The sequence below is a fragment of the Brevibacterium aurantiacum genome, from assembly GCF_900169065.1.
Classification (GTDB): domain Bacteria; phylum Actinomycetota; class Actinomycetes; order Actinomycetales; family Brevibacteriaceae; genus Brevibacterium; species Brevibacterium aurantiacum.
Window position 1 is genome coordinate 1 of the sequence record NZ_FXZB01000002.1, and the last position, 57,388, is coordinate 57,388.

A 57,388-nucleotide genomic window follows, 5' to 3' on the forward strand; every position below is an offset into this window, starting at 1 on the left:
GCATTCAGCCATTGCTTATCGGCCGCCGGTCGAAGTTCATTCTGAATGGATCAACCAGAGTGATACCGAGTCGGTGGCTGCTTAGATAACCAGGAAAATAGCCCTCTATGAAACCCGGGGCTTGACAGACCTGCGCACAGAGATGCCGCCCGAACGCTGGCGGTCGCTGGTCGAAGAGGCGAACCGACGTGAGTTGATTGGCGCCCGCGAGGCCCGACTATTAGACATGGCACAGCGTGCACGATGAGCACACCACCCAGCCGCTCGATGTCACATTGAACTCATCGGCCATGTTCGCCCTGATTCACGCACTCACAGCGCAAACGGTTGGTAAGTTCGCCTCGACCGCTTGCAAAATTTCGAGACGAATCTACCAACCGTTGGCCTCCGCGCGCGAAACCGGGCGCCCGCGGCCTCACTGCGGGTGCGTGTCGCTCCTACTCCTTCGCAACCAGGGTGAGCACGTCGTACTTCGCCACGGGTTCGTCGTTCTGATTGACGACTTCGGCATCCCAGCGGACCTCGCCGTACTCATCGGTCTCACGCGGGGTGATGCGCTTGGCGGTCAGCGTGACCTTGAGCGAATCCCCTGGTGAGACCGGTGTGATGAATGTCAGTCCCTCGAGGCCGTAGTTCGCGAGGACCGGGCCGGGGTCCGGCTGGACGAAGAGACCGGCGGCGAAGGACACGATGAGGTAGCCGTGCGCCACGCGTCCGGGGAAGAACGGGTTCGCGGCCGCAGCCTCCTCGTCGGTGTGGGCGTAGAAGGTGTCACCGGTGAACTCCGCGAAGTGCGAGATGTCCTCGAGCGTGACGGTCCGGCGCTCGGATTCGAGGGCATCGCCGACGCGCAGATCAGCCAGGGTCTTCGTGAACGGATGCTGCCCGGTGCGGCGCTGCGCTCCGGCGACCCATTCGCCGCCGATCGCGGTGAGCATGTCGGGCGAGGCCTGGATCGCGGTGCGCTGCATGAAGTGCTCGACGCCGCGCAGTCCGCCCATCTCCTCGCCGCCGCCGGCGCGTCCGGGGCCGCCGTGGATGAGGTTGGGCAGCGGCGAACCGTGCCCGGTCGACTCTTCGGCATCATCGCGGTCGAGGACGAGGATGCGCCCGTGCCAGGGGGCGACCTGGCGAACGAATTCGGTGGCGAACTCGGCATCGTGGGTGACGACCGAGCCGACCAGGGAACCGCGCCCGCGAGCGGCGAGACGCACAGCCTCGGCGGTGGAGGAATAAGTAATCAGCGAGGTCACCGGACCGAAGGCCTCGACGTCGTGGACGGCATCGACCCAGGGATCGTCGGCCTGGAGTACGGTGGCTGCGACATAGGCCCCGCCGAGGTTCTGCGCCAGTTCGTCGGAGGCCTCGCGACCGCCGGTGAGGACGTGGGCCCCCGCCGAGGTGATCTCATCGATGGCATCGAGAACGTCGTTGCGCTGCTTGTCAGACACGACCGGTCCCAGCCGTGTCGACATCTCACGTGGATCGCCGACACCTTGGGTCTCCAGCTTCGCGAGGAGTGCCTCGGCGACAGCTTCTTTGTGCTGTTCGGGCACGAAGGTGCGGCGGATCGCGGTGCACTTCTGGCCGGCCTTGATGGTCATCTCGGCGACGACGCCGGAGATGAAGAGGTCGAATTCCTCGGTGCCGGGGGCGGCATCGGGTCCGAGCAGGGAAAAGTTCAGGGAGTCCGCCTCGGCGAAGAAGCGGGTGCCGCGATCGCGCACGCAGTCCAGGCCGCCGAGATGCTTGGCCGTATTCGCAGAACCGGTGAAGGCGATGGCGTCCTGTTCGGCCAGATGGTCGAAGAGCGGAGTGGCGTCCCCGGCGATGAGCTGGATGGCACCATCAGGCAGCAGACCGGACTCGACCATGTCGGCCACGACGGCGCGGGTCAGGTGGGCAGTGTCGGTGGCGGGTTTGACGATGACGGGGACACCGGCGACGAACATGGGGCCGAACTTCTCGAGCATGCCCCAGACGGGGAAGTTGAAGGCGTTGATCTGGAGTGCCAGACCCTGCCGGGAGGTGAGGATATGGCGGCCGACGAAGGTGCCGTTCTTCGACAGGCGCTCGATTCCTCCGTCGAGGTGGACCGTGGAGTTGGGCATCTGCCGACGTGCCACGCCGGAGTAGGTGAAGAGGGTGCCGATGCCGCCTTCGATGTCGACGAATCCGTCACGCTTGGTCGTGCCGGTGGTGAACGAGATCTCGTGGTAGTCCTTGGCCCGCTCCATGAGGTAGGCGCCGAGCTTCTTCAAGATCACGCCGCGCTGGTGGAAGGTCAGCTTCTGCAGTTCCGCGACGCCGGTGGTCCGCGCGTACTCGTCGACGGCGGCGAAGTCGATGCCGGACGAGGAGACGTGGTGGGTCAGCTGCCCGTTCGTCGCGTCGTGGACGGCTCGGGCGTCCTCGGGGCTCCCACTGGGGGTGTGCCAGTCGCCTGCCACATACGAACTGAGAATCTCGGTCATGTCGTCTCTCCCTGGTCGAACTGTGTCTCCCGGTGCACGGCGGCCATTATCGGCCCCGCTGCCGCTTCCTGACAGCAATACTAACCAATCGGTCGGTTATTGTCATTGCCCGGCCCGGCAGGTGACACCGATCACCATGTGCACTATGCTCGAAGACAATTACTGACCATTCAGTCACCTGCCCGAACGCGCCGGCGATCACTCAGAGTCGAGGACCACCGCGTACGCCGCACCGTGTCGCACCACATCACCCCCGGGAGAGATCTCTCATGTCCACAGCTTCGCCCGCAACGGCAGCCCCCGCCTCGATCACCCGCGAGGAACGCCGGGTCCTGGCCGGAACCCTCGTCGGCACCACCATCGAGTGGTACGACTTCTTCATCTACGCACAGGCCGCCGGCCTCATCCTCTCCGTCCAGTACTTCGGCCCGCTGGCTTCGGACAACCCGGCCCTCGGACAGATCATGGCCTGGGCCTCGCTGGGAATCTCCTTCCTGTTCAGGCCACTGGGCGCGATCATCGCCGGCCACCTCGGCGACCGCATCGGACGCAAGAAGATGCTCGTCCTCACGCTCATCCTCATGGGCCTGGCCACCTCACTCATCGGGCTCCTGCCCAACTATGCGGCCATCGGAATCGGCGCACCCATCCTGCTCACGCTGCTGCGGATCCTGCAGGGCTTCTCCGCCGGCGGCGAATGGGGCGGTGCTGCACTACTCTCCGTCGAACACGCACCGGTGAACAAACGCGGGCTCTTCGGCGCCTATCCGCAGATCGGCGTGCCCGTGGGCATGATCCTCGCCACCGGCGTGATCTGGATCCTGACCACGGTTCTCACCACCGAACAGTTCGCGAGCTTCGGCTGGAGGATCCCGTTCCTGTTCTCCGTCGTCCTCGTCATCGTCGGCTATTACATTCGCCGCCAGGTCGAAGAAAGCCCGATCTTCGCCGAGCTGGCCGAACGTAAGGCCGAGTCCTCAGCACCGCTGTCGACGCTGTTCAAGAAGAACACGAAGGAAGTCATCCTCTCCGCTCTCATCTTCATCGGCAACAACGCCGTGGGCTACATGATCATCGCGTTCTTCGCCGCCTATGCCTCGCGGCCCATCGACCAGGGCGGCACCGTCGGCCTCGACCGGGCACCCGTGCTCCTGGCCACGACCCTGGCGAGCTTCGGCTGGCTGGTCTTCACCATGTGGGGCGGTGCCCTGTCGGACAAGTTGGGTCGCGTGCGCACCTTCCAGGTCGGCTACATCCTGCTCATCCTGTGGCTGGTCCCGACGTTCCTCATGATCGACATGGCCAATATCTGGATGTACGGCATCGGCATCTTCGTCCTCACCGTCGGCATGGGCCTGAGCTACGGCCCGATGTCTGCGATGTACGCGGAGATGTTCCCACCCCAGGTCCGTTACTCCGGCGTCTCGATCGGCTATGCCCTGGGTGCGATCCTCGGTGGTGCCTTCGCGCCGACGATCGCCGAGACCCTGCTGGCTCGGACCGGCTCCTCACTGTCGATCGCGGCCTACATGATCGTCGTCTGCATCATCTCGCTCATCGCCGTCAGCCTGGTCAAGGAGACCAAGGGCGCGTCCCTGGGCATCGTCAAGCACACAAGCTGAACGCGCATAGCCCGTAGGGCGGCATGCCCGTAGGGTGGGGGTCGGAACCGATCACTTTTGGTGCAGCAGGCCAGTCTGCAGACTGGCTCGTTGCATCAAAAGTGATCAGCCTGTCCATTCTCACCAACTGAGGAGGCTCCAGTGACGCAGTTGTCCTACCCCGATATCGAAGCAGCGGCCGCCCGGATCGCCGGTCGAGTGCGTCCGGTGACGGTGGCCTCCGCCCAGCCCGGCCAGGCACCCGCTGCGCCGACGCCGACGGCCGCGACGTGGAGTGCCCCGCCAAGCAGCGACCCGGCTGGTTCGGGAGTCCACTTCGCTCTCGAATTCATGCAGTACACGGGATCGTTCAAGGCCCGCGGAGCGCAGAACTTCATCCAGACCCACTTGGCTGAAGGCACTCTCCCCGATGCCGGTGTCACGATCGCCTCGGGCGGGAACGCGGGACTGGCCTGCGCGTGGGCAGCTCGCGATGCCGGGGTTCCGGCGACCGTGTTCCTGCCCGAGAATGCGCCCGCAGTCAAGGTCGAGCGGCTGCGCGGCTATGGCGCCGAAGTGCGTCTGATCGGTTCCGAATTCGCCGAGGCTGCCCTGGCCTGCGAGGAATTCGTCAAGTCTTCAGGGGCGCTGGCTTCACACGCGTACGACAATCCGCTCATCGCCGCCGGTGCTGGGACGATGATGACCGAGATCCTCTCTCAGATCCCTGACCTCGATACGATCGTCGTCTCCGTCGGCGGTGGGGGTCTGTTCGCGGGCGTGGCCACGGCTGCGACGTTCCATGGGGTGCGCACTGTCGCCGTCGAACCGCGGAACTGTCGGGCGTTCAATGCTGCTTTGGAGGCGGGCGAACCCGTGGACGTGCCGGTCGATTCGGTGGCCGCGGACTCTTTGGGTGCCCGGAGAGCCACTCCCCTGGCGGTGGCTGCCGCGCAGAGTGACCTGGTCACCTCGGTGCTCGTCGACGATGAGCAGATCGTCAGCGCCCGGCGTCACCTGTGGAGTGAGCACCGTCTGGCGCTTGAACATGCGGCGGCGACGGCGCTGGCGGGAATCCACGGCTCTGAGGACTCAGGCGTCTACGTGCCGGGACCGGACGAAAAGGTCTGCGTCGTCCTATGCGGGGCGAACACCAGCCTCGGCGATCTCTGAAGAACGCAGAGTTCGGCGCTAGCTGCGCTGCTTGTCCTTCGACCTGAAAGCCTGTTTGATCAGGGCGAAGATGGCGACCGCGACGACGAGGGCGATGATCGCCTTGACGAGGAACCAGGCGATCGAGAACGCGACGTTGACGACCCACCACGCGATGATGATGGCGATGATCGCGCCAACGATGCTCCATACGGTACTCATCTTCATGCTTCAAGACTATGCCGCGTGGTCTGAGCGCGCAATGACGCGCGTCACGGCTGCCCCGGAACATGAGCCTCTACACAGCCACAGCCCGTTGCCTAATCGCCCGGGCAGACCACCGTTCATCGGCGAAGCCGACTTCGATCGGATGCTCGAAGGCCGCACTGACCTTGTCAGTCGTGAGGACCTCGGCGATTTCGCCTGACGCGGTGAGGCGACCGTGGGAGATGAGCATCGCGTGCGACGTGGACTCCGGGATCTCCTCGAGATGGTGGGTGACCAGGAGCGTCGTCAGCTGCGGTGAGGTCACGGACAGCGAGTCGATGGTCTCAAGCAGCTGCTCGCGGGCGGCGACATCAAGGCCGGTGGTCGGTTCGTCGATCAAGTTCAAGGGGCAGAGGGAAGGCAGACGCACCTGATGTCCATGAACACCACCACAACGAACACCAACACGACCACGACGAACAGGCTCTTGGAGCTACCGCTGCTCACGCCGGAGTTGCGGGCCGCGGTCGAGCGACTCCGGGAGATGGCCGAGGACGACTGGACCGCTTCGATCCTGTATGGGCGGGCCTCACAGGACCGGCACAAGCTGATGCGCTCGATCGATGACCAGCTCACTGACATGGTCGGCTGGTGCCTGCCGATCGAATGGTACCCGGAGGCGATCGTCCGCGATGCTGACCGGTCGGCCTCGCAGTGGCGCAGGCGCGAACGCGAGGGCTTCGACGAGGCCATGGCCTTGATCGAGTCCGGCAGGTATGGCGGCTTTGCCTCTTGGGAGCCGTCTCGTGCCGGGCGCGATATGGAGGTTTACGTGCAGCTGCGCAAGGCCTGCCAGCGCGCCGGGGTCCTCTACCTCACCCACGGCAGGGTGTATGACTTCTCCCGCTCCGATGACACGTTCATGATGGGCTTCGAGTTCCTCCGCGCCGAAGCGGACGCGAACACGATGCGCGAGCGGCAGTTGCGCACAGTCAAGCTCAACGCGGACAAGGGCCGCCCCCACGGTCGCCTCCCGTACGGATACCGGCGGGTCTACGACCAGCACACCGGTGTCCTGCTGCGCCAGGAACCCGACCCCCACACCGGGCAGATCGTCCGCGATGCCGCCCGTGATGTGCTGGCTGGTAAGTCCATGTACTCGATAGCGATGCGGTTGCAGGATGCTGGGGAGCCGACACCGAAGAAGCCGTGGGCCGAGAGTCCCCGCGGCTGGGATACCTACACCGTCCGCCAGGTGCTCCAGAACCCCACCATCGCCGGCAAGCGCGTCTACCGCGGTGAGGTCATCGGCCAGGCGCAGTGGGAGGCGTTGATCGAGTGGGAGGACTTCCAGAAGATCCAGCGCCTGTTCGCCGATCCCGGACGTCTCGTCAAGGGCGGTGGCGGGATGGCCGCGAAGACGCTCATGGTCCACATCGCCCGCTGCCACTACTGCGGCCGCCCTTTGAAGCGGGCCACGATGCGGAAGAAGGAGAGGACTCCGGCGGTGAAGTACCAGTGCCAGTTCCGGGGGTGCTATAAGACGATGATCTCCCAGCCGGGCCTGGACGCCTATGTCGAGCAGGTCGTGCTGGAGTGGTTCCAGAACCCGACCAACCTCGCCTGGCTCACCGGCGACGACGACGGCGACTGGCTCAAGGTTGCCGAGGCTGCCGAGCAGAAGCGGGCGGCGTTGCAGGCCCGCCTGGACGAGGTCATCGCCCAGTACGCGGCCGGGAGTCTGAACCTCGACACGCTCACGAAGCTGGAAGCCGCGTTGCGGCCCCAGATCGCCGAGGCCGAGCAGGCGCTCATCCCCCCGGTGACCGACGAGCGGGTGCGTGCCCTGGTCACCGCCGAGGATGTGCCTGCCGCGTGGGCGGGCCTGCCACTGTTGGAGCGGAGGAAGATCATCAAGGCCACGTTCAACGTCCGCATCCAGCAGACTCAGAACCGGGGCCAGAACGCCTTCGAGCCCGAGCGGGTACTCATCGAGCCCCGCGCACTCTAAAGGACGTGGGGCTCGATGCCGAGACGGTCAGGATGCCGGGTGGGTCAGGTGGCGTCGCCGCGGAGTTGGTGGCGGATCAGCTCGGCCTGCTCGGCACTCATGGGCGGGAACCGGGAGGCTGTGGTCTTCGCGGCCTGCCGGATCGTCTCCCGGTCGGTGTCGGTCAGGGCCTCGTCGTCGATCGCCAGGCGCGGCCTCGTCGTCGTGGTGGGCGTATGGGTCTGGGGTGTCGGGATACTGTTCATACCCGACAGGTACGCCCATACACCCGAGGTTCAAAAACAGCAATCACTGCATCTAGCCATCCGCGCAGGAGCGAGCTACTATATGTGGATGGTCAGTGCTGTCGTGCCCTTGGAGGCCCCGAAAACGGGGTCGGGCACGGGGGGTGCCGATTCGGCGCCCCCGGAGCAGTCACCAGCGGAACGTCACGGTGGTGAAAATTGTGCACCACCGTCAGCCCGCTGTCGTCGTCTCCGGCAGCACGGTTGTGGCAATTTGCCACCACCGTCGACCTGCCCTCGTTCTTGACGGTGGTGCCACGGTGGCACCACGGTCGGCTCGAGCCCACGGGGGTGAAAATTTTCCACCCCCGTGCCCAAGCCAACGGTCCCGCAAATTTTGCAGGACCGTGCCCGCGCCGGGGGCCGGTGAACGGCTCCGGAAATTTTCCGGCCCCGTTGCCCCTGCACGGTTCGCACCTGCGGATGGCATGGTGGTGCCGATTCGGCACCACCATGGCCTGCCCGCGCGAGGCGTACGGCGCCGCCACAGTGGCGGCACCGTGGGCGTCCCCCTGGCACGGTGGGAGGAAATTTCCTCCCACCGTGCCAGGGGTTTCGCCCTGAGAGGTTGGCCTGCGTCGTGATCAACGGGTCCGCCCATTTTGCGGACCCGTTCTCCTCGCCCGGACGTGACCGGGCCGCCCGCACGCTGCTCTCGTTCCGCTCGCCTGTGGCGGTACGTTGAGTGTTCATAGTCCGAGTCCTCGGTCATGTGGCCCCCGCCCCTGGTCTGGTGGACCGAACGGCGGGTCGGGGTCGAGGCGGTGTGCTCGCCGCTGCAACGCCGCTCGCAGCTCGTGATCCAGGGCACCTATCTCGCGCCGTGGGCGGTCTCGGCTTCCTTCCACGCCGCCGGGTCGGTGTAGCCGGGGATGTTGACGAGCACCTCGGTGCCGGGATACGTGTAATGATCCGGCATCACCGTCCACCCCCGCCCGAGACATTGGCCCGCGGCGTGTTACCGGGTGATGCCGTGCTTCGCGTCGATCTGCGCCAGCCGGACGGCGATGGCGTCATCGGCGGACATCTCTCCAGTGAGCACCTTGCGGCCCAGGGCACGGTCGGCGTCAGTCTCCTCTTCGCTAGCCATCCGCTGGCTCGCAGTGACCTGCGCTTCGAGCCGGTCGATCTCGGCCTGTTCCAGGGCCTTCGTCGTCGCCATGACCTGTCCTCCTTCATGCTCGCCCGACACCTTCCATTCTACCGTCCAAGGCCGACACCGACCAGTGACTCCACCCGTGAGACGGGCACTTGCTCCATCGGGCACAGTCGCAGCACTGGATAGGTGCGCAGCCGATCCCAACACCAGCATCCCGCAGCGGGCAATCCGCGCAGGGTGTATCTGTGACGGCATTCTGGTAGATTCGGGTTGCACCGAGGGGTGTCCCGTCAAGGGGCTGAGATACCACTGGACGTTGTCAGCGTGGTGACCCTAGAACCTGATCCGGATCATGCCGGCGAAGGGACTGGTCTAGCAGGGCTTCTTTCCTTCGCTGGCCTCCCCATTAGGAGGTTACAGTGTCCCATTCTGTTGTCGGCCCCGCGACGTCCTCAGTCGAGGTGCGCCCGAGGGTCGCGGTCATTTCCGTCCTCATCAAAGATGACCATGTCCTCTTGGTGCGTCGCGCGAACCCTCCTGATGCAGGATTCTGGGGATTCCCGGGCGGGAAGATCGAATTCGGAGAAACGATCACCAAAGCCGCCGAACGCGAACTCGGTGAAGAAACCAGCATCATCGGTCAGGCGACCGGTGTTTTGACTTCCGTTGACGCGTTCAGCCGAGACGAGACTGGACGGTTGGACAGTCACTACGTGCTTATCGCCGTGCTCTGCCAGTGGCGCTCGGGGCAACCCCACGCTGGCGACGACGCCCTCGAAGCACGCTGGTTCCCCCTCGACGAGGTCGACGAGGCCCGCCTGACTCTGAGCAAGGATGTCGCCGAGGTCGCCCGCTACGCCGCCACACAGCAGCAGAAGGAAGTGCACGCATGACGATCAAGAACGTCCTATCCATCGCAGGCACCGACCCCACTGGCGGGGCGGGCATCCACGCCGATCTCAAAGCCTTCTCAGCGAGGGGCACCTACGGTATGGCCGCGATCACCGCGGTCGTGGCACAGAACACGCGCGGTGTGCGCTCGTTCATGCCCCTTGATCCCTCTTTCGTCGGTGAGCAGATCGATGCAGTGTTCGACGATGTGCGCGTCGACGCGGTAAAGATCGGTATGGTCGCCAACGCCGCGATCGCCGAGGTCATCGCCGAGGTCATCGCCGAGCGCCTGCAATACCACGAAGCCGAGACCGTGGTCCTTGATCCGGTGATGGTCGCCAAGAGCGGCGACAGGCTGTTGGACGACGATGCGGTCGCAGCCATCCGAGACACGCTCGTGCCACTGGCCACGATCATCACCCCGAACCTTCCCGAAGCCGCCGTGCTCCTCGACACCACAGATGTCACCCGCTTGGGGCAGATGGAGGACCAGGCCACCGGGCTGCGTGGCCTTGGCTGTCAGTGGGCGCTACTCAAAGGCGGGCATCTCACGAACGAGACGGTCAGTGTCGACTACCTCGCCGGCCCCGACGGGATCTCCACCTACACCTCTCCCAGGATCGAAACCCTCAACGACCACGGCACCGGCTGCACCTTGTCCTCGGCGATCACCGCACTGCTGCCTGACCACACCGTGCCCGAAAGCGTTGAACGGGCGAAGACCTACCTGCACGGCGCTCTCGTTGCCAGCGACCGCCTCGACGTCGGCCAAGGTCACGGTCCCCTGCATCACTTCCACCAGCTCTGGCCGCGCGGGTAGGGATGCAGAACAGCCCCTCCTCGTTCCGATCGGTAGAGCTAACCACTTCGACTCATGAAAGGAGCCGTGACGATGACGCGAAAGATGTTTCTCGCCGGCCCGTTCAAAGCTCTCGTCGACGCCGACACCCATGTGATGGGCGACGCCGCGATCGACAAGTACACCTCGATCATCGACTTCTTCGAAACCCAGGGGTGGGATGTGCACTGCGCCCACCGCAGAGAGCACTGGGGCCGTGAGTTCATGGAACCCAGCGAATGCACACGCATCGACTACACGGAGATCGCCGCCTGCGACGTCTTCGTCGCGTTCCCCGGCGCACCGGCATCCCCGGGCACGCACATCGAGATCGGGTGGGCCTCCGCCTGGAACAAACCCATCGTCTTACTCCTCGACGAGGGAGCCGAGTACGCGTTCCTCGTCCGAGGCCTCTCAGCGGTCGCCGACGTCCAGATGATCACCATCGATCCCGAGCAGCCCACCGGACCACGCATCCTCACCGCGATCGAGCACGCGCAGGCAGGAGCCGTCAGTGAAGCCTGAGTATCCCGACCTCCACACGCTCTACCTGGATTCCCTGCGACAGGTCTACACCGGGTTCGAATACCAGAACAGTCCCCGCGGGCAGGACGAACGCGAAATCATCGGCTACACCGCACGCCTGACCAACCCGGCCCGGCGGTACTGCTTGGCCAGGTCTCGTCGGCAGAACATCATCTTCAACTACGCCGAAGCACTGTGGTACCTCTCAGGGAAGAACGACCTCGACTTCATCCGCACCTACGCACCCTCGATGAGCCGGTACAGTCCCGACGGCCTCAGCCTGCCGGGCACCGGGTATGGTCCCAAACTGCTCAGACACGTCGGCGACGAGACTGCGATCGAACGAATCGTGAACATCCTCCGCGAGGATGACCCTGCGAGCAAGCGTGCCGTTCTGCAGATCTTCGACGACTCCGAAGACATCTACCGCCGCAACATCGACGTCTCCTGCACGCTGGCTCTCCAGCTGTTGCGCCGTGAGGACCGTCTGCACATGGTCGCGTTCATGCGCGCCAACGACGCGTACATGGGACTGCTCAACGACACGTTCTCCTTCACGTTCATCCAAGAATTTCTCGCCTCGATGCTGGGCCTGACCCCGGGTGTGTACATCCACAACGTCGGCTCGATCCACATCTACGAAAAAGACCTCACCAAGGTGCACACCCTCCTCGGCGGCGATGATCAGACGATCGTGGAGGAACCCAGCACTCTTCCACGGCTGCCCTCGGGGGCGAGCCTGGACCAGGTGCACCAGGTCCTCGCCCTGGAGAAGTCGATCCGTGCAGACGAGCTCCCAGGCCGCGCACTGGCGACCCTTGATCTTCCGGAAGCGTGGGTCGACATTGTCCGCCTGTTCTGGATCCACCGGCAACTCCAATACCAACGACCAGTCGACCCATCGATTATCGGCGACCTCCATCCCCTCCACCGGGAGCTGGTCGTGAGCCGATGGCCCAGCATCGAAAACGCGCGTGTGAGGGCGGTGCAGCAGTGACGACATCATGGACGACTCCGGCAGTCTCAGCAGGGTTCGATGCCTATGACGACTATGTCGAAAACCGACTGGCTTATACCCCGCTCGTCAATGACCTCCAAACTGCTTGCGGCCGAGGGGGGATCGTGCTCGATTATGGGTGCGGCAGCGGAAAAGTCTCACGACGCCTCCTCGACGCCGGAGCCGCAGCACAGGTCGTCGGAGTCGACATCAGCACCGACATGATCACCCTCGCCCGGGCGCAGACCCCGCAACCGGCCGCGCGATTCCACACCATCGACAGCGGCCACGTTCCCTACCCGGATGACACATTCGATGCGATCGTGTGCTGCTTCGTATTCATCAACGTGCCCACACGCGAGGAACTGAGAGCGATCGCCCGCGAGCTCGCCCGAGTGCTTACACCGACCGGCAGACTCTTCATCGTCGATAGCAACCCGGCGGCCACAGGAGTACCGTTCCCGACCTTCCGCAGCGGCGAGCCCGGCAGAGGCTACCGTGACGGAGACGAACGCAAGGTCAGCTTGCAGATCCCCGGCACCGGGATCCTCGAGCTTGTCGACCGGCACTGGTTCATCAGCACCTACGAGGCGGTGCTGACCGAGGCCGGCTTCACAGTCGACAAGGTCACCGACCGCGGAGCACAAACCGTAGAAGACGTCGGCTCCCAGGCACCTATCGACCATCCACCGTTCATGCAGATCACAGCCCACCTCCAAGACCACTCCGAGTCGACGATCGGGGCGGGGTAGATGACGCGCGACGCTTCCTACCCGAAGCCGGCGACGCTGGCGGCAGTGGTCCGAAAAGGACGTGTACTCCTTATCCGGCGTGCCCACATGCCCGACGCCGAGCGCTGGGCATTCCCCGGGGGCAAGATCGAACCCGGCGAGACCCTGACCGCCGCGACCGCGCGCGAACTCGCCGAGGAAACAGGAGTCCTCGCCACACCCGGTGATGTCTTCGATGCTGTCGACGTCATCGATGCCGACCACAATCTGCATTACGTCCTGATCGCAGTGCTCTGCCGATGGGAACGAGGGGAACCGGTCCCGGACGATGACGCACTCGAAGCGGCATGGTTCACCCTCGAGGAAATGGCTGCGATACCGGTCGCGGAAACATTCAACGTCCGCGCTATCGCCCAAACCGCGCTCGAGCTGGAACGCAAGCAACAGGAACACTCAAGAAGCCAGAATGCCCATTTGCCGGATAGCACGTAGTGATATCAGGTGTTCTGTGACAGCGATTCCAGTAACGAAGAATCAGGCCGTCCGAAGCTTGTGGAGAGTGTGGTTTCCGTGATGTGATGGTGGCGTGACACGGGGCGCCGCCCGTTCCAGCTTTCGAGCACGGGACGTGGTCGGCTGAGATGACACCCGTTGAACCTGATCCAGTTAGCACTGGCGAAGGGAATGTCCGGACTTTCACCCGCCGACAATGTTGGCGGTGTCAGCGCACCGAAGAGCAACTTTCGCTCTTCGGTGCGCACGGGTTGCCTTCGCCTCGATATCGAGAGGCATACACATGGCACACACTATTCTCCCCCTCACCGAGCAGATCGTCCTCGTCACCGGCGGCGCCCGCGGACTCCGAGCTGCGATCACTCGCGCGTTCCTGGCCCAGGGTGCGCGAGTGGTCATCGACTACCACACCTCCCAGGACGCCGCGGAGGACCTCGCCGCCGCCCACCCCGGAAAGGCGATCGCAATCCGGGCTGATGTCCGCGACCGCGCCCAGGTCGATGCCCTCGTCGCTGAGGCCGCCGATCGCTTTGGCGGTCCGATCACCACGGTCGTGAACAACGCGCTGGCTGACTTCTCCTTCAACGGCGACGCCCGCTCCCACGCGGACCAGATCTCCTACGAGGAGATCACCGCACAGTTCACCGGCTCCGTGCATGGGCCTCTCAACGTCATCCAGGCCACCCTTCCCGGCATGGTCGAGGCGGGCTTCGGCCGGATCGTCAACATCGGTACGAACCTCTTCCAGCACCCCGTCGTGCCCTACCACGACTACACCGCGGCGAAAGCAGCGCTGCTGTCCCTGACACGCACCTTCGCCGACGATCTCGGCCCGCAGGCCATCACGGTGAACATGGTCTCCGGGGGGCTGCCGCTGACCACCGACGCCTCGGCGGCGACCCCTGAGGCGGTCTTCGAGGGCATCGCCGCGGGCACCCCGCTGCGGGCGGTGACGACGCCGGATCAGCTCGCCGACCCAGTCGTATTCTTCGCTTCCCCGTGGGCCAGGGGTGTGACGGGTCAGAACCTCATCGTCGACGGCGGACTCGTCAAGGGGTGAGCGGCGTGGAAGGCAAGCAGGCCCACTTCAACCTCTTCATCCACGGTGTCGGTCATCGCAGCGCGGCCTGGTGGTCACCGCCACGTCGTGCAGCGCAACGACCGACTGCGCCTCGTCCCTGAACACCGTGACCACGCCTCTCTCATCTCACTCTTCGTTTAAGCAGAGCCCCTGCAGAAGCCCCGTTCATTCCCTTGACGGACACGCCGTCAACACCCTTCGGTCTAGATTTCTGGGGCGCTCTTCTCTCCGTGGGCTCGGAGCATGCCGAAGGCGACGAGGCCCGCCGCGAGCACGGTCAGAGCGATTCCGCCCCAGGTGACCGCGAGTCGGAACTCCGCGGTCTGCTCGGTCGGCCAGGCCGATGCGGTGAGGTGCCCGGTGAAGATGGCGGCGAGGAAGGTTCCGCTCAGGGCGATGCCCACGGCGGTTGCGAACTCGCCGGCTGTATCGGCCAGGGCCGCGCCGACGGTGGTCCGGTCTTCTGGAACTCCTTTCATGACGTTGGTTCCCGCGACGACGCCGACGACCCGCATTCCCGCCGCGACGAGCACGAGGGCCACAGCGATCCAGACGTATCCGACGCGTCCCAGAAGCGCGTAGACGGCCAGGCCCACGACGACGGCAGAGGCGCTGAGCCAGGCCGCTCGATCGAGTCCGAGCTTGTCGACGAGGATCGAGATGACGGCGCCGCCGGCGACGAGGACGATCACTTGCGGAAGCATGCCCAGTGCTGCCTGGGCGGGCGTCCATCCCCAGTCGAGCTGGAGCTGAAGTGCAACGAGGTACCCGATACCTGCGACGGCGAGGTTGGCTGCGCCTTTGAAGGCCAGTCCGCTGGACACGAGCGGGCTCGCGATCAGCTGCAGGTCCAGCAGGGGGTATTGGAACGAGCGCTCGCGCCAGGCGAATGCTGCCGCGAAAGCGATGGTCGCGGCCACCCCGGCCCAGGGGAACCAGGTGTCTGCGCCCACTTCGACGAAGAGGGCGGGGGCGAGCAATGCGGATGCGATGGCCGCGGTGCCCAGGATGGCTCCCCAGATATCGACAGGATCGCGGTGAAGCTCTTCTGGCCGGTCGGCGGGAATGCCTTTGCGGATCGCGATGAAGGCGATGGCTGCGATCGGCACGTTGACCAGCAGCAGGGTCTGCCACGGTGCGATGGCGAGGACGAAGCCGCCGGCGATCGGGCCGACGGCAAGGCCGATGAGTCCTACGGTGGAGATCACCGTCATCGCGCGTACCCGGAGGCGGTCATCGGCGAAGAGCCGGAACGCGAGAGCCAGGGAGCCCGGCGTGGTCATCGCGGCGGCCACCCCCATCGCCGCGCGAACGGCGATGAGCTGCCCGGCAGTGGCCACGAAGGCTGTCGCGAGACTCGTCATCCCGAGCAGCACGAGCCCGGCCAGCATCATCTTGCGTCGGCCGATGCGGTCGGCGACGGCGCTGAGCGCGAGCATCAATCCGCCGAACACGACGGAGTACACGCCAGTCACCCATTGCAATGCGGTGGCGGTGGCCTGTAGTTCCCGGCCTATGGTGGGCAAGGCGACATTGAGGATCGAGTTGTCGAGCATCTCGAACAGGAACACGGCCGACAGCCCGGCCAGCGCGATCCACGCGTCCTTCAGCGTGTGAGGCGGCTGCGCGGCCTCGGACTGGTGGCTGGGACGACGAATCATGGGTCACTCCTTCTCGGTGAAGAAGTGACGGGCCGTTCGTCCCGTGTGTGCTCGTGCGCTCTGTAGAGAGCCTCGTCTTCAACAGCGACGCACGTTTTTACTTCCGATGATCCCAGACTACCACTCGAGCGACACGCGTTTCAGGAGGCGAGCCTCCCCGCCCCTTCCTCCTGGTCCTAGTGTCTGTTCGACCTCGCCACAGTCTCAACACTCGTCTCCGCCCTCACCCTGACTCCTCCATACCGGATCGCTGGACCACCCAGAGCTGTCTCGACTCATCGGCTCCAGCCCGGCAACTCACCCTCGCGATGGCCTCCCCGATCAGCCCCGCCGCCTGAAGACACAAATAAATGGACGCATGTTACCTGCGGTAGTGCCCGCACACCTTCCTCACGAAGCGACTCGTGAGGAAGGCGGTGACCGGCATGAAAGGCGGCGTGACCCTCTTCCGCGGACCGGGCACTGCCGCCCGCCGGTACCTCGAATCCGACCGGTCCACCGCGGATGACTACTACCTCGAAGGCGGCACCGCCCTCGCGGACTTCACCATCACCAACAGTCGCGGTGAGGTCGTCTCGAACACCGGGCTGGACCCGGAGCAGTACGCAGGCTGGGTGGACTGGGTCCATCCGCTGACCGGGGAGCGGATGGGCATCCCGCGGGAGGCTGGCGAGGTCCGGAAGGGCTCCCCGCGGTTCGCGGAGATGGTCGTCAACACCCCCAAGTCCCTGTCGATCGCTGCCGCCCTGCACCCGGAGGTCTCTGACGCCCTCGATGCCGCGCAGCAGGACGCGGTGGCCGAGATTCGGCGGTGGCTGGCACAGCACGCCTACACGCGAGTCGGCCCGCGCGGGCAGCAGGAAATCATCCCGGTCGAGTCGGTGCAGACCGTCGCCGTGGTGCACCGCACCAGTCGTGCCGGTGATCCGCACCGGCACGTGCACTTCCAGATCGGCACCCGCGTGCCCGCCGCGGGCAAGTGGCGTGCCCTCGATACCGCGGTCCTGTTCAAGCAACAGGGCGCCATCCGTGCACTCGGCGCTGCGGTGATCGCCGCGCACCCGCACCTGGCTGCAACCCTGTACCGGCTCGGGCTCACCCTCGACCCCGTCACCGGGGAGGTCACGGAGCTGGAGACGTTCAACCCGGTGATGAGCAAGCGTGCCCATCAGGTCGAACGCAACCTGAAGCGGTTGGAGGCCGAGTGGGAGTCCGCGCATCCCGGCGAGGAGCCCGGCCCCGTCGTCCGCGCGCGGCTGCTGCACAAGGCGTGGGCGCATGAGCGGCCGAACAAGAAACCGTCCGACCTCGGCGACGAAGATGCTTGGAAGCAAGAGCTGGTCGAGGCCGGTTACAACCCCGAGACCCTCACCCGTGCACCAGCACCCGAGCGGGTGTCCGTCGATGACCTCAGCGTGCAGGAAGTCGCCAACCGTGCCCTCGACCGCAGTGCGGCGGGTGGGTCGACGTGGACGGTGCACACCATCCGCGAGCACGTCACCCGCATCACCACCGACCACGGCGCGCAAGCGACACCTACGGAGTTGCGCGAGTTCGTGCAACTCGCCACCGATCTCGCAATAGGGGATTGCTTCTCCGTGCTGCCGCCCGGTGCCGTGCACCCCGAGCATGTTGCACACCTCACCAGTCTGCGGGTGGTGGAGGCCGAGACGCAGTTGCGTGACCGGCTCGAAGCGCAGGCACCGAACCGCGAGCCGCCCCGTCCCGACCTGACCGAGCTCGCCGCCGAGCACGGTCTCGATGCCGGGCAGGCCGAGGCTGCGGCCGCGGTCGCCTCCCCTGACCCGCTCGTCGTGGTTGAAGGGGCCGCCGGGTCCGGGAAGACCACCATGCTCGCCACCGCCATCGAAGCCCTCGACCACGACGGACGGTCGGTGCGGGTGGTCACCCCGACGAAGAAGGCCGCCCAAGTCGCAGCCGAGACCCTGAAGGTGCCCGCGGATTCCGTAGCCGCGCTCGTCTACGCGCACGGGTTCAGGTGGAACGACGACGGTGTCTGGACCCGCCTCAATCCGGGCGACGCCGACCCCGCCACGGGCCAGACCTACACCGGCCCGCCCAAGGGACCACGGTTGGTGCGGGGTGAGCGAGTGATCGTGGACGAGGCAGGAATGCTCGACCAGGACACCGCCCTCGCCCTCCTCACCATCGTCCGCGAGGCCAAGGCGTCGGTGGCGCTGGTCGGCGACCGTGCCCAGCTGCCCGCGGTCGGGCGTGGCGGGGTGCTCGACATGGCCGCGCACATCCGTGGTGCAACCGTGGACATGAGCGAGCTGCACCGCTTCGACGACGAGCAGTACGCGGCGCTGACGTTGCGGATGCGCGACGGGAGGAACCCCGCGGCGATCTTCGACGTGTTGCAGGCGATGGGTCTGGTCCGGTTGCATGCCGACGATGACGCCATGCGCGAGCACATCGCCCAGAACACGATCCCCGAGGATGCGGTCACGGTGGCGACCAACGACGAGGCCACCGCGCTCAACGAGCGCATCCGCACCGTCCGCATCGAAGCTGGCGAGGTCGACGACGCCCGCACCGTGACCGGTTCTGATGGCCTGGCGATCGGTGTGGGTGATCTGGTGCAGGCGCGGCAGAACGATGCCGAGTTGCGGGTGGCGAACCGGCAGACCTTCACCGTCCAACAGATCAGCGAGGACGGTACGGTGCATGCCATCGAGACCGGCACCGACCGGAAGCACAACGTCACGGTCACCCTCCCGCCGGGGTATGTGGCCGAGCACGTGCATCTGGCCTACGCCTCCACCGCCTACGGCGTCCAAGGCACCACCGTCGACAGTGCGCACACGGTGCTCTCAGACGCTCTCGACGCGGCAGCCGTCTATGTGGGCCTCACCCGTGGCAGCGGACGCAACGAACTCCACGTGATCGCTGCGGACCTCGCAGGGGCGAGGGCGCAGTTCGTGGAGGCGATGGGTCGCGACCGCGCCGACCGGGGCCTGACCGATGCCACCGCCCGCGCGAACGAGGCCATCGCCGGTCTGGTCAAGGACGGACCTATCTCGATGGTCTCGGAGGAGCTGGCGCGGCTCGACGGGCTGGCGGAGAAGGCGGAGCAGCGGGCCGCCTGGTGGGAGAACGTCGGCGACCAGCTCACTGGGCTGTCGGCCCGGCATCGGGATGAGACGGATGAGAGCACCAGCGCCCTCGCCACGGCAGAGGAGCACGCCACCACCGTGGGGGCCGACACTCTCGCACCCCTGGAGGCCCGCGCCGAAACCGAAGGCCAGGAATACCTTGACGCCGTGGGCGAGGAAGCCCAGGCCGCCGGACGGCTCGCGACGGCTGGCTGGTTCGGCAAGCGGCGCGCCCAGCGCGAGCACGACACCGCCCGCGAGCACACCCAGGCCCTGCGCGGTCGCCTGTCCTCGGAGTGGGGCACTCTCCCGCGGCATGGGGGCGACCTCGACGAGTGGGTGGATCGTGTCGCCGCTCAACGGGCCGAGGAGTCTCCCGAGGTGGTGGAGGCTGGCGAGGCCGTGGTCGAGGCGCGGCAGGCGCGTACCGGGTTGCAGGAGCGACAGCGCCGCGACCGGCTGACGCTATTGGCGCGCCTCCACGGGGTGGACAACGTCCGCCGTGACCCCGACCGCTACCTGCGCACGAGCCCCCGCAGGGAGGCGGCAAAGTGGAGGGCGTCGGCGGAAGAAGCGCGGGCCGACGCCGCCGAGCTTCGTGGCCTGCCGTCGGATCAGGCGGCGGATCTCATCGAGATCAAACGCGCCACCGCCGAAGCCCACGAGACAGCGCTCCGGGAACGGCAGCGGCAGCTCCCCGACGAGCAACACCCCGCCCGGAGCACTCCTCGCCGAGAGGGTCCGGCACGCGGTCTCTAGGAGGCAGGCGGCTTGCCCCAGATGCGCCGCTTGGTCAGGTGCCAGGCCCCGCACGACGGGCACTCATAGATCCGCAACGGACCGGCATAACGTGAGCGGCGCAAAGCGACCCGCGCGGCGTCACCATAGTCTCCGTACTGACGTTTGCCGGTATCGAGACACAGTGCGCGGCTCTGAGCGGGATGGTGCTTCTTCCGTCTGCGATGTCGGGCCATGTGCATCTCATTTTATAATTGAAGTACTGGTTTCCAGTCGCGCAGGGCTCCATGGAGATCTGAGAGAAGTGCGGCCTTGCGAACATTCTGGCGTCTGAGGACCGTGTGTGCTCCTCACTCCCACGCTGCTAGCTTTTCCGGATTCCGCACGGCCCAGATATGATCCACCATTCCCGAACTCACATTCACAGAAATGACTGCGACGATCTTCCCCTCGGAGGTGGCCACCAGGCCAGCCTCTCCGTTGACAACCTGTTCTTCGATATGGAGGCCCGGTTGGCGGCCAAACGCGCCAATGAAGAAACGAGCCACTTCCTCCGGGCCATACAACGGCTCCAAAGCAGCAGAAACGAGACCGCCACCATCGGTGACCGCCGTGACATTGGGGTCCAGCAGCTCAATAAGCCCCCCAATGTCGCCTTCGCTCCATGCGTTCTTGAATGAACGGACGACGGCAGCATGCTCTTCACTCGGCACCGCAATCTGGCGCGAATCTCGAATCCGCTTTCGTGCGGAAGACGCCAACTGACGGCAAGCTACCGGTGATCTTCCGACGATCTCAGCGACCTCTGCGAAGGTGAATCGAAAGACGTCATGCAGAACGAAAGCCACGCGTTCAGCTGGCGTCATCGACTCCAGCACAACTAAGAGGGCCATCGAGACGGACTCGTCCATACTTACTCGATCTGCTGGGTCGATCGAAGCTTGAGATGAGCTGCTAGTCCAGGCACTTGGATCGGGGATAGGTTCAGGGAGCCACTCGCCGACGTAAAGCTCTCGACGAACGCGCGCACTGCCGAGAAGATCGAAACAGATTCGGCTCGCGGTCGTAATTAGCCAAGCGCGTGGCGATCGCACGTCCTCGCGAGCAGAATCCTCAAGCCGATACCAGCGAATGTACGTATCTTGAACAGCGTCTTCAGCATCGCTGAGCGACCCGAGGAGTCGATAGCACAGGCCGAGTAGGATACTGCGCTCTTCGACGGCGTCCCCAAGGCTCGGCGGCTCAGTCACAGCCGACTCAGTGGCGTCCGGCATGATCCCTCCTTCTCGCCACCGGCCAGCTCGAGCAGGCAAGGCGGCTCTTGATTGAGACTATACAGCGGGGGCAGACCACCCCCTACAGGGAAGACGAAGCACACGATCAGAGTGTGAGGTCTGCTCCACCAGAACGTCGAGTGGTGTCGTCGCGTACAGGAGAACCGTCAGTCCGGGGGTTCTCAGAGGATTCCGTCGCTTGTGGCTCAGCAGATGAGTGACCGCGAAGCTCCCGAACCTCGTCAGGCGAAGGCGGAACGATACGATCCTCAAAGAACCTGCGAGAGAAGAACGCTCGCGCCCTCTCCCTGATTCGAATCCGCCCAGACTCATCTGGCCGCGGATGCAGTGGAGAGGGAGACTCATAGTTGACAAGCTCCCATCGTTGGAACTCATCAACCGGTGCGTGTATCTCCTGGTATTCGCCGCTCGGTAGACGCACGATCCTCCCCGTTTCGAAACCGTGCAGTGCGATCTCCTTGTCCTTTCTCTGCAGGCCGAGGCAGATCCGTCGAGCGATACTGAAGCCAACGATGGGTCCGAGGAACAGTGACACCTGGAGCGCAAGAATGACGTCCTCGTTGCTGAGAGAAAAGTGCAAAGCGATGACGTCAGAACCGGCAGCTATCCATAGAACCGCGTAGAAGACGATTGCGGCAATGCCTATACCGGTACGTGCGGGTGCATTCCTGGGGCGGACCAGCAGATGATGATCGCGTTTATCGGCGGAAATCCACGATTCGATAAATGGGTAGAGGATTGCAGCGACGAAGAACAACCCACATACGGCGACGGGAACGAGGATCGCAAGAGTGAGCGTATAGCCACTCAAGACGATCTCCCATCCTGGCGGTACGAGTCGCTGCGCCCCGTCCAGGAACGCGACAAACCAGAGAGCGCCGCCCCCGGCCGAAGCATTACCTGGGTCAGCGGGGCCATAGGTCCAGATCGGATTGATCGTCACAGTGGCGGCGATGAGGAACAGGATGCCAGACACCATGAGCATCAGACCGAATCGCTTGACTGCGGCGGGGGCGAGCGATTTCCCGACCACGTTGTTCTCGGACCTCCCTGGCAAAGGGAACTGAGTGGGCTTGTGACGGAATGTTTGAAAAGCGATGACAAGACCGAATAGGGCGATCAGTGCCGGAAGGATGAGGACATGCATCGGGTGCACCGTTGCTATCGCTCCGGATGGAAAGCTGCCTTGAAAGAAGAGTGATGAAAGAGTCGTACCAATCACTGGTATGGCCTTTAGGACGCCGTCGAGGACTGCAAGACTGCTGCCTGAGAGCATGTCATCCGGAAGGAAGTGCCCTGTCAGTCCCGCCATCATCGCCGTCATGAGGCAGCCGAACAGAGCTATCCAAGCTATTTCCCGCGGCTTGCGAAACTCGGCGGTAAAGAAGACTCGCAAGATCTGAAGAATCAGAGCCGCGATCATGAGCGATGCGCTCCAGGAATGCAGTTGGCGCATGAGCAACCCACCGCGGACCTCAAAGGACAGCTCCATGGTCGATGTGAATGCTCGCGAGGCTTCTACACCTCGTAACGGCTCATATGGGCCTTGGTACGTGACTGTTTCGACTGACGGGTCATAGAAGAACATCAGGAAGACGCCCGACAACATGCAGACGATGAATGACGCCAGGGCGATATGGATAAAGAAAAACGACCAATGATCGGGAAACACCCTGGTCCTAAGCTTTGCCAGCCAAGTGCTTGCTCCGACGCGCTTGTCTATCCAACTGCCGACCCGGTCGACGGCTCTCGTTCTCGGCGAATGTTCGCGTGGCACAAGTATCCCTTTCGTTGGCCCGTGGCACTTCAGCTGACCAACTAAGAGACGACGCGGCGCTGCGATCTGTGAGGCGGGACTCCCGCACTTCAGCGACTAAGGCGAGTCGCAACGCAGCCGGAGCGGGCGGTCCCGGGCCTCGGACTGCGACCGGCGGGACCGGCCCATAGCACCGTCCTTGACCTGGCCCGTAGGGGGGCTTCGAAGCGACCGTCCCCCACCCAATGCCGCCGCGGGGAGCCGCGATGACCAGCGCACCTGACGTTTTGAACCGCTGCTCCGTCGAAGTGTTACCAGAGTCACACCGGACGGACCACACCGCCGAAGGAGCCCGCACATGCAGACAGTAGTCCCGCATACCGCCAAGGATCAGACCACACCCGACTTCGGGTACGACGGAAGCACGAGTGATCGCCATGGTTCCCCGTGACAGCCACACCGAATCCGCCAGGTCTTTCCTCGAAGTCGTACAAGGCGAGCGGCTTCGCCTGCTGTCCGTCGCCTACAACCTGCTCGGATCAGCATCTGACGCAGAAGACGCAGTACAAGAGGCCTATCTCCGCTGGTACCGCCAACCGCCGTCAGAGCGGAATGCGATCAAGACGCCGGGAGCTTGGCTCACTAAAGTCATCACCCGAATTTGCCTCGACCAACTACGGTCGGCCCGCAAACGACGCGAAGTATACGTTGGCGAATGGCTTCCCGAGCCGATCCCTGCCTTCGATGTCAGAGTTGCCGAACCTTCGGAGACCACATCCGCCGACCCTGCCGACCGCATATCACTTGATGAGTCGGTTTCCATGGCGCTCCTGATCGTCCTCGACAAGATGTCACCCGCCGAACGCGTCAGCTTCGTCCTGCATGACGTGTTCCAATACTCCTTCGCCGAGATCGCGGAGATCGTCGGGCGTACCCCTCATGCGTGCCGCCAACTCGCTTCGTCAGCGAGGAAACGAGCAAAGAGCGCCACCTCTGGACGCGTCGAACAGGACGAACATCGGCGTGTTAACCAAGCTTTCAAAGAGGCATGGCAGCAAGGCAGTCTCACGAAGCTTCTTAACGTACTCGATCCAAGCGTTACCACCGTCACAGATGGGGGGGGAATCGTGAGCGCAGCAATTGACCCAATGGTCGGTGCAGAGCAAGTCGCCGCCTTCTTCAAGGCAGTCATGATCAAGCAACCCGACCTGATCGTCTCCGAGGCTGTCGTCAACTATCAGCCCGGCTTGATCGGGTCGTCGCATGGGCGCGTGATTGCTGTCGTAGCCACGCAGATCACTGGGACCCGAATTAGCAACATCTGGGCCGTTAGAAACCCCGAGAAGCTCCACCTCTGGCACAACGAACTCTCTGAAGGTGAGCCTCATGTCTTGCGCATTGCCTGAAAAAGCAACTCGAATCGCAATAGTGGGAGCCGGTATCGGCGGACTCATGCTCGCGGCTTCCCTCGGCGAGGACTACCAGATCGACCTCTTCGATCATCGGAGCTCGCTGAACGGTGACGGCTACGGACTCAACATCCAGCCTATTGCAGTAACGGAACTCGCTGGCCTCGGGCTCCTGTCTCGCTTGTGCAGCCTCGGAATACAGACTCGCGCACACCGGTACCTATCCTCAGACGGACAACAGATCATGGAAGAACCTCGGGGACGGTTCGCTGGGGAAGAGATGCCCCAACTATCGATCCTCCGACACGATCTGGTTTCGATCCTGCTCGCCCAGCTGCCCGGTAGTTGCCGGATACACACGAGCGCCACGATCACGATCGAAGACTTAGAACGGTGGGATAGGCAATCTCCTGCACCATATGACCTCATCGTCGGAGGAGGAATGATCAGAACCTGTGGACGGCCCTCGGTGGGGCGGCATGAGTGTGGCGCACCTTCCCGAGGATGATCTACAAGGAACGAAGAGTCTGATCAAGGACCGGCGTTGGCGCGCTGGTTCGGGAAGGTACGCCGATGCTCAAGGTAGTCCACGAGGAGAACGAGGCCAACCACGACGACGAGCCGAACGCCGGCGGCGGGTCACTGCTGGATGAGATCGTGCGCGACGGCGCGAAGCAGATGCTCGCCGCGGCGTTGCAGGCCGAGGTCGCCGCCTACATCGAGGCCCACGCGCACGAGATCGACGAGGACGGGCATCGACTGGTGGTGCGCAACGGCCACCACCAGTCGCGGGAAGTGACCACCTCCTCTGGTGCGGTACCGGTGACCGCGCCGCGCGTGAACGACAAGCGCGTCGACGAGACCACCGGGCAGCGGGCGCGGTTCTCCTCGAAGATCCTGCCCGCGTGGGCCCGCAAGTCCCCGCAGGTAGCCGAGGTGCTGCCACTGCTGTACCTGCACGGGATGTCCAGCAACGACTTCGCGCCGGCGCTCGAGCAGTTCCTCGGCTCGGCGGCCGGTCTGTCGCCGGCCACGATCACGCGGTTGACGAAGGACTGGCAGGACCAGGCCCGCTCGTTCAACAAGCGCTCCCTGGCCGGCACGGACTACGTGTACGTGTGGGTCGACGGGATCCACCTGAAGGTGCGCCTGGAGCAGGACAAGGTCTGCCTACTGGTGATGATCGGCGTGCGAGCGGACGGCACCAAGGAGCTGATCGCCCTGGATGACGGGCACCGCGAGTCCACCGAGTCCTGGGCCGACCTGCTGCGCGACTGCAAACGCCGCGGCATGCACGCCCCGGTCCTGGCCGTCGGGGACGGCGCGCTGGGGTTCTGGGCCGCCGTGCGCGACGTCTTCCCCACCACTCGCGAACAGCGCTGCTGGTTCCACAAAATCGCGAACGTGCTCAACTGCCTGCCGAAGTCGGCCCAGCCGGGCGCGAAGAAGGCCCTCGCCGAGATCTGGCAGGCCGAAGACCGCGAACACGCTGAAGCCGCCGCCAAGTCGTTCGCCGCCGAGTACGGGGTCAAGTGGCCCAAGGCCGCCGCGAAGATCACCGACGACCTCGACGTGCTCCTGGAGTTCTACGACTACCCGGCCGAGCACTGGATCCACCTACGCACCACAAACCCGATCGAGTCGACCTTCGCCACCGTGCGCCTTCGTCAGCGCGTCACCAAGGGACCCGGATCCAGGGCCGCGGGCATAGCGATGGCGTTCAAACTCATCGAGTCCGCACAAGCACGCTGGCGAGCAGTCAACGCACCCCACCTCGTCGCCCTCGTGCGCGCCGGAGCGGTCTTCGACAAGGGAGAGCTCGTCGAGCGCCCCGACGAGCAGAACCAGCACGAGGAATCAGGAGGCGATCAACACGTCGCATGACACGCCGGACCGCACGTACGGACAATACCTCTGAGGGTCATGCCAGCATGAACTCATGCAGGTTGAGGAAGCACAAGAGGATGTCCGCCGCGTCTACCGGGGAGGGTTCTCCGGTCCCCTCGCTGCAGCGCTCACCTGGTTCGCTGCCGCAGCCGTCTATCAGTGGGTTTCATCAGATGCGGCGATGGCCGTGCTGTTCTTCGGTGGGATGTTCATCTTTCCGCTAGCGACGCTTATTCTGAAGATTCTGGGAGGCCCCACCGCTCTCCCGAAGGGGCATCCGTCGATCTCGTTGGCGATGCAGTCCGCCTTCACCGTGCCCTTGGGCATGCTTGTCGCGATCGCGGTCGGGATCTACGAACCAGCCCTGTTCTTCCCTGCATCGCTCATCATCGTCGGAGCCCACTACCTCACGTTTATCTCCCTCTACGGGATGTGGCTCTATGGAGCCTTGGCTGGGGTACTCGTCGCAGTCGGCACAGTCTCGTTGTTCTGGCTCCCAAGCCTTGGCGGGATCAGCGGGTGGGTCGGCGCAGCGGTCCTGCTGCTATTCGCAATCCCGCTATACCTCTCCTACCGCGCATCGCTCGCCAGCGAAACCGTCCCGACGGACGTGGTGGCTGATGAACGCTGAGGCTGTCGCTGTGCCAACTGGAGACGTTGATTGACGGACTGGGTTCGACACCCCGATCCACAAGTCTTGACAATACCTCTCGTCGGAGCGGACGGCATCAACTCCGTCACCCGTACCTACACCGTAGGAGCCACCGCGCTTCACGATGGCGGCATGACTCTCTATCGCGGAGTCGCGGACCTCCCCAAGATGCTCGACGGAGAGACCTTCATCCTCGTCACAGCCGACGATGGCTGTCGACTCATCGCCTACCCGGTCTCCGCGCCCATTGCTAGAAGCGGATCGAGCCGGATCAACTGGGTGCTCCTCGTCCCTGACAGAGTCTACGAGGGACAAACTCCGGTCCTCGGCGAGAGCCAAGAAGCCGTGCGGCGCATACTGGGGTCCCTCATCGGAAACTGGGCCCTCGACTTCCTAGACATCGAAGCGATGATCGAGAAGTCCCCGACCATCAAGTCGGACCGCCTCCGTGACCGTGACCCAATCAATCAGTGGTCCCGCTCACGAGTCGTATTACTTGGCGACGCGGCACACCCGATGTACCCCATTGGGGCACAGGGTGCCTCGCAAACTATCGTCGACGCCGCCTGTCTTGCCGGGGCAATCAAGACCGAAGCCGACCCATTCATCGCCATTGCGGAGTTCGTGTCCGCCAGGCTTCCTCAGACCAACAACGTCGTGCTCGCGAATCGAAAGATGAACCGCGAAGAACTCGAACATGTCGGCACCGCCAGTAGCACCCGATCCGAAAAGTTTCGAACCACAACCTCGAACTATCGCCAAGCTGTCCGCGATAGAACTCGGCCGCACTCAAGCAGCGTCGGCCACAACACCATCGAAAGGTAACCGACGTGAGCTATCTGAAGTGCGACGTAATCATCATTGGAGCCGGAGTCTCAGGGATCTATGCGGCCCATAAGCTCTCCAACGACCTCGGTCTCGACGTTGTCGGCATCGAGAAGGGCAGCGATGCGGGAGGAACCTGGTACTGGAACAGATACCCAGGAGTTCAGGCTGACACGGATAGCCATGTCTATCGGTACTCCGGTGATCCGACCGTATCGCCCTCCTGGGATCGCGCCGCGCGATATCAGAAGGGCAGCCAGATTCGTGACTATCTTCAGGATTTCATGAAGCGGCAAGACTTGGACAAGATCTTCCACTTCGAGACGACCGCAACTACGGCTGACTTCAAAGAAGAGCAAGCACGGTGGGAAGCGCGGACGGACAGAGGCCAGACGTTCTCGGCTCGGTATCTCATCGGAGCCGCCGGCGTCCTCTCGAAGCCGGTCCTCCCCAACATCCCCGGCCTTGCATCGTTCACCGGGCAGACCATCCACACGGCTCGATGGCCTGAAGGCGTGAGTCTCGCCGGAGCAAGAGTCGCGGTGTTTGGCACCGGATCAACTGGTTGCCAGCTCATCGCCAATGCAGCGACCGAGGTCGAAGAGATGGTCGTCTTCCAACGCACAGCCCAGTACGTCGTCCCGGCGGGGCAACGACGGTGGACCGACAGCGAATCTCACCACTATGAAGAGTCCTTCGCCGAACTCTGGGATGCCTGGCGGCTGACGAGACTTGCGTGCGGTTTCGAGGAGCCACAAACCGGGGCGCAAGATGTCGATGAGAAGACGCGAGAAGAAGTCTTTGAGAACGCCTGGGAGGAAGGCGGAGGCTTCAATTTCATGTTCGGGACGTTCTCCGATCTTGCGTTCAATCGCGTCTCCAACAACGCCGCCGCTGACTTCATCAAGCAGAAGATCAACGTCATCGTCAGGGACAGCGACACGGTGAAGGATCTGACTCCCACCGAGCCGTACGCCAGGCGCCCCGTCGCTGTAGACAACTACTACGAGACCTTCAACCGCGAGAACGTATCCCTGGTGAACAGCAGACGGAACCCTATCCGATCCGTTACGCCGCACGGAATCACCCTCGACGACGGACGCTTCTTCGAAGTCGATGTCATCGTGTTCGCCACCGGGTTCGAGGCAGTAGACGGGGCATACCGCGATTTCCACGTCCAAGGGCGAGAAGGCACGAACCTGCTCGAACACTGGGGCGATGCTCCTTCGTCGTACTTAGGGATTGCTACGCCGAAGTTCCCGAACTTCTTCACCGTACTTGGACCTTTGGGGGTCTTTTCGAACTTGCCGCCAGGCATCGAGGCACAGGTCGATTTCATCGCAGAGGTGATCGCGGTAGCCGACTCTACCGAGGCCGCCACCATCGAAGTACATCCAGACGCTGTGAATCGTTGGGCGGTTGAGTCCACGGAGATGGCCCAGGGCTCCGTTTTCGCCGAAGTTAAATCGTGGATCTTTGGGTCAAATGTTCACACCGACAGCCCCCGAGCACTCTTCTACTTCGGCGGCCTCGGCTCATACCGCCAACGACTTCGCAACGAGATCGACAATCGACTTCCAAGTTTCCAGCTGTCCACCCGGTCGCGGCTGACTCAACAGAGAGAAGGAGCACACCATGTCCATCAGTGAGAACGATGACCTCCGCAACAAGAACCTCCAAACCGTCGAACGGTACATGCATACCAAAGGCGAGGACCGATACCACCGACACAACCTGTTTGTCGAGGAAGGGATCGGGGGTCTCTGGACCACCGAATCGGGACAAGCAATCGAGATCCGAGGCAAGTCGGCGCTTGAGCGGCATGCGCACTGGTCGCTCCAGTGCTTCCCTGACTGGGAGTGGTACAACATCACAGTCCACCCTGAGACCGATCCCAACCATTTCTGGGTCGAATGCGATGGTCACGGTGCCATCCGGTTCGAGGGGTATGACGAGGGATACTACGAAAACCACTTCCTGTTTTCGTTCGAGATGGACGGCGGCCTGATCGTCCGGTGCCGCGAATTCATGAACCCCATCTTGCAGCTCAAGGCCCTCGGCCTCCCGGTGCCGCGAATTGAACGCAAAGGCATCCCCCAGTAATGACTACGCCGACCAGAAGCCACACGCATCAGTCCACTCTCACTCGATACTCCTCCGCAGCGCATCAGCCCACATGGCCCCAACCGCACCTAGTCGAGCAGGTGCGGCACCGGCTGGAGGCGGCACAGTCCCTCGTGACCCCAGAGGAAATCGAGGAGCTGCGAGTCTGTCTGGCAGTTGTCGCCAGCGGCCACGCAACCGTCGTTCAGCTTGGCGACTGCGCTGAGCCGTTCGTCGAGCTATCACCGCAGGCCGTCGACCGGAAGCTGGACTTCATAGATGAAGCCGCTGACCTGGTCGCTGGAGCCACCGGCCAGGGGGTGATCGCTATCGGTCGGGTCGCGGGTCAGTTCGCGAAGCCCCGCAGCAATCCGACCGAGACCGTCGCCGGACAAGACATTCCAACGTACATGGGCGACGCAGTCAACGGGCCTGGATCAACTCCTGAAGAACGCGAGCCGGACCCGTTCCGGCTCTTGAGAGGTCATCGTTTGGCCCAGCGGGCGACGGAGGCCATACGTCACCACAACAGCACGACCGGACGAAAGATCTGGACGAGCCATGAGGCGCTGCTGATGGACTACGAACACCCGCAGGTTCGATTCCAGGGACATGATCGTTACCTGACATCGACGCACTGGCCCTGGATAGGCAACCGTACCCGGCAGCTCGACGGTGCCCACTTATCGCTCATGGAGGTCATTCGCAATCCGGTGTCTTGCAAGATTGGACCAGGTGTATCAACGAGCGAAGCTGAACGGCTTGTCAGGACCCTTAATCCGCATAACGAAAAGGGGCGCCTCTCGCTCATTGCGCGATTCGGTCGTTCACGGATCAGAGATGACTTTCCCGCCGTCGTCTCGGCACTATGCACCGCCGGCCTTGAAGTTAATTGGATGGTGGATCCTCTTCACGGCAACACGAGAAGTGCTGATGATGGAGCCAAGACACGACTGATGCCTGATGTCCTGGACGAGGTAACCGCCTTCAACGAAATTCTCAAGACCTTTGACCTCCACTCCGCAGGTATCCATCTGGAAGCCACCGGAGACTATGGGATCGAAGAGTGCACCACGAGTGTCGATAGCCGACGTGGGTCTAACAGCTACCGGAGCCTCTGCGACCCGCGTCTCAATCGAATCCAAACTGCCGAAGTCCTAACCGCTTGGACGGAGGGCCGCTGACATGAAACATACATTCACAACTACGTCATACGCGCAAGTCACTATCGCTGATGTGAAGACGCGCGGACCCGGATGGGCACTCGATTGGACCCGCGCGGCACTGCTCGTCCATGACATGCAGGAGTACTTCGTCCGAGCACTGCCAGCTGAGCCATCTCATCAGTTGCAAAGCAACGTCAGCCGGCTCGTACGTCTCGCCAGAGATCGAGGAGCGCCGCTGATCTACAGCGGTCAGCGTGGCGGGATGACCTTGGAAGAACGAGGACTCATGACGGACTTCTGGGGGCCTGGGATGGACGCAGACGAGGAGGACCGCCGCTTGGTCGACTCTGTTGAGCCTACGGAGCAGGACTCCCGAATTACGAAACGGCGCTATAGCGCCTTCACCCACACCGGCTTGGCAGAACTCCTCTCGGGTTTCGGCAAAGATCAGCTGATCGTCTGTGGGATCTACCTACATGTGGGCATCCTGGCAACTGCCATCGACTGCGTCGCCGAAGACATCCAGTGCTTCGTGATCGGAGATGCAACCGCAGACTTCAATCGAACTCTCCACATCGACACGCTGGAATATATCGGCGATCGATGCGGACAGATCACGTTCATTGGAAGCGACCTGATATGAACTGCCAGGTTTCCGCCAGCCAGGCGTTGCAGATAATCAGCGAACACGAGACCAGCTACGCCCTGATACTGCGACAAGCGACCCCGGACTATATCGACCTGCTCATCTTCGACGCCAGCACCGTTGAGGACACGACTCAGATCGCCACCGACGATGAAGCCACCAAACTCGTACTCCTTCCTTACCGTTCGATCGAAGAACGTGGATTCTCCGCTCAAGACGACAAGCAACCAATCTTGACCTGCACGGTGTCCCAGCACTATGTCACAGACCGCGACGAATTCGAGAGCCTGGTCGCGGGACCAATAGGCCACGTGGAGAATTTCGAGTTCGATATCAGCGATGCGGAATACGCGGACATTGCCTCCGCCTCCATTGTCGAAGACATCGGCAGCGGCCTCGGGTCAAACTTCGTCCTAAAACGAACGCTTCAAGGAACGCTGAGCGATAGCAGTAACGCCTCACTACTCGGACTCTACAAGCGGCTGCTCCAACGCGAAGCAGGCGCCTATTGGACCTTTCTAGTCTCGTTGGAAGACAGAGTCTTCCTGGGGGCTTCTCCTGAGCGCCACGTGTCGCTTCATGACTCAATCGTAGCGATGACCCCCATCAGCGGAACTCTAAGAGCGGAAGGGCGTCGACCGACAACACGCGAGGTCCAAGCGTTCTTAGCAGACCAGAAGGAAGCCGATGAACTCCTCATGGTGCTGGATGAGGAGCTGAAGATGATGGCCTCACTCTGCCCGGAAGGGGCCGCCGTAATCGGTCCACGCATTCGTCGAATGTCTAACGTCGTCCACACGGAGTTCGAAATCTCCGGTCGGACCTCCGCCAACATCGGCCGAGTGCTCAGATCGACCCTCCTAGCTCCAACAGTCGTGGGGAGCCCCCTGGAGAGCGCTACTCGCGTCATCCACAAACGGGAGCCCTCGCCGCGCGGCTACTACAGCGGCGTGGTGGCTCTGGTCGAACCCGACGGCGGCGGCGGACAATCTCTCGATTCAGCCATCCTCATCCGAACCGCCGAGATATCGCGATACGGCGACGTAAGTATTTCGGCTGGCTCAACTATTGTGCGCCATTCAGATCCCGACTCCGAAGCGCAGGAGACTCGTGCCAAGACTGCGGGATTGCGACAGGTCTTTGAGGCTGAGGCTTCCCTTGACGCCTCCATTGGCCAGGCCATGACAGTTCGCCGCGCCGTAGTGTCCGACTTCTGGCTCAAGAGCACAACTGAGCGCGCACTGAACCGACATCGATTCAGCGGCCGGACATGCCTCATAGTGACCGCCGAAGACGACTTTACACACATGCTGGCTGTACTACTCAGATCCTTGGGATTCTACGTGGACGAACAACCAGCCCTCGACGTGGACGAACTCCCGGCTGACCGTGATCTGATTCTGTTCGGCCCTGGTCCCGGCAACCCCGAGAACAAGACCGATCAGCGCATCGTTTCTCTTCACCGGCTCATCCGGTCCGCGCTGTTGCAACGGCGACCGTTCCTCGCCGAGTGTTTGAGCCATCAGATACTCGCGCTAGAGCTTGGCTTGCCCATAGCTCGACTAGCGCAACCGCACCAAGGTGAGCAGATCGAACTTCCGCTCTGGAATCGACAAGCGACACTGGGGTTCTACAACACATACACCGCTCGTTCCCTAACCCCCTTCGTCCATTCCAGTCCCGCAAGGCATGTCCGGGCGATCCTGCACCCTGACTCCGAGGACGTCGCAGTACTCAGCGGTACGGCGTTTGCCTCGACCCAGTTCCACATTGAGTCAGTTCTGACTCACAACAATGATTGGCTGCTCGCTGAACTCATCGAGGGTGTACTCAGCCGTTCCGAAACGAGGACGACCAAGAAGGTGGACCGTGGAACATCAGTACCAATTAGTTGACGCGTTCGCCACCAGACCCCTGGTCGGTAACCCAGTTGCTGTGTTCCTCGACTCGTTCGACTTGGACCAAAGGACGATGCAAGACATCGCCGCCGAGTTTCAACTATCGGAAGTCGTCTTTGTCGACAGACCGAGGAGCGATCCGACGCGGGTGCAATGCAGAATATTCACCCCTGTGAACGAACTGCCGTTCGCGGGCCACCCGCTCATCGGTGCAGCGCGAGTGCATCTGGACCGTCATCAACTCTCTAACGCAACGTTCACAACTCCGTCCGGGGCGGTAAGGATCTCCAAAGATCCGGCTGATACGAGTAGCGTGCAGATCACCCAAGCCATGCCCACTGAGGTCGCAACCGAACATGCAGCTGAGCTGAAAGCCGCTCTAGGCACATCGAGCTTCGCTGGCCCGCCAGCGCTTTACGACGCGGGTGCCAGACATCTCGTAGTACCCATCAGGACCGTAAATGAGTTGATGGCGATACGCCCAGATCAGCGCCGTCTCTCTATTTTCGAGGACATGGCGATCAACTGCTATGCCGCAGAAAACGGAGTCCTGTTCAATCGAATGTTCTCCCCGGCATATGGTGTCCAAGAAGATGCGGCCACCGGATCAGCCTGCGCACCAATAGCGCTACATGCGGTGTCGATCGGACTCCATGACTCACTACTCCGGGTTGAAGTCCGACAAGGGCACAAGCTCGGCAAAGATTGTCGGATGACAGTTTCGATTCGACAGGATCAAGAGCCGCAATGCGCTGTCTCCTTATCGGGAGCTACGGCTCTTGTCGCTCACGGCACGCTACTCGTATAAACCAGAACGGATCGAAGCAATGAATGACAATCTTTCGGAGACCCTCACAGGCCATATCGAGGTAGATTTCCCTGAGTATCTAGATCCACCTGGCGAGCCTTTCGAGCTACTGACCTCATGGCTGAAACGCGCCGTGCGTCTCGGGGTCCGCGAACCGCTAGCAATGGCGTTGGCTACCTCTACAAATGCGGGCCAGCCGTCGATCAGAACAGTAGCATTGGCGGAGCTCACGACCGCTGGTCTCATTTTCACGTCTCACTCCAACTCCCCTAAAGGCCAGGAGGCTCTGGCGAATCCGAAGGTGGCAGCGCTGTTTTACTGGCGTGAAACCAGCGAGCAGGTGTGCATCCGCGGTTCTATCCAATGCCTAGACGAGACCGTTGCCGACAGGATGTGGCAACGACGCCCGCTCGGCACACACGCGATGTCCGTTGCCTCCTGTCAAAGCCGTCCTCTAGATGATGTTGAAGGCCTCCGCCAGACGGCCGTGCAACTCGCCGAGGATGCCCCATTGCCGAGACCGGTAACCTATAGGGCTTTCGAGATTCAACCTTCCGACATCGAGTTCTGGGCGAACGGCCGTGACAGGCTGCATGAGCGACTGCTCTTCTCACGCCGGGGATCTGGCTGGGCGGTTTCGAGGCTTCAGCCGTGAACTCCTGCGCGTCACAGACGAACGATCTGGGCAGACGTTCTGATGAACGTAAGGCTGCGCTCTCAGTGCGTCGCCTGATGAAGTGGCACTTTTCACCGCGTACGGGCTCGCCATTTTGGGTTGCGTCTCGTCCGTCATTGCCTTTTGACCCGCTGAAGGATGTACGAACCCCGGAGCAGTTGGATATGTTCACCGACTGGACAGGAGTGCCTGACGAGGCTAAGGGCTTGAGTCTCATTCCGGCTGGGCTTCCTCGTGCGGAGCGTATCGTCAGGGCTGGTTATCGAGGCGCAGGTCTGCCCTTGCTGGAGCGTTGGCTTGATCAGTTGGTGACCTGGCGCGTATCGGGATACAGCAAACCACCTGCCCTTGGAGGGGATTGCACGCTAATTGCGTTAGCGCCGGACGCTCAATTTGCTATTGCCGTGAGTGCCGAGCGAGCTAGGAGGTTGGGGACGCGTCCGTACCTTGTAGACCCCCATGAGGCGACCCTTCGGGAAGTCCCCATTGGTTCCTGTGACGAGGGTGCGCGTCGATGCTGGACTGCTATGCCGGACGCTCAAGTCCGGTACATATCAACATCGCCGGGCTACCTCGTATCCCTCCTCGCCAATGCTCGTTTCAGTCGTGTATTGAGTCGGTCGGTTCGTCATGTCGCTATCTACGTAGACTGGGAGCACGAAGATCTCGCGTTGGCTGCGTTGGCTGCGTTGCATGCAGTTCCAGAACACGTGGAGGTCAGCCTTGTTGTCAGTGTTCCTGGAGCACTAGCTGAATTTAGGACCGGCCTGGTTCGCCGGAAGGATAATACGTTCAAGTTCCATGGGTTTGATCCGCACATATCTGTGACCTGGGGGAAGTTGGGTGACAATTCTGATTCCTGCCCCGAACTGCGGTCCGATCTCCGGGTTACTCATCTAAGCCGGTGGGGGTTCTTGCCAGGAGTGAGGGTCAAGACTGAGCGCGTTGCCTACAGTCTCGGTCGCACATCCGCGGGCTTCGGGGTGCGTCGTCACTGACGCGCAACGGGGTCGCTCTAGCCCGCTCTGACCGTCGAAGAGCAGCGAGACGTCCTACACGCCTCACACTCTCGTCAGCTAGCTCGTCTGTCTACTAGGCACGGAAGCAGTGCCCCCGGAACTCGGCTCCATGTGAGTCGACTCCGGTCGAACTCGAACCCAACGGAGGATCGCAATGTCCAATCCAGTCACTTTCGTCAACGTCATCGACGTCGAGCCGGAGAAGCAGCCGGAACTCGTCGAGCTGCTGAAGGAGGGTACCGAGAAGGTGATGAAGCACCGGCCCGGTTTCATCTCTGTCACCCTGCTCGCCAGCGCCGACAAGACGCGCGTGCTCAACGTGGCCCAGTGGGAGTCTGCCGATGATGTCAAGGCGACCCAGTCCGACCCGGAGGCGGCTGAGTACGCGAAGAAGACCGCGGGCATCGCGAAGGCGAGCCCTGGTCTTTACCAGGTTGTGGGTGAGTACAAGTAACCCAGCCACCGTCGAACCCGGGGTGTGAGCGACACATCGCTCACACCCCGGGCTTCGCACAGCTCAACTGTCTTCGTCATGCCGCCAGCTTGAAGTCGGTACACTGGAGATACGAAGTACGATACGTATCACCCTTGAGCATGTTCGGCTCGTCGAAGAGGAGGAGCTGCGGATCGGCGATGAGCGCCCGAGCCACCAGGGCTCGGCCTCGTTCCCCCTGTGACAGCACCTTCCAGCCCGCGTCCGTACGGGAGGTCAGCCCCACCTCGGCGATGAGATCATCGGCCTTCGCAACCTGCTCGGCACTTGCCTCCCAGCGGAAGGGGCGCTCGACCGTGCCGGTCAGTCCGGTGAGGACGACGTCGCGCACGGACAGATTCGAGCGCAGCGGATGGCGCGGATTCACGTGGCCGATGTGGCGACGTAGGGCTTGAAGTTCGACCCGACCCATCCTCTCGCCGAGGATGTCCACGGTCCCCGACGTCGGGAACACCTGCGCCGAGGCGAAGCTGAGGATCGTCGACTTCCCGGCTCCGTTCGGCCCGATGAGAACCCAGTGCTCGCCCTGACCGATCGCCAGATCGATGCCGTGGAGGATCTTCGTCTCCCCACGTCGGAACGTCACATCGTCCAACTTCAGGACCGTCTTTGCCACGTCGTCCACACTCTCTTCCCACATCGAGATCGCTCGGCTCCGCTCGGGAGTCGGCTCCGTCAGGGAGCCGTTGTCGATTCTAGATCCGGGCCTCGCCGAGGTGGTCCTCCCCGGACACACCCATGTTCCACATCCTGGATCGCCGAGTCGCGACCAGCGGAAGACGTCAGCCTGAAGAGTTCAGTGCAGGGTCGGCCGGTAAACGAGTTCCTGGGTTCTTCCGTCGAGCAGAGTGGAGTCGAGAAGTTCGAGATCGAAATCCTGCGTTCGGGCGAAGATGGGCTGGACACCTGTGCGCCCGGTGATGACCGGGTAGATCGTGACCTGCAGTCGGTCAACAAGTCCCGCCTCCATGAGCGCCCGGTTCATCGACAGACTGCCATGCGAACGAATCGGGACTTCGGATTCCTCCTTCATCTCCCCCACCACGTCAACCGCGTCACCTGCGGCGACGACTGCGTTGGGCCAATCGAGCGGCTCGCTCAAAGTCTGTGAGATGACGGTTGCCGGGCAATTGCGCATGGCGGTGACCCAGGGGTCGAGCACGTCGGTGTAGATGTCGGATTCCGCGAGCATGCCGACGAAATCACGGAATGTCTGGGCCCCGAAGACCATTCGAGTGTCCGCGTTGTAGAGCTCCAGCCGATGGTCGAGGAGCTCCGGGCCCTGCTTGCCCCAGTAGCCTCCCCAGTCGCCGTCGGGACTGACCGAGGCGAACCCGTCGAGGCTCGAGAACACGTCGAACGTATATGTGGCACTCATGGCTGCTCCTCACAGAGCATAGACGGTGAATTCAGTGTGCGCTCGACTGCCGGCGATGACCAGACCCACCTCCAGCAGACGAAACCGAGACGGACCATAATGGAGGCATGCACAACGGCGGCGACCCTCAAGACGAACACCGGATGAAGATGCGCGGGAAGATCCTGCGCCGCTCCGCATCGTTCAACGTCGCCCACGCCGTCGACGACCTCGAACCCGGCACCGGGGCCCAGAGCATCCAGCGAGCCCTGACCCTGCTCAACCTCGTCGGCCTCATTGCTGGCGAGCGCAGCAACGGTGCCAGCCTGTCCGAGGTCGCCTCCATCAGCGGCCGCCCCAAGGCCAGCGTCCACCGCATGCTCCAGGCGCTCATCGCCATGGGCTACGTCGAACGCCTCGACGAGGGCGGCTACCGCCTCGGCGTGCAGTCTCAGATTCTCGGTCAGCTCGCCCAGAAATCGGTCGACCCCCTGGTCACCGAGTCGGAGTCGAGCCTGCTGCGCCTGGCCGAACTGAGCCAGGACACGGCCTTCCTGACCCTGCGCACCGGCAGCTATTCGATCTGCGCCCGCCGCGAGGAGGGCTTCGGCGAGATCCTCAACAATGCCCTGTCCGTAGGTGATCGCCATCCGCTGGGCATCGGCGCCGGCAGCCTCGCGATCCTCTCCGAGCTCTCCCCCGCCGAGGTGGACGCCCAGTTCGAGGCCAACGCGCAGATCTTCGCCGAACGGTACCCCAAGGTCTCCATCGCAGCACTGCGCGACATCATCGACCGCGCCCGCGTCGACGGCTTCGTGCACAATCCCGGACTCTTCGCCCAAGGATCATGGGCCGTGGGTGTGCCGCTGAAGGTCCGCGACAGCCGATCTCGCGCGGCACTGTCGATCGCCAGCGTCCCCGACCGTGTCACCGGCGCCCGCGTCGAACGACTCGTCGCCCTGCTCCGCCGCGAGGCGAAGACCATCGCCGAGGCCCTCAGCGACCACGCAGATCCCTGACCAGCTCGCCATTCCCCGCCGCACCGGCTCAGGCTCGGATGGAGGAACTTTTGGTGTGGCATCGACCGCTGATCTCACACCAAAAGTTCCTCGATTGCCGCCAGCCCGCTCACTCCGACGAGGCGGCCCCGAGCCGCGCGGCCACCGCACCGAGGATCTCCCCCAGCCACCCCACCGCGGCCGGGTTCGGCCCGGGCCTGGTCACGAAGGATACACGGCGCTGACCCAGGTCCTGCTTGGCCGGCCTGAGAACGACGTCGAAGTCGGTGTCCACGGCCACCTCGGTGGTCAGAGCGCAGCCGAGACCCTCGGCCACGAGCCCGTGGATCATGTAGAGGTCGTCGCTGCGCATGAGTTCGCGCAGTTCGTATCCCAGTCCCCGGGAGATGCGCCGCAGCACCCGCACCGAGGCCTCCGCTTCGTTGTGGCTGAGCACCCAGTCGACGTCGCTCATCGTTGCGAAGTCGAGAACCTCGTGGGCTGCGAGCTCCCCATCGCGGGAGACCATCACCCGGTAGGGTTCGTCCAGCAGGGTCCGCAGCCGCAGCTCGGGGCCCGCGAATTCGGGCAGTTCGGGGATGTCGTAGATGAGCCCGGCGTGGACCTCACCGCTGTGCAGCATCCGCACCACCTCGCTGGGTTCGGCCTCGACGACCTCGACGCGCACCGAGGTGCGCTGCTGGAGTTCGGCGATCGCAGCGGGCAGCAGCCGTGAGCCGATCGAGGAGAAGGAACCGACGCGCAGGGACACGACACCGGCATCACGCTGGGCCGTGACAAGCTGCTCGGCCCGGTCGATGCGGGCAAGGACCGGTTCGATCTCCTCGGCGAAGGACTCCCCGAGCGGTGTCAGCCTCGTCCCGTTGCGGGAGCGATCGACGAGCTTGATCCGCAGATGGGATTCGAGGGTGCGCAGATGATGGGTCACGGTCGGCACCCCATGGTCGAGCACCTCGGCGGCCCGATTGAGACTTCCCTCGTCCCGAATGGCCAGGAGAACCCGGAACTGCTGCAGATTCATCATGATATAGACACTATGACACTGTGAACGATTTCTTGCTATATCCTAGGCGACCAATGATCCCTAGTGTGGGACACATGCTCGCTGACACACACCTGCACCCAGACACCGCGAACCGCACCGCGACAACCCCCGCGCCCACGCAAGCGAACACCGCCATCGACCCCCGCCAACACACCGCACCCTATGCCGAAGCCCTGCGGTCCCTGGCCGCCGAGGACTGGCAGCGTCTGCACGTGCCCGCTCATCAGGGCAGTCCTGATCATGCCCCGGGCCTGGCCGAGGTCGTCGGGGAGGCCGGCATGAGCATCGACTTCCCCATGCTCTTCAGCGGCGTCGACCAGGACAACTGGCGCATGATCAACCATGATCGCGTGACTCCGATCATGGCCGCCCAGCAGCTCGCCGCCGAGGCCTGGGGTGCTTCGCGGACCTGGTTCATCACCAACGGAGCATCGGGCGGCAATCACATCGGCACGACCGTCGTGCGGGGCCTGGGCCGCGAGTTCGTCCTCCAGCGCAGCGTCCATTCCTCCGTCATCGACGGCGTCACCCATGCCGAACTGCGCCCTCATTTCGTCCACGGCCGCGTCGATCCCGGGCTCGGCTCCTCCCACGGCGTCACCCCGGCCGAGGTCGACTTCGCCCTGCGTGAGCACCCGAACTCCGCCGCCGTCTACCTCGTCTCCCCCAGCTACTTCGGTGCTGTCGCCGACATCGCCGCCATCGCCGAGGTGGCCCACCGCCACGATGTTCCCCTCATCGTCGATGAGGCCTGGGGCTCCCACTTCGGCATGCACCCGAAGCTGCCGGTCAACGCAGTGCGCCTGGGCGCCGACCTCGTCATATCCAGCACTCACAAGGGTGCAGGCTCCCTCGCACAGTCGGCGATGGTCCATCTCGGGCACGGACCGCAGGCCAAGCGCATCGAGACGCTCGTCGATCGGGTCGTGAAGTCCTATCAGTCGACCTCCTCGAGTGCGATCCTGCTGTCCTCCCTCGACGAGGCACGTCGTCATCTCGTCACCCACCCGGAGGCGATCGAGACGGCCCTGGACACGGCCGAGGAGATCCGCACCCGGGTCAAGAACGACACCCGGTTCCGCGATGCGACTCCCGACATCCTCGGCGGTCATGATGCGATCGACAACGATCCGTTCAAGGTCGTCATCGACACCCGCGGTGCCGGAATCACCGGGTCCGAGGCCCAGTATCAGCTCATCCGGGACCATCGGATCTACTGTGAGCTGGCCACTCCCTCGGCGCTGCTGCTGCTCATCGGCGCGACCTCGCCCGTCGACGTGGATCGCTTCTGGACGGCTCTGCAGGAGCTGCCGCGCTCGGAGGCCGAGCCGGAGCGTCCCATCGTGCTGCCCGGCAGCTGCCAGAAGCGTCTGGACATCAGCGATGCCTACTTCGCCGAGTCCCAGACGGTCCCCTTCGCCGAGGCGGTCGGCCGGGCGTCCGCGGATTCTCTGGCTGCGTACCCGCCAGGTGTGCCCAATGTCCTCCCTGGTGAGGTGCTCAGTGCGAAGGCCGTCGACTTCCTCCGTGCGACCGCGGCGGCGCCCTCGGGCTATGTCCGTGGCGCCCAGGATTCGCGCATGGACACTTTCGCCGTCGTGGCTGAGCCGAGCTCAACTGACCTCAGCTGAGCCGAGCTGAACTGACCCGAGGCGAGCTGAGCCGACCCTTGGGCGGCAGTCCCACCAGCGAATACGCGCGTGGCACTGCGGTACCGTGGAGAATATGCCCGCCTCCGACGATTCGCCCACCGTTTCCCTGCCCGCGACCGAGCTTGAGCGCCTCTGCACCTCGACGATTCTTGCCGCCGGAAGCTCGGAGAAACTGGCGAGGTCACTGGCAGCTGCCACGGTCGCGGCGGATCGGCGCGGCAAGATCCAGGTCGGCACGGCGCACCTCTTCGACTACCTCGACGGGCTCGAGGCCGGTCGGATCAACGGTGCTGCCGTTCCGCACTCGGTCAACAGATTGCCGGCGGCCCACCTCGTCGACGCCGACGGCGGCATCGTCCAGCTCGCCTTCGACGAGGTGTTCGATCGCTTCGCTCAGTCGGCGACGGATCTGGGCATCTCGATCCTCAACATCATGAACGCGTTTCCTGCCGGCGAGCTCGGCTACTACACGATGCGCTTGGCCCGTCGTGGACTCATCGCCCTTGCCGGAGGGAACTCCCCGGCGCTGATGTCGCTCTTCGGCAGCCGCGACACGGTCACCGGGACGAACCCGCTGTCCTTCGCGCTCCCTCACCCGCAGGGGCCGCGCATGTTTGATCAGGCCAGCAGCGCGACGGCCTGGGTCAACATCCGTGATGCGGCCGACCGTGGGGAGTCGATCCCCGAGGGGTGGGCTCAGGCTCCGGATGGGACTGCGACGACGGACTCCGAGGCGGGCCTTGCCGGCTCACTGCTTCCCTTCGGTGGGGTCAAGGGCAGCAATCTCGCGCTCATGATCGAACTCCTCGCCGCCCACGGGGGCGCGAAATTCTCGGTGGATGCACCACCCATCGATGAGGGTACGACGACTCCCGGGACCGGTCTCTTCGTCATCGCCATCAGCGCTGATGCCTTCGACCCGGAGTACACGCACCGGGTCGAAGAGCACCTGGCCAGAATCGATCGCGACTTCGGCATCGACTTCGGACGCAAACGCGATGACGCAGTCATCGACCTGCCCCAGAACCTCCACACCGCACTGCTCGAACGCGCCGCTCGCTAGATCCGCAGCCTCACCGCAGGACGACAGTCCTCTTCCCGGCGAGGAACACGCGGCCGTCGCAGTGCCACTTCACGGCGTTGGACAGGGCCTTGCACTCGGCGTCACGACCGGCGGCCACGAGGTCCTTGGGGCCGAAGGAGTGGTCGACCTCGACGAGCTGCTGGGCGATGATCGGGCCCTCGTCGAGTTCGCTGTCGACGAAGTGTGCGGTCGCCCCGACGGTCTTGACTCCCCGCTCCCATGCCTGGTGATAGGGCTTGGCGCCCTTGAACGAGGGCAGGAACGAGTGGTGGATGTTGTTGGCCTTGCCTGTCAGCTCCCGTGCCAGGTCGTCGGAGAGGACCTGCATGTAGCGGGCGAGGACGACGAGGTCGATTTCGAAGCGGTCGACGAGTTCGAGCAGCTTCGCCTCCGCCTCCGGCTTCGTCTCCTTGGTCACCGGGATGCGGAAGAACGGGATGTGGTGCCATTCGACGAGTTCACGGTGGTCGGGGTGATTGGACACCACGGCCGCGATCTCGATGGGCAGCTCACCGACCTGGGCGCGGAAGAGCAGATCGTTGAGGCAGTGCTCGAACTTCGAGACCATGATGAGGACCCGACGCTTCTCCCCCTCCGGCCACAGCTTCCACGACGCCTCGAAATCGGTGCCGATGCCTTCGAAGTCCGCGCGCAGTGCCTCGATCGCGCCCTGCGACTCGTCCTGGAGACTGAAGTCGATCCTGAGGAACAGACGCTCGGTGTACTGATCGTCGAACTGCTTGAGCTCCTTGATGTCACCGCTGTGAGTGAGGAGGGCTCCGGTCACGGCGTGGGTGATTCCCGGCCGTTCGTCGCATTCCAGGGTGAAGACGTAATCCTGCATATCCACTGCTTCCTTGCTCGATGGGTGTACTCAATCATTGGTTGAGAGGCTCACATTGGTCACCTTCAACCGCCCGTCACCTTCAACCGTCAGTCACCGTCAGCCGTTGCTGAGGAACTCCGCCATGCCGTCGAGCAGCCACCGGACCGCGAAGTCCGCGAAGCTCGCCCGCGGGTAGACCCGGTACTCGAGTTCAGCCGAATGGTGGAGGATGACCGGCACCGGCCCCATCTGAGTCGAGATCGCCTGGCCGACGCCGAAGGCACGCGGGTGCAGATCCGCGCGCACGCTCTTCTCCAGCACCTCACGGGCCTTCACGCCGGTGAGTTCGAGGATCGTGCGGTTGGCCGAGAGATCCACGGCCTGCCCGGGCAGTCCCTCAAGGGCCGCCTCGGCGACGAGGGTCTCCCCCGGTCGCTGCCGCCGGGAGACGTCGACGGTGAGGAATTCGTCGGGGCTCAGCCACAGGGTGTGCAGGCCGGCCTCGTCCCCGGTGACCTCGCCGACCCGACCGGGCAGGGTGATCCCAAGAGCAGATTCGAGCGCCTCCGCCGAGGCTGTTCCCGGGGTGGCGCGCAATCCGAGCTGGACAGCGAAGCTGCGTTCGCGCAGGCCAACGGCCTGCCCGCCGAGTTCGGTGGCGCGGGCCATGTCCTCGCCGAGGTGGGCTGCCGGTGAGGTACGCAAGCTATCGAGCACCTCGGCGTCGGTCTCGAAGCTGTGCTGCGCAGTGGAGGACTGGGTCTGACTCTGCTGGGTCGTCTGTGTGGTGTCAGCCATCGCGGCGGTTCCCTTCTGGATCGTAGAAGACGGGTGAGGTGATCTCGACGTCGACGAGTGTCCCGCCGACCGGGGACTGGATGATCTCGCCGGTCCGGTTCCGGCCGTTCTCGACCATCGCCAGGCCAAAGGGCCTGTCCATGCTCGGTGAGATGTAGGACGAGGTGACGTGCCCGATCATCGGGACCGGGCCCGCCTCCGGGGTGATCGGTGTGCCCGAGGTGATGAGCTGAGCACCTTCGGCCAGACGGGTCGTGCCGTCGACGGGTAGGACCCCGACGAGGTGCTTGCGGTCCTCGCGTGCCGTGTCGATGCGCGAGTAGGAGCGTTTGCCGATGAAGTCCTTGAGCTTCGAGACGATCCACTCCATGCCGGCATCCTGTGGGGTCACGGTGCCGTCGGTGTCCTGACCGACGATGATGAAGCCCTTCTCCGCGCGGAGGACGTGCATGGTCTCGGTGCCGTACGGGGTGATGTCGAACTCAGCACCCGCCTCGGCGACGGCCTCCCACACGGCCAGACCATAGAAGTTCTCCACATTGATCTCGAAGGCGAGCTCACCGGAGAACGAGATGCGGCAGATGCGGGCCGGAATCCCGCCCGCCAGGGTCGTCTCCCGAAAGCCCATGAACTCGAAGGCCTCGTTGGACACATCCAGGTGCGGGGCGAGCTTGGCGATGACCTCGCGGGATTTGGGTCCGGCGACCGCGACGGTCGACCATTCTTCCGTCACCGAGGTGAAGACGACGTCGAGCTCGGGCCATTCGGTCTGGTGCCATTCCTCCAGCCATTCGAGGACGGTGGCCGCGCCTCCTGTCGTCGTGGTCATGTAGTAGCGGTCGTCTGCCACGCGCAGGGTGACGCCGTCGTCGAAGACCATGCCGTCGGGTTTGCACATGAGTCCGTAGCGGCCCTTGCCGACCTTGAGCTTGGCGAAGCCGTTGGTGTAGATCTGGCCGAGGAACGCACCGGCGTCGGTGCCGCGGATCTCGATCTTGCCCAGTGTCGACGCGTCCTGGAAGCCGACGGATTCCCGCACGGCCTTGCATTCGCGCAGCACCGCCGCGTCCATGTCCTCCCCGTCCTGCGGGTAGTACCAGGGTCGCTTCCACTGGCCGACGTCTTCGAATTCGGCACCGTGGTCGACATGCCATGGGTGGATCGAGGTGATCCGGGCCGGGTCGAAGAGCTCGCCCTTGCGTCGTCCGGCCAGTGCCGCGAAGGGCACTGGGGCAAACGGTGCGCGGAAGGTCGTGTGCCCGACTGCGCCGAGATCCGACTCCCCCAGCACAGTCGCGATGGCGCCGATGGCGTTGACCGCACTCGTCTTGCCCTGATCGCCGCCCGTCGAGATCGAGGTGTAGCGCTTGATGTGCTCGACCGAGCGCATGCCCGCGTCCATCGCCCGCTGCACGTCGGCCACGGACTGGTCGCGCTGAAAGTCGATGAAGTGCGTGGTCAGCGCCGTGTGATCATCATCCGCCGAGGTGACCAGCCACAGTGGGCGAGCCGGCGCGTAGGTCATCGGCTCGGCCGCGGGAATGTCGAGCGGACCGGCGAAACCGGTGCGCTTCGCGGCCGCATGCCCGGCCTCGGCGCCCTGTTTGAGAGCTGCCTCGAGCGAGTAGTCGCCGTTGACTGCGCCGACCGTGAACTGATCGCGCACGGGCCTGCTCGGGACGAAGGCAGCGATGTCTTTCCGCCACTCGATCGGCCCCTTGCGCTGTCCGTGCAGGTGGATCACGGGTGAGAATCCGCCGGCCACGGCCAGCAGGTCCACGTCGATGACCTCGGACTCGCCGGTGGCCACACCGTCGACGTCGAGGCCCGAGACGGTGACCTGGCTGATGCGTCCGGCAGGCCCCTCACCTGCGGTGTCGCTGACCGCGGAGCCGAGGATGAGCCGGGTTCCCGTGTCCCGAGCAACAGATTCTGCCATCGCCGAGGCGGTGGTGCGGGAGTCGATGATCGCCGGCACCTCGATGCCTGCCGCGTGCAGATCGGCCAGCAGTTCGTAGGCAGAGTCGTTCGTCGCGGCGATCGCGACGGACTGCCCAGCGGCGACACCGAAGCGGTTGAGGTAGGTGCGCACGGCGGAGGCGAGCATGATGCCCGGACGGTCGTTGTCGGCGAATACGATCGGGCGTTCGTGGGCTCCGGTGGCCAGCACGACCTGCTGGGCTCGGATGTGCCAGACCCGTTGGCGTGTGCCGGGGCGGGACCTGGTGCTGCCCTGCGCACTCTCTCCTCCGTTTTCGACGAGCTCAAGGGTGCGGTCCTCGAGGGCGACGAAGTAGTTCGAGTCGTAGCTGCCGAACACGGTCGTGTTCGCTCGGTACGTGAGTTCCTCCGCCTCGGCGAAGGAGGCAACGGTGGACGCGATCCACTCGCTCGCGGGCACACCGTCGATGGTCTCTGACGAACTCGACAGCAGCGATCCACCGGGGGCGGCTCTGTCATCGAGCAGCAGCGTCCGGGCCCCGGTCTTTCCGGCCTCGCGGGCGGCGGCCAGACCGGCGGGTCCGGCACCGATGACGAGCACGTCGGTGTGCACGTGCTTGTGCTCGTAGACGAGTCCATCCTGACCTGGGTCGAGAATGCCCAGCCCTGCCAGGTAGTCGGCTTCGAGGCCTTCGGTGATGGGCACACGGGTGGCCGGCAGCATGGATTCGCTGACGTCGCCGGGGATGCGACCCTTGACGCGGACCAGGGCGTTGGACTCTTCGATTCCGGCGCTGAGGACGCCGCGCGCCCGGCCCAAATAGGTCGAGTTGCCGCAGTCGATGCGTCCGGCGGCGATGAGGGCGCTGGCGATCGTGTCCCCGGCGAAGCCCGAGTACTGCGTTCCTTCCACGCGGAAGCTGACGGGTCGCGTGCGGTCGATGCCGGTGGCGTGATCGAAGCGGGGCGAACCGGACGGATGGGTGGAGTGCGTCATCGGACTCCTCCTGCAGAATCGGCGGTGGACGGGGACTGTGGAGCAGCCTCGGCGAGGGTGTCGGGTCGGGGCTGGCCCATGGGGTAGATGGTGGTGAAGTCGTAGGTGACGGTGTCGCGGATGGCGTTGAACCATTTGCGGCAGCCGAGGCTGTGGCTCCATCGTTCGGCATAGGCGCCGCGGTCGTTGTCGCGGTAGAAGAGGAATTCGGCCCACTCTCTGTCACTGAGTGCGTGAGGGTCGGCCGGGTAGGGCACGTGTGCCTGGCCGCCGTAGTGGAATTCGGTTTCGTCGCGTGGCCCGCAGTTCGGGCAGCTGATGAGGAGCATGGCTGATCCTTTGGTCTCGGGTTCGCTCAGTGCGCCACGGCTGCGGCGCCGTGCTCGTCGATGAGGTGACCGGTTTCGAACCGGTCGAGGGCGTAGGGGGCATTGAGCGGGTGGGGTTCGTCATTGGCGATGGTGTGGGCGAAGGTCAGTCCGGCCGCGGGTGTGCCCTTGAAGCCGCCCGTGCCCCAACCGCAGTTAGCGTAGAGACCCTGGACCTCGGTCTTCGACACGATCGGTGAGGCATCGAGGGTGACGTCGACGATGCCGCCCCAGGTGCGCAGCACATGGGCACGGGCGAAGATCGGGAACAGTTCGACAGCGGCGGCCAGCTGTTCTTCGATGACGTGGAAGCCGCCTCGTTGGCCATAGCCGTTGTAGGAGTCGACGCCGGCGCCCATGACGAGTTCGCCCTTGTGCGCCTGGGAGACGTAGACGTGGACGTGGTTGGACATGACGACGGTCGGGTGCACGGGTTCGAAGAGCTCGGACACGAGTGCCTGGAGTGGGTGGGACTGGATCGGCAGGCGGATGCCGGCCATGTCTGCCAGCACCGAGGAGTCTCCGGCCACGCACATGGCGACCTTCTCGGTGGCGATGCTGCCGCGGGTGGTTTCGACGCCGATGACCTTGTCGCCGATGCGTTCGATCCCGGTGACCTCGCAGTTCTGGATGATGTCGACGCCCATCTCATCGCACTTGCGGGCGAAGGCCCAGGCGACGTGATCGTGCTTGGCGATGCCGGCTCGCGGCTGATAGGTCGCGCCCATCACCGGGTAGCGCAGGTCGTCGCCGATGTTGATGATCGGGCAGACTTCCTTGACCTGTTTGGGGTCGAGCCATTCGGCGTCGATGCCGTTGAGGGCATTCGCGTTGACGCGGCGTTGGGATTCGCGCACGTCCTGGAGTGTGTGGGCGAGGTTGAGGACCCCGCGCTGGGAGAACAGGAAGTCGTAGTCGAGTTCTTCCGGCAGCTGCTCCCAGAGTTTGAGCGACTTCTCGTAGATCGCCGCGGACTCGTCCCAGAGGTAGTTCGACCGGATGATGGTCGTGTTGCGGGCCATGTTCCCGCCGGCCAGCCAACCGCGCTCGAGGATGGCGATGTTGGTCATGCCATGGTTCTTGGCCAGGTAGTACGCGGTGGCGAGTCCGTGTCCGCCGCCACCGATAATGACGGCTTCGTAGGACTTCTTCGGCTCCGGATTGCGCCACAGGAAGTCGGGATGCTCGGGGAGCTGGTCGGCCATGCGATCTCCTTCGACCGTTTGATCATCAACTAATATATCAGGTGTGTTCCTGTAGTCTATGACGAGGAAAAGCAAATGCGCAATAGGAATTCTCGGGAGTGTGGAAATGGATTCGACGGCTGACGCAGTGTCGCAGAAGATGTCCCTGGCCGCGCGTGCCTACGAGATCCTGCGCCACCGCCTCATCATGCTCGACATCGCTCCCGGCGACCCCATCAACGAGGCAGCTCTGAGCGCCGAGCTCGACGTCGGACGGACGCCTATCAGGGAGGCGCTCAAGCGCCTGGAGAGCGACCACCTCGTCGTCTCCTACCCGCGCCGGGGCACGTTCGCGAGCAACGTCGATCTCAAGGATCTATCCACGATCTCCGAGATGCGTGAGGTTCTCGAGCCCATCGCCGCCCGCAAGGCCGCCCGCAACATCACCCCCGAGCGCCGACGAGCCTTCGAAGCCACGATCGCCGACCTGCGGGAGCTGAAGGAGACCGACGAACCGCGCGCTCTCATGGAGCGCGACCTCGAGGTCCACCGCCTCATCTACTCCTCGGTGGACAACCCCCACCTCATGGAGACTCTCGTGCGCCTCGACGATCTGGCGACTCGGATCTGGTGCCTCGTCATCCCCCGCATTCCCGACCTCATCGGCCATATCCGCGAGCACATCGATCTGCTCGAAGCGATCCTCGAAGGCAAGGAGTCAGCGGTCGAGGCACACGCGGCCGAACACGTCCGCGACTTCGACACGACCCTGCGCGCCGCCCTGCGCTGAGGGGGCTCGCACCGCAGAAGGACACGACGAAGCCCCCGCAGAATCAGTTGATTCTGCGGGGGCTTCGTTAATTAGGCAACGGCACCAGCTTCGGACTCGAGGCCCAGCGGCCAGGCGCCGACGAGTTGAGGCCTAGCGGCTCGACACCCGTCCGAACGCGTTCGCGATCGGGGCCAGCAGCAGCGGCCTGGCGGCGAACCAACCGGCCACGACCACGACCATCGCGATGAGGAACCAGACGAGTCCGGCCCAACCGAGCATCTCGGTACCCGCGAACATGTAGCCGAGGTTGTGCCGCAGTCCGGTCGTGAACACGAGGAACACGTGGACGAGGATGAAGAACACGAAGAACAGCATCGTCGGGAAGTGGATCGCCCGCGCCAGCGGCGCCGGGTAGATCTTGTTCAGCGTCGTGGCGTTCTTCGGCCACCATTCGCTCATCCGCACACCCGTGATCGCGGCCAGCGGGGCGGCGATGAACACGATGATGAAGTACATCAGCTGCTGGAGAGCGTTGTAGTTGACCCATGCATCTTCCATCGGCCATTCCATCGTTCCGTACTGCAGCGCCGCCGACAGCGCGTTGGGGAACACTTCCCAACTGGTCGGCACGATGCGCGCCCAGTGCCCGGAGACGAAGAGCAGCACGACGAAGACCACACCATTGGCCAGCCACAGCAGATCGAGGCTCGTGTGCAGCCAGAGGTTGATGCTGATCTTCTTCCCACCCTTCTTCGGGGTGTAGAACGCCGGCGGCTTCTGCTGGTGACGCACCTGCAGACCCGAACGGATGATGAGCACCATGAAGAAGATGTTGAGGAAGTGCGTCCACCGCACCCAGCCCGGGAAACCGGGATCGACGAATTCCGGGATGTGGTATTCGCCCGGGTAGCGCTCGAGGAACTCCGGCACACCCGGCAGTGTCGTGACACCACGAGCGGCGAGGATGAGGATCCCGGCCACGACGATGAGTCCGCCGAGTCCCAGCCCGACGAGTTTGGACCACTGTCCCAGCGACTTCGAACCGATCATGACCGGTTCCTTCTTCACTGCGGGCTTCGCCGAGGCAGTGCTGCCCGAACCGGACGATGTGGCCTTCGCAGCCGGTGCCGTCTTCGCAGCCGGCTTGTCCGCGGTGCGTGCGGCAGCCTTGTCGTCGGCCTTCGCGGCGGGCTTGGCCATCGGTTTGCGCTGAGCGGGCTTGTCCGCCGCCTTCGCCGCAGGCTTGGCCATCGGCTTGCGCTGAGCGGGCTTCTTCTCGGCTCCGTCGGAGGACTTGTCCGACGCCGCGGCGGCTCCCGCTGCCACAGCACCTGCACCGGCAGCGGCTCCCGCACCGGCGGCTCCCGCACCGGCACCGACACCACCGATTCCGGCGCGTCGACCCTGGGGCTTCTTCTCACCGGATCCGTCAGCGGCGGCCGGCGTCGCACTCTGCTTCGCCTCGGCCGTCGATTGTGCATCCTCGGCAGGATTGCCGGCCTCGGCAGATGCGGCATCGGTCGACGTGGTCTCAGCGGCCTTGTCCTCGGTCGGAGCCGAAACGGCAGCCGAGCCTGCGGCAGGTTTCGCAGCGTGTGCAGGTGCGAACCCTTCCGGCGGCCAGGGGTCTCCCCCGGCAGTGCGGGGAAGTCCGCGACGCAGCGGAACATCGGAAAGCTCTCCGGAGCCCGAGCGGCCAGCAGCAGCTGCGGCCACACCGGCACCGGCAGCACCCGTGCCAGCAGCACCCGCGCCAGCAGCGGCGGCCGCGGGAGCAGCGGATGTCGATTCAGACGTGGAATCGGCTGACGTATCAGTCGAGGCGGCTTCGGCGGAATCGGGCTGAGCCGCAGATTCGTCCGCTGTGCTCTCGACAGGAGCGGATACAGCCGCTGCCGGAGCAGCACCGGCGGCCGAGCCACCTGCAGCCTTGACCCCGGCGGGCGCGAAGCCTTCCGGCGGCCAGGGGTCTCCGCCCTCAACGCGCGGCAGACCACGGCGCAACGGAACCTCGTCGGAGGGAGCAGATTCAGGGGCGGCAACGGCAGCGCCAGCCGCAGCTCCGACACCGGCCGTTGCAGCGGCGGCAGCCGGGGCAGCCGAGGACTCTTCGTCCGACTCGACGGACGCCGCGTCCTCGGTCGAATCCTCGACAGGAGCGTCGTCTTCGACCGCAGGCTCTGCGGAAGCAGGCGCTTCGGCTGACGCGGCGGGCGCGGCAGACGCACCGGTGGCCTTCACCCCGGCAGGAGCGAGACCTTCCGGGGGCCAGGGTTCTCCACCTTCGACGCGCGGCAGTCCCCGGCGCAGCGGAACTTCGGCCGCAGGAGCGGCTTCAGCAGGAGAGACATCGGCTGCATCGTCGTCATCGCCCGCCGTCGCAGCAGCGGCCGCACCGCCAGCAATTCCGGCAGCGCCGGTGCCCGCCGCAACAGCAGCACCGGTCGACGAATCCTCGGCGGATTCCTCGACCGAGTCATCGACGGTCCCCGTCGATTCCTCAGCCTCGGTCACATCGGACTCGGCCGCCTCGGCGGGGGAACCTTCATCCAGTTCCTCCGTCTCGGCAGTCTTCGGCAGCCATGACGCGCCCTCTTCCAAGGGTTCACCGATGGTGCCCTCCGGGGGCCAGGGGTCTCCGCCTTCGACCCGTGGCAGACCCGAGCGCAGCGAACTGGAATAGGTTGCCATATCAGGACTTGTTCTCGTTCAGTGATTCGATGGCCTGGGGAACGACCTTGAACAGGTCGCCGACGACGCCGAAATCGGCGATGTCGAAGATCGGGGCTTCGGCGTCCTTGTTGACCGCGACGATGGTCTTCGAGGTCTGCATGCCGGCCTTGTGCTGAATCGCGCCGGAGATGCCGAGAGCCACATAGAGCTGCGGGGACACCGACACACCGGTCTGGCCGACCTGGTGCGACTGGGCGATGTAACCGGCGTCAACGGCCGCACGGGAGGCACCGACGGCAGCGCCGAGGGTGTCGGCGAATTCGCCGACGAGCTCGAAGGACTCCTCCGAACCGACGCCGCGACCACCGGAGACGACCTTCTGCGCGCCGCGCAGCTCGGGACGCGAGGAGGTTTCGACAACAGCTTCGAACGAATCGATCGCAGCCGAGCGCTTACCGGAATCGGCAACCTCGAGGGCCTGCGTGTTCGCGGCCTGTGCCTCGGCGCGGGCTTCGATCGAGCCCAGACGCACGGTGACGATGGGCGCGCCGAAGGTCGGGGCCGACGAGGCGGTGTAGCCGCCGCCGTAAACGGAGTGGTTGGCCACAATGCCCTCGGAGTCGCGTTCGAGTCCGGTGGCGTCGACGGACACGGACGATCCGCTGCGCACAGCGTAGCGACCGGCGATGTCGCGACCGTCGAGAGTGTTGGGCACGAGCACGACGTCGGGAGCGGTGAGCTCCGCGGCTGCGGCGACGGCGTCGACGGCCGCGGTGCCGAGGTTGCCCTCGGCGGCTGCGGCGGTCAGGGTTGCCACGGCGCCGAGTTCGGCGGCCTTCTCGGCAGCGGCGTCGGCGCTGCCGGCGGCGAGCACGAGGGCGACGGGCGAGCCGATCTCAGCGGCTCCGCCGAGCAGTTCGGCGGCCGGCTTCTCCAGCTGGCCTTCGGCATCGGCGGTGAGGACGACGAGAATGGAGTCCTGCGGGAATTCTGACATGACGATTCTCCTTAGGCCAGACGGTTCTTGGTGAGGTATTCGGCGAGTTCGGCTCCGCCATTGCCTTCGTCGACGACCTTCTCGCCGGCTTCGCGCGGCGGCTTCTCGGCGACGGTGACCATGATCGAGCGGGCCACGGACAGGTCCTCGGCATCGATGTCGAGATCGGACAGGCTGATGACCTCGAAGGGCTTCTTCTTCGCCGCCATGATGCCCTTGAAGTTCGGGAATCGGGCTTCGGGAAGCGCCTCGGTGATGGAGATGACGGCGGGCAGTTCGGCCGAGACCTGCTGCTTGCCGCTTTCGACCGCGCGGGTGCCGGAGACCTTGCCGTCGCCCAGTTCGACGGTCGTCAGGCCGGTCACGTGCGGGTAGTCGAGGTGCTCGGCGAGCATCGCCGGCATCATGCCGCCGTTGCCGTCGGTGGAGAAGTTGCCGGTCACGACGAGGTCGAACTCACCGCGGCGCAGAGCGGCGGCGAGCACCTCGGCGGTCAGGCCCAGATCCGCACCGGCCAAGCCTTCATCGGCCACGTGCACGGCATTGTCGGCACCCATGGCCAGACCCTTGCGGATCGTCGCAGTCGCGGTATCGGGCGCCATGGAGATGACGGTCACCTCGGTGTCGCCGTCGGAGTCCTTCTGCGTCAGGGCGACCTCGAGGGCACGCTCACCGATCTCATCGAGGACGGCTTCCGAGGCGCCGCGATCGGCGAGCCCGGTTTCCAAGTTCAACTTGCGGTCGCCGTACGTATCCGGGACCTCTTTGACCAACACCGCGATCTTCAAGGATGACTCCTTAGGTTCGTGAAGCAGTTCCAGCTGCGTGAGACTTTCGTCTCATAATCTACAGGTGGCTGATTTCCGTCCGTTGACCGGGTCCGGGTTGGAACCGATCATGTCCATCACCCATGGTACGTGGTAAGCACCACAGATATCTCCGTAACTGTACGAACGATCGACAGAATTTGTCCAGTGCGCCGGACTCCGCAACCATGCGGACTTTCCTCGCCGAGGCGGTCCCCCTGTCGTCGACGACGGGACCTCGACGCAGGGCCATCCCCTCGCCGAGGCGGGGCCCTAGAATGGGAAGGAGACCGACCATTCCTCCCGGTGCCCATCGCCGCCTCTCCGCGCGAGTGCATCAGGGCAGGTTGAACGCAGAGGTCGCAGGCAAGACGCAGACATCAACGGTGAAGGAGCGCCCCGTGGCATTCGACCTCGACGACATCGACCGCAGCATCATCGCCGCCCTCGTCGAGGACTCGCGCCTGAGCGTGCGCCAGCTGGCCGAACGTGTCCACATCTCCCGCTCCGCCGCACATAAGCGCTTCACCACCCTCATCGAATCGGGTGCGATCAGAAAATTCACCGCCGAGGTGGACCGCGAGGCTCTCGGCATGACCGTGACCGCGGTCGTCGTCGTCAAGATCGGCGAGCGCCCCTGGCCGCAGGTCCGCGATGACCTGGCAGCCCTTCCCTTCGTCGAGAAGGTCCAAGCCGTCAGCGGGGACATTGACGCCCTGGTGACGGTCAATGCCCCGGATAACACTGCGCTGTCGCAGGTAATCCTGCGCCGCATCCACGAAGTCCCGGGCGTCGTGTCCTCCCGCTCGCTCCTCATCCTCGATGAGGCCGAGGGCCACAGGCCGGGCGCCGGCTGAGTAGTGCGGCTCAGTCCTTCTGGTATTCGGTGATGGCTTTCTCGGCAAGGTCGAGACCGTAATCCGCGTCGGCGTATCCGGCGATTGTGGCTTTGCCGATCGGATAGACGTGTCCGGCCCGGACAGCCGGGAGGTCTTTGAACACAGCGGAGTCCATGAGCGCCTTCGTCAACGAGTCATAGTCGCCGCGCAGGTCCGAGTTGACGAAGATGATGTCGGCATCGGACAGACTGCGGTCGAGGACTTCCAGCGAGATCTGAGCTTCGGGCTCGACGGTCCCTGACTTATTGCCTCCCTGTTCGGCCTTGCCGTACTTCTTCACCATGGCGTCCTCGTCGGCCGACCAATCGAACCCGAGTGGGAACAGAATCGTGCCGAGCATGTTCTCACTGCCCCACAGATATGCCGAGTTCTCCTCGAAGGAGGACACCACTCCGATCGTGGTGCCCTCGGTGACCTCGGAATGCTTTTCGCCGAGCTGCTTCTGCCGAGCCGTGAATTCTCTGTCGAGTTCGTCGAGCTGATCGGTCTTGTTGACGGCGTCTGCGACTTCCCCAACACGCTGCTGCCAATTCGCGCGGTCTCCGCCGCGCAGGGTGAACTGGTAGACGGGTGCGATCTCCTCGAGCTGCTCGATCATCTCCGGTTCGAAGATGTTCGGGGACAGGATGAGGTCGGGTTCGGCCTCGGCGAGCTTCTCGAGGTCCGGCTCCTGCTGACTGACTGTGGGGATCCCCTCGAGTTCATCGAGCCACACCTCGGGCACGGCCGGATCCTGGTACTCGCCCTGCGCCACGGGAGGCGCGTCAAGATCCATGAGGGTCTCGGTGGCGGCGTAGTGCAGTGTCGCGACGGCCTTCGGAGCCGCGGGCACTTCGACCTCCGCGCCGGTCGCATCGGTGACGGTGCGCGTCTCGGAGGCAGTGCCCGGGTTCGCTTCCTCACTGCCGCCTGCGCATCCGGCGAGGAGAGCGAGGCCGGTGGCTCCGGCGATGGCAGCAGCGGTCAGGCGCGTCAATGTCATACGTTTGTCCTTATTCTTCTTTGATCTGGTGAACGTCCGGGTGAGGCGGCCGGGCCCCGGAGAGGCAGTTCAGGAGCGTGCGGCGATCACGGCCGATCGGAACCGGCCGAACCCCCATCCGATGTCTCTCACCTGCACGTGCGCGGCTCCGAGCCTGTGCAGATCCGTGACGAGCTCGCCGCTGGTCAGCGACGGATTCCCGGTGGTGGCCAGGACCGTGATGAGCTCTTCGGCCTGATGGTCATCGGTCTCGGCATCGTCGGTGAAGGGTTCGACGATCACTACTGTCCGGCTCGCGGCGAACATCCGGTCCAACAACGAGGTCACCTCTGTCCGCGATCGCCCCGTCAATCCGGCGATCACGAGGGTGCAGTCGACGTCCGGCCAGGGTCGTCGACCGGACAGGCCCTGTGCGCCGGGAGTGTGGATCGTCCGCCCCGAATGCGAGGCCTTCCTCGTCAAGGCGGCGGCCGCCTCGGCGTCGACATCACCGACGACGGCGAGGCTCTCGGCCGATGCCACGGGTTCGAGGTCGAGGATGAGATCGAGGACATACTGCAGGTGGTCGAGGCTGCGTCGCCGGTGGGCGGAGTCGAGTTCGGAATCGGCGTCGCGCTGGGCATGCCAGGTGGGAGCCTGAATCGTCGAGGCGCGGGAGGAGCGGGAGGCGAACCCGCCTCTGAGCACATCGATGAGGTCGACGAGGGAGAAAAGGTCGAGCAGCGCCGCATCGCTCAGGTCAAGTCCGTCGGAGGCACCGTCGCCTGTGAGGACCGCTCCGGTCGGGGTGTTGCGGTAGTTCTCCTCCTCACGCGCAAGGAGCCCGAGGGAGCACATAGCCGTCAGCACCGGGCGCACACGGTCGGTGTCGAGGCCGAGTTCGGCGGCGATCGCCTCGGCGGTGGCGACTCCGCCAGCGATGAGGTCGTTGATGCCGAGGGTGACGGCCGTCCGGGTGATGATCGCGGGGAGCAGTTCGGTCATTTCGTGGACCTGGTGGAGGACCTCGAGAGTTCCGTCCGGTTCGGCGCTGCCCTCGCTGCCGGCTGCTGCAGAAGGGGCCGAATCATCGGCCGGGGCGTACTCGGCCCCAGACCCCTCGAGCGTGGCCTCGGGCGTGGAGGCGACTGCCGCACTGGGCGCGGCGGGACGAGTCGGCATCTTCCGCCAGTAGCCGACGACCTCGACGTCCTCTTTGGGAAGGCCGATCTCCCGGCGCAGGTAGCGGCGGATGGGGGCGATGGTCAGCGTCTCGCCCGCGCACCAGGCGAAAGTGCGTCCTTCGGGCAGATCGAGATTCTTCACAGCGTCGAACATCAGGCGCGATTCGCCCGGTGCGGTGGATCCGCGGATGAGCCAGTCGATTTCGACATCGGCTTCGGTGGGGATGTCTTGAATGTCGTCGGAGGTGGGTACTTCGATGATGATGTGACCGC

At 64.1% G+C, this 57,388-nt stretch carries 51 protein-coding genes and 2 riboswitches (1 of these 53 cut by a window edge); of the genes, 29 read left to right on the plus strand and 22 right to left on the minus strand.

The window, feature by feature from the left end:
* Positions 1–437: 437 nt before the first annotated feature.
* Entirely contained in the window at positions 438–2,474 is a 2,037-nt protein-coding gene (gene paaZ, locus BAUR9175_RS01605; RefSeq protein WP_101582758.1) for a phenylacetic acid degradation bifunctional protein PaaZ, read from the minus strand.
* A gap of 269 nt (positions 2,475–2,743) precedes the next feature.
* Between paaZ and BAUR9175_RS01610 the strand changes: the two genes are divergently transcribed.
* A complete protein-coding gene (locus tag BAUR9175_RS01610; RefSeq protein WP_101582762.1) occupies positions 2,744–4,096 on the plus strand; it encodes an MFS transporter in 1,353 nt (450 codons plus the stop codon).
* Between the two features lie 141 nt (positions 4,097–4,237).
* Positions 4,238–5,248: a threonine/serine dehydratase gene (locus BAUR9175_RS01615; RefSeq protein ID WP_009882048.1), complete on the plus strand. Its 1,011-nt coding sequence runs from the start codon at positions 4,238–4,240 to the stop codon at positions 5,246–5,248.
* Positions 5,249–5,266: 18 nt separating this feature from the next.
* Here BAUR9175_RS01615 and BAUR9175_RS01620 read toward each other — a convergent pair whose 3' ends face one another.
* Together BAUR9175_RS01620 and BAUR9175_RS01625 are read right to left on the minus strand one after the other, a co-directional pair.
* On the minus strand, positions 5,267–5,455 hold the full coding sequence (locus BAUR9175_RS01620) for a hypothetical protein (protein WP_009882047.1): 189 nt from the start codon (positions 5,453–5,455) through the stop codon (positions 5,267–5,269).
* 70 nt (positions 5,456–5,525) lie between these two features.
* On the minus strand, positions 5,526–5,840 hold the full coding sequence (locus BAUR9175_RS01625) for an ATP-binding cassette domain-containing protein (RefSeq protein WP_180959188.1): 315 nt from the start codon (positions 5,838–5,840) through the stop codon (positions 5,526–5,528).
* A 33-nt stretch (positions 5,841–5,873) separates the two neighbouring features.
* Between BAUR9175_RS01625 and BAUR9175_RS01630 the strand changes: the two genes are divergently transcribed.
* Positions 5,874–7,445 carry a recombinase family protein gene (locus BAUR9175_RS01630; RefSeq protein WP_211209010.1) on the plus strand — a complete coding sequence of 524 codons (1,572 nt, stop codon included), beginning with the start codon at positions 5,874–5,876 and terminating at the stop codon, positions 7,443–7,445.
* A gap of 44 nt (positions 7,446–7,489) precedes the next feature.
* Here BAUR9175_RS01630 and BAUR9175_RS01635 read toward each other — a convergent pair whose 3' ends face one another.
* Complete coding sequence (locus BAUR9175_RS01635; RefSeq protein ID WP_096157499.1) at positions 7,490–7,690, minus strand: hypothetical protein; 201 nt, start codon at positions 7,688–7,690, stop codon at positions 7,490–7,492.
* A 997-nt stretch (positions 7,691–8,687) separates the two neighbouring features.
* Positions 8,688–8,891, minus strand: a complete 204-nt coding sequence (locus BAUR9175_RS01640) for a hypothetical protein (RefSeq protein ID WP_018022526.1) — start codon at positions 8,889–8,891, stop codon at positions 8,688–8,690.
* Positions 8,892–9,096: 205 nt separating this feature from the next.
* Positions 9,097–9,213, plus strand: a riboswitch (TPP riboswitch).
* A 34-nt stretch (positions 9,214–9,247) separates the two neighbouring features.
* Between BAUR9175_RS01640 and BAUR9175_RS01645 the strand changes: the two genes are divergently transcribed.
* The 7 genes from BAUR9175_RS01645 to BAUR9175_RS01675 all read left to right on the plus strand — a co-directional run bounded on the left by BAUR9175_RS01645 (position 9,248) and on the right by BAUR9175_RS01675 (position 14,383).
* On the plus strand, positions 9,248–9,721 hold the full coding sequence (locus BAUR9175_RS01645; RefSeq protein ID WP_018022527.1) for an NUDIX hydrolase: 474 nt from the start codon (positions 9,248–9,250) through the stop codon (positions 9,719–9,721).
* The gene (gene thiD / locus BAUR9175_RS01650) at positions 9,718–10,539 is read left to right on the plus strand and encodes a bifunctional hydroxymethylpyrimidine kinase/phosphomethylpyrimidine kinase (protein WP_101582765.1); all 822 of its coding nucleotides are present in this window, start codon (positions 9,718–9,720) and stop codon (positions 10,537–10,539) included. The genes BAUR9175_RS01645 and thiD overlap by 4 nt, the downstream gene beginning before the upstream one ends.
* Before the next feature lie 72 nt (positions 10,540–10,611).
* Positions 10,612–11,082 (plus strand): nucleoside 2-deoxyribosyltransferase, encoded by a 471-nt coding sequence (locus tag BAUR9175_RS01655; protein ID WP_018022529.1) that lies wholly within the window; start codon positions 10,612–10,614, stop codon positions 11,080–11,082.
* Positions 11,072–12,079, plus strand: a complete 1,008-nt coding sequence (locus BAUR9175_RS01660) for a thymidylate synthase (RefSeq protein ID WP_018022530.1) — start codon at positions 11,072–11,074, stop codon at positions 12,077–12,079. The genes BAUR9175_RS01655 and BAUR9175_RS01660 overlap by 11 nt, the downstream gene beginning before the upstream one ends.
* Positions 12,076–12,831 (plus strand): class I SAM-dependent methyltransferase, encoded by a 756-nt coding sequence (locus BAUR9175_RS01665; protein WP_081610377.1) that lies wholly within the window; start codon positions 12,076–12,078, stop codon positions 12,829–12,831. Before BAUR9175_RS01660 ends, BAUR9175_RS01665 begins: the two co-directional genes overlap by 4 nt.
* The gene (locus tag BAUR9175_RS01670; protein WP_101582768.1) at positions 12,832–13,302 is read left to right on the plus strand and encodes an NUDIX hydrolase; all 471 of its coding nucleotides are present in this window, start codon (positions 12,832–12,834) and stop codon (positions 13,300–13,302) included. It abuts the gene before it with no gap.
* A gap of 90 nt (positions 13,303–13,392) precedes the next feature.
* Positions 13,393–13,512: riboswitch (TPP riboswitch) on the plus strand.
* 94 nt (positions 13,513–13,606) lie between these two features.
* Complete coding sequence (locus BAUR9175_RS01675) at positions 13,607–14,383, plus strand: 3-oxoacyl-ACP reductase (RefSeq protein ID WP_101582770.1); 777 nt, start codon at positions 13,607–13,609, stop codon at positions 14,381–14,383.
* 224 nt (positions 14,384–14,607) lie between these two features.
* Here the strand turns inward: BAUR9175_RS01675 and BAUR9175_RS01680 are convergent, their stop codons facing one another.
* Positions 14,608–16,065 (minus strand): MFS transporter, encoded by a 1,458-nt coding sequence (locus tag BAUR9175_RS01680; RefSeq protein WP_101582772.1) that lies wholly within the window; start codon positions 16,063–16,065, stop codon positions 14,608–14,610.
* A 425-nt stretch (positions 16,066–16,490) separates the two neighbouring features.
* On the opposite strand from BAUR9175_RS01680, the gene mobF reads away from it, so the two are divergent.
* Complete coding sequence (gene mobF, locus BAUR9175_RS01685) at positions 16,491–19,940, plus strand: MobF family relaxase (RefSeq protein WP_240689230.1); 3,450 nt, start codon at positions 16,491–16,493, stop codon at positions 19,938–19,940.
* Here the strand turns inward: mobF and BAUR9175_RS01690 are convergent.
* From BAUR9175_RS01690 to qcrB, 3 genes are all read right to left on the minus strand, one after another.
* Positions 19,937–20,155, minus strand: coding sequence for a hypothetical protein (locus BAUR9175_RS01690; RefSeq protein ID WP_101582776.1), 219 nt, complete (start codon positions 20,153–20,155; stop codon positions 19,937–19,939). The two genes, mobF and BAUR9175_RS01690, sit on opposite strands and share 4 nt — an antisense overlap.
* Before the next feature lie 114 nt (positions 20,156–20,269).
* Positions 20,270–21,193, minus strand: a complete 924-nt coding sequence (gene sigJ / locus BAUR9175_RS01695; RefSeq protein ID WP_101582779.1) for an RNA polymerase sigma factor SigJ — start codon at positions 21,191–21,193, stop codon at positions 20,270–20,272.
* A gap of 106 nt (positions 21,194–21,299) precedes the next feature.
* Positions 21,300–22,991, minus strand: a complete 1,692-nt coding sequence (gene qcrB, locus BAUR9175_RS01700; RefSeq protein ID WP_443090120.1) for a cytochrome bc1 complex cytochrome b subunit — start codon at positions 22,989–22,991, stop codon at positions 21,300–21,302.
* 416 nt (positions 22,992–23,407) lie between these two features.
* Between qcrB and sigJ (BAUR9175_RS01705) the strand changes: the two genes are divergently transcribed.
* From sigJ (BAUR9175_RS01705) to BAUR9175_RS01765, 13 genes are all read left to right on the plus strand, one after another.
* Positions 23,408–24,376, plus strand: a complete 969-nt coding sequence (gene sigJ, locus BAUR9175_RS01705) for an RNA polymerase sigma factor SigJ (RefSeq protein WP_101582877.1) — start codon at positions 23,408–23,410, stop codon at positions 24,374–24,376.
* Positions 24,357–24,887: an NAD(P)-binding protein gene (locus tag BAUR9175_RS19895; RefSeq protein WP_146000913.1), complete on the plus strand. Its 531-nt coding sequence runs from the start codon at positions 24,357–24,359 to the stop codon at positions 24,885–24,887. Before sigJ (BAUR9175_RS01705) ends, BAUR9175_RS19895 begins: the two co-directional genes overlap by 20 nt.
* Before the next feature lie 65 nt (positions 24,888–24,952).
* Positions 24,953–26,263, plus strand: coding sequence for an IS256 family transposase (locus BAUR9175_RS01715; RefSeq protein WP_096146761.1), 1,311 nt, complete (start codon positions 24,953–24,955; stop codon positions 26,261–26,263).
* Positions 26,264–26,318: 55 nt separating this feature from the next.
* Positions 26,319–26,897, plus strand: a complete 579-nt coding sequence (locus BAUR9175_RS01720) for a DUF7010 family protein (protein ID WP_096146762.1) — start codon at positions 26,319–26,321, stop codon at positions 26,895–26,897.
* 66 nt (positions 26,898–26,963) lie between these two features.
* Positions 26,964–27,743, plus strand: coding sequence for an FAD-dependent monooxygenase (locus BAUR9175_RS01725; RefSeq protein ID WP_101582786.1), 780 nt, complete (start codon positions 26,964–26,966; stop codon positions 27,741–27,743).
* 5 nt (positions 27,744–27,748) lie between these two features.
* Positions 27,749–29,392 carry a flavin-containing monooxygenase gene (locus tag BAUR9175_RS01730; RefSeq protein ID WP_101582789.1) on the plus strand — a complete coding sequence of 548 codons (1,644 nt, stop codon included), beginning with the start codon at positions 27,749–27,751 and terminating at the stop codon, positions 29,390–29,392.
* Positions 29,379–29,846 (plus strand): PhzA/PhzB family protein, encoded by a 468-nt coding sequence (locus tag BAUR9175_RS01735; RefSeq protein WP_101582791.1) that lies wholly within the window; start codon positions 29,379–29,381, stop codon positions 29,844–29,846. The genes BAUR9175_RS01730 and BAUR9175_RS01735 overlap by 14 nt, the downstream gene beginning before the upstream one ends.
* Entirely contained in the window at positions 29,846–31,030 is a 1,185-nt protein-coding gene (locus tag BAUR9175_RS01740; RefSeq protein ID WP_101582792.1) for a 3-deoxy-7-phosphoheptulonate synthase, read from the plus strand. Before BAUR9175_RS01735 ends, BAUR9175_RS01740 begins: the two co-directional genes overlap by 1 nt.
* Position 31,031: 1 nt before the next feature.
* Positions 31,032–31,655, plus strand: coding sequence for an isochorismatase family protein (locus tag BAUR9175_RS01745; protein ID WP_101582794.1), 624 nt, complete (start codon positions 31,032–31,034; stop codon positions 31,653–31,655).
* Positions 31,652–33,553, plus strand: a complete 1,902-nt coding sequence (locus tag BAUR9175_RS01750) for an anthranilate synthase family protein (protein ID WP_180959191.1) — start codon at positions 31,652–31,654, stop codon at positions 33,551–33,553. The genes BAUR9175_RS01745 and BAUR9175_RS01750 overlap by 4 nt, the downstream gene beginning before the upstream one ends.
* Positions 33,528–34,364, plus strand: coding sequence for a PhzF family phenazine biosynthesis protein (locus tag BAUR9175_RS01755; RefSeq protein WP_164743280.1), 837 nt, complete (start codon positions 33,528–33,530; stop codon positions 34,362–34,364). The genes BAUR9175_RS01750 and BAUR9175_RS01755 overlap by 26 nt, the downstream gene beginning before the upstream one ends.
* Positions 34,365–34,383: 19 nt before the next feature.
* Positions 34,384–35,019 carry a pyridoxal 5'-phosphate synthase gene (locus tag BAUR9175_RS01760; RefSeq protein WP_009883831.1) on the plus strand — a complete coding sequence of 212 codons (636 nt, stop codon included), beginning with the start codon at positions 34,384–34,386 and terminating at the stop codon, positions 35,017–35,019.
* 1,194 nt (positions 35,020–36,213) lie between these two features.
* Positions 36,214–36,513, plus strand: a complete 300-nt coding sequence (locus BAUR9175_RS01765; protein ID WP_009883830.1) for an antibiotic biosynthesis monooxygenase family protein — start codon at positions 36,214–36,216, stop codon at positions 36,511–36,513.
* A gap of 76 nt (positions 36,514–36,589) precedes the next feature.
* On the opposite strand, the gene BAUR9175_RS01770 is transcribed toward BAUR9175_RS01765, so the two are convergent.
* Both BAUR9175_RS01770 and BAUR9175_RS01775 read right to left on the minus strand, forming a co-directional pair.
* On the minus strand, positions 36,590–37,168 hold the full coding sequence (locus BAUR9175_RS01770) for an ABC transporter ATP-binding protein (protein WP_101582878.1): 579 nt from the start codon (positions 37,166–37,168) through the stop codon (positions 36,590–36,592).
* 180 nt (positions 37,169–37,348) lie between these two features.
* Positions 37,349–37,930: a dihydrofolate reductase family protein gene (locus tag BAUR9175_RS01775; protein WP_101582802.1), complete on the minus strand. Its 582-nt coding sequence runs from the start codon at positions 37,928–37,930 to the stop codon at positions 37,349–37,351.
* Positions 37,931–38,037: 107 nt separating this feature from the next.
* On the opposite strand from BAUR9175_RS01775, the gene BAUR9175_RS01780 reads away from it, so the two are divergent.
* A complete protein-coding gene (locus tag BAUR9175_RS01780) occupies positions 38,038–38,928 on the plus strand; it encodes an IclR family transcriptional regulator (protein ID WP_101582804.1) in 891 nt (296 codons plus the stop codon).
* Positions 38,929–39,037: 109 nt separating this feature from the next.
* Here BAUR9175_RS01780 and BAUR9175_RS01785 read toward each other — a convergent pair whose 3' ends face one another.
* Positions 39,038–39,952, minus strand: a complete 915-nt coding sequence (locus BAUR9175_RS01785; RefSeq protein ID WP_101582805.1) for a LysR family transcriptional regulator — start codon at positions 39,950–39,952, stop codon at positions 39,038–39,040.
* Between the two features lie 74 nt (positions 39,953–40,026).
* Here BAUR9175_RS01785 and BAUR9175_RS01790 point away from each other — a divergent pair, with 74 nt between their 5' ends.
* A complete protein-coding gene (locus tag BAUR9175_RS01790; protein ID WP_240513581.1) occupies positions 40,027–41,604 on the plus strand; it encodes an aminotransferase class I/II-fold pyridoxal phosphate-dependent enzyme in 1,578 nt (525 codons plus the stop codon).
* Positions 41,605–41,698: 94 nt separating this feature from the next.
* A complete protein-coding gene (locus BAUR9175_RS01795; RefSeq protein ID WP_096145791.1) occupies positions 41,699–42,688 on the plus strand; it encodes an Ldh family oxidoreductase in 990 nt (329 codons plus the stop codon).
* Between the two features lie 10 nt (positions 42,689–42,698).
* On the opposite strand, the gene purU is transcribed toward BAUR9175_RS01795, so the two are convergent.
* The 5 genes from purU to BAUR9175_RS01820 all read right to left on the minus strand — a co-directional run bounded on the left by purU (position 42,699) and on the right by BAUR9175_RS01820 (position 48,844).
* Positions 42,699–43,553: a formyltetrahydrofolate deformylase gene (gene purU / locus BAUR9175_RS01800; protein ID WP_101582807.1), complete on the minus strand. Its 855-nt coding sequence runs from the start codon at positions 43,551–43,553 to the stop codon at positions 42,699–42,701.
* A 99-nt stretch (positions 43,554–43,652) separates the two neighbouring features.
* Entirely contained in the window at positions 43,653–44,333 is a 681-nt protein-coding gene (locus BAUR9175_RS01805; RefSeq protein ID WP_009883822.1) for a sarcosine oxidase subunit gamma, read from the minus strand.
* A complete protein-coding gene (locus BAUR9175_RS01810) occupies positions 44,326–47,271 on the minus strand; it encodes a glycine cleavage T C-terminal barrel domain-containing protein (protein ID WP_069599174.1) in 2,946 nt (981 codons plus the stop codon). Before BAUR9175_RS01810 ends, BAUR9175_RS01805 begins: the two co-directional genes overlap by 8 nt.
* Complete coding sequence (locus BAUR9175_RS01815; protein ID WP_009883820.1) at positions 47,268–47,600, minus strand: sarcosine oxidase subunit delta; 333 nt, start codon at positions 47,598–47,600, stop codon at positions 47,268–47,270. Before BAUR9175_RS01815 ends, BAUR9175_RS01810 begins: the two co-directional genes overlap by 4 nt.
* A 26-nt stretch (positions 47,601–47,626) precedes the next feature.
* Positions 47,627–48,844, minus strand: coding sequence for a sarcosine oxidase subunit beta family protein (locus BAUR9175_RS01820; protein ID WP_069599173.1), 1,218 nt, complete (start codon positions 48,842–48,844; stop codon positions 47,627–47,629).
* 106 nt (positions 48,845–48,950) lie between these two features.
* Between BAUR9175_RS01820 and BAUR9175_RS01825 the strand changes: the two genes are divergently transcribed.
* Entirely contained in the window at positions 48,951–49,613 is a 663-nt protein-coding gene (locus BAUR9175_RS01825; protein ID WP_009883818.1) for a GntR family transcriptional regulator, read from the plus strand.
* Between the two features lie 132 nt (positions 49,614–49,745).
* Here BAUR9175_RS01825 and BAUR9175_RS19840 read toward each other — a convergent pair whose 3' ends face one another.
* Genes BAUR9175_RS19840 through BAUR9175_RS01840 form a run of 3 tightly spaced genes read right to left on the minus strand, consistent with a single transcriptional unit; the run spans position 49,746 to position 54,053 of the window.
* Positions 49,746–52,286: a cytochrome b/b6 domain-containing protein gene (locus tag BAUR9175_RS19840; RefSeq protein WP_101582810.1), complete on the minus strand. Its 2,541-nt coding sequence runs from the start codon at positions 52,284–52,286 to the stop codon at positions 49,746–49,748.
* Between the two features lies 1 nt (position 52,287).
* Positions 52,288–53,265 (minus strand): electron transfer flavoprotein subunit alpha/FixB family protein, encoded by a 978-nt coding sequence (locus BAUR9175_RS01835; RefSeq protein ID WP_101582812.1) that lies wholly within the window; start codon positions 53,263–53,265, stop codon positions 52,288–52,290.
* Positions 53,266–53,276: 11 nt separating this feature from the next.
* Positions 53,277–54,053, minus strand: a complete 777-nt coding sequence (locus BAUR9175_RS01840) for an electron transfer flavoprotein subunit beta/FixA family protein (RefSeq protein WP_101582817.1) — start codon at positions 54,051–54,053, stop codon at positions 53,277–53,279.
* A gap of 419 nt (positions 54,054–54,472) precedes the next feature.
* Between BAUR9175_RS01840 and BAUR9175_RS01845 the strand changes: the two genes are divergently transcribed.
* Positions 54,473–54,928, plus strand: coding sequence for an Lrp/AsnC family transcriptional regulator (locus tag BAUR9175_RS01845; RefSeq protein ID WP_009883814.1), 456 nt, complete (start codon positions 54,473–54,475; stop codon positions 54,926–54,928).
* 10 nt (positions 54,929–54,938) lie between these two features.
* Here BAUR9175_RS01845 and BAUR9175_RS01850 read toward each other — a convergent pair whose 3' ends face one another.
* Both BAUR9175_RS01850 and BAUR9175_RS01855 read right to left on the minus strand, forming a co-directional pair.
* On the minus strand, positions 54,939–55,952 hold the full coding sequence (locus tag BAUR9175_RS01850) for an ABC transporter substrate-binding protein (protein ID WP_069599171.1): 1,014 nt from the start codon (positions 55,950–55,952) through the stop codon (positions 54,939–54,941).
* A gap of 69 nt (positions 55,953–56,021) precedes the next feature.
* Positions 56,022–57,388, minus strand: the 3' portion of a protein-coding gene (locus tag BAUR9175_RS01855) for a siderophore-interacting protein (protein ID WP_069599170.1). 526 nt of this gene lie beyond the right edge of the window; the window shows 1,367 of its 1,893 coding nt (coding positions 527–1,893); its start codon lies beyond the right edge, outside the window; its stop codon occupies positions 56,022–56,024.

Bases quoted from the DNA above. Each gene is read 5' to 3' on its own strand.
- BAUR9175_RS01620 (WP_009882047.1), bottom strand. From the start codon at position 5,455: ATGAAGATGAGTACCGTATGGAGCATCGTTGGCGCGATCATCGCCATC.
- BAUR9175_RS01775 (WP_101582802.1), bottom strand. From the start codon at position 37,930: ATGAGTGCCACATATACGTTCGACGTGTTCTCGAGCCTCGACGGGTTC.
- BAUR9175_RS01680 (WP_101582772.1), bottom strand. From the start codon at position 16,065: ATGATTCGTCGTCCCAGCCACCAGTCCGAGGCCGCGCAGCCGCCTCAC.
- sigJ (WP_101582877.1), top strand. From the start codon at position 23,408: ATGGTTCCCCGTGACAGCCACACCGAATCCGCCAGGTCTTTCCTCGAA.
- BAUR9175_RS01640 (WP_018022526.1), bottom strand. From the start codon at position 8,891: ATGGCGACGACGAAGGCCCTGGAACAGGCCGAGATCGACCGGCTCGAA.
- BAUR9175_RS01720 (WP_096146762.1), top strand. From the start codon at position 26,319: ATGCAGGTTGAGGAAGCACAAGAGGATGTCCGCCGCGTCTACCGGGGA.
- BAUR9175_RS01850 (WP_069599171.1), bottom strand. From the start codon at position 55,952: ATGACATTGACGCGCCTGACCGCTGCTGCCATCGCCGGAGCCACCGGC.
- BAUR9175_RS01635 (WP_096157499.1), bottom strand. From the start codon at position 7,690: ATGAACAGTATCCCGACACCCCAGACCCATACGCCCACCACGACGACG.
- BAUR9175_RS01820 (WP_069599173.1), bottom strand. From the start codon at position 48,844: ATGGCCGACCAGCTCCCCGAGCATCCCGACTTCCTGTGGCGCAATCCG.
- BAUR9175_RS01765 (WP_009883830.1), top strand. From the start codon at position 36,214: ATGTCCAATCCAGTCACTTTCGTCAACGTCATCGACGTCGAGCCGGAG.
- BAUR9175_RS01670 (WP_101582768.1), top strand. From the start codon at position 12,832: ATGACGCGCGACGCTTCCTACCCGAAGCCGGCGACGCTGGCGGCAGTG.
- BAUR9175_RS01655 (WP_018022529.1), top strand. From the start codon at position 10,612: ATGACGCGAAAGATGTTTCTCGCCGGCCCGTTCAAAGCTCTCGTCGAC.
- BAUR9175_RS01715 (WP_096146761.1), top strand. From the start codon at position 24,953: ATGCTCAAGGTAGTCCACGAGGAGAACGAGGCCAACCACGACGACGAG.
- BAUR9175_RS01690 (WP_101582776.1), bottom strand. From the start codon at position 20,155: ATGGCCCGACATCGCAGACGGAAGAAGCACCATCCCGCTCAGAGCCGC.
- sigJ (WP_101582779.1), bottom strand. From the start codon at position 21,193: ATGCCGGACGCCACTGAGTCGGCTGTGACTGAGCCGCCGAGCCTTGGG.
- BAUR9175_RS01750 (WP_180959191.1), top strand. From the start codon at position 31,652: ATGAACTGCCAGGTTTCCGCCAGCCAGGCGTTGCAGATAATCAGCGAA.
- BAUR9175_RS01630 (WP_211209010.1), top strand. From the start codon at position 5,874: ATGAACACCACCACAACGAACACCAACACGACCACGACGAACAGGCTC.
- BAUR9175_RS01675 (WP_101582770.1), top strand. From the start codon at position 13,607: ATGGCACACACTATTCTCCCCCTCACCGAGCAGATCGTCCTCGTCACC.
- BAUR9175_RS01785 (WP_101582805.1), bottom strand. From the start codon at position 39,952: ATGATGAATCTGCAGCAGTTCCGGGTTCTCCTGGCCATTCGGGACGAG.
- BAUR9175_RS01805 (WP_009883822.1), bottom strand. From the start codon at position 44,333: ATGGCTGACACCACACAGACGACCCAGCAGAGTCAGACCCAGTCCTCC.
- mobF (WP_240689230.1), top strand. From the start codon at position 16,491: ATGAAAGGCGGCGTGACCCTCTTCCGCGGACCGGGCACTGCCGCCCGC.
- BAUR9175_RS01825 (WP_009883818.1), top strand. From the start codon at position 48,951: ATGGATTCGACGGCTGACGCAGTGTCGCAGAAGATGTCCCTGGCCGCG.
- BAUR9175_RS01780 (WP_101582804.1), top strand. From the start codon at position 38,038: ATGCACAACGGCGGCGACCCTCAAGACGAACACCGGATGAAGATGCGC.
- BAUR9175_RS19840 (WP_101582810.1), bottom strand. From the start codon at position 52,286: ATGGCAACCTATTCCAGTTCGCTGCGCTCGGGTCTGCCACGGGTCGAA.
- paaZ (WP_101582758.1), bottom strand. From the start codon at position 2,474: ATGACCGAGATTCTCAGTTCGTATGTGGCAGGCGACTGGCACACCCCC.
- BAUR9175_RS01795 (WP_096145791.1), top strand. From the start codon at position 41,699: ATGCCCGCCTCCGACGATTCGCCCACCGTTTCCCTGCCCGCGACCGAG.
- purU (WP_101582807.1), bottom strand. From the start codon at position 43,553: ATGCAGGATTACGTCTTCACCCTGGAATGCGACGAACGGCCGGGAATC.
- thiD (WP_101582765.1), top strand. From the start codon at position 9,718: ATGACGATCAAGAACGTCCTATCCATCGCAGGCACCGACCCCACTGGC.
- BAUR9175_RS01735 (WP_101582791.1), top strand. From the start codon at position 29,379: ATGTCCATCAGTGAGAACGATGACCTCCGCAACAAGAACCTCCAAACC.
- BAUR9175_RS19895 (WP_146000913.1), top strand. From the start codon at position 24,357: ATGTCTTGCGCATTGCCTGAAAAAGCAACTCGAATCGCAATAGTGGGA.
- BAUR9175_RS01610 (WP_101582762.1), top strand. From the start codon at position 2,744: ATGTCCACAGCTTCGCCCGCAACGGCAGCCCCCGCCTCGATCACCCGC.
- BAUR9175_RS01790 (WP_240513581.1), top strand. From the start codon at position 40,027: ATGCTCGCTGACACACACCTGCACCCAGACACCGCGAACCGCACCGCG.
- BAUR9175_RS01760 (WP_009883831.1), top strand. From the start codon at position 34,384: ATGAATGACAATCTTTCGGAGACCCTCACAGGCCATATCGAGGTAGAT.
- BAUR9175_RS01740 (WP_101582792.1), top strand. From the start codon at position 29,846: ATGACTACGCCGACCAGAAGCCACACGCATCAGTCCACTCTCACTCGA.
- BAUR9175_RS01810 (WP_069599174.1), bottom strand. From the start codon at position 47,271: ATGACGCACTCCACCCATCCGTCCGGTTCGCCCCGCTTCGATCACGCC.
- BAUR9175_RS01835 (WP_101582812.1), bottom strand. From the start codon at position 53,265: ATGTCAGAATTCCCGCAGGACTCCATTCTCGTCGTCCTCACCGCCGAT.
- BAUR9175_RS01815 (WP_009883820.1), bottom strand. From the start codon at position 47,600: ATGCTCCTCATCAGCTGCCCGAACTGCGGGCCACGCGACGAAACCGAA.
- BAUR9175_RS01745 (WP_101582794.1), top strand. From the start codon at position 31,032: ATGAAACATACATTCACAACTACGTCATACGCGCAAGTCACTATCGCT.